The following is a 57,671-nucleotide window of genomic DNA, read 5'->3' on the forward strand; positions in this document are numbered from 1 at the left end:
GAACTGAATATTTCTACGTTGTTGCAGCGCATCGGAGGCGTGCTTCCGGATCGGGAGCTGGCAGATTCTACGCCTGAGGCACCGCTTTACGACGCCACCCCAACGGTGACAGAGGTAATTCTTGCCACCGACCCCAATACTGAGGGCGAGGCGACGGCATCGTATCTTGCGCGCCTGCTCCGCGATTTCCCCGACTTAGTGGTTTCTCGTCTTGCTTCCGGTATGCCGTTGGGCGGGGACCTGGAGTTTGTCGATGAACTGACGTTGTCCCGCGCCCTCAGCGGTCGATTGACGATTTAAACAACCACTACACCACCGCGTACACCAGCGCGGTAAGGATGAATCCGGCAACGCCAAAGGCCGTGGACAGCAACGTCCAGGTGCGCAGGCCCTGCTTCACAGACAGTCCTAAATATTTGGTGACTATCCAGAAGCCGGAGTCGTTGATGTGGGATACACACATGGCGCCGAACCCGATGGCGATCATGATGAGTGTTGTTTGTATGCTGCTCAGCCCGGCTTCTGCTAGCGGCTGGGCCAGGAGTCCCGCTGTTGTGAGCATAGCGACGGTCGCCGATCCCTGGGATGCTCTTAAGGCTAAGGACAAAAGGAATGCCATGAGTATCAGAGGCATATGAGCTGCGACAAGCATGTCTGATAGCACTTTGCCGATACCGGATTCCACTAGCACATTGGCAAAGCCGCCACCGGCACCGGTGACAAAGATGATGATGGCCACGGCAGGAAGCGCAGAATCCAAGACGCCAGCGGAGTGCTCGCGATTCCAACTTTGTTGTTTGCCAATGCTTAACCACGCAACGACCACTGCTATCAGGAGTGCTACAGGAGAGGATCCGATGAAGCTGACAAAGGAATGAATCGCAGTGCCTTTTTCGGTATACATCGCACCGGTGGTACCCACCATGATGAGCGCGATGGGGAGCAAAATAAGGCCGAGGACTGCGAACGGGGAGGGGCTTGGTGGTTAGGGGAGGCGTCGGAAAGCTCCACGGGGGAGGGGCCGCGTTCCACTGACTCTAGGTTGAGTACCTTGGCGGCATAATAGCCGATCACGCAGGTCACAGCAGCGATGGGCAGGACCAAGGTGAGCATGAGCCCGGGATCGGAGCCGAAGATTCCTGCCACTGCAACAGGCCCTGGGTGTGGTGGCAATGTGACGTGCACGGTGAGTATCGCGCCTGCCACAGGAAGCCCGATTTTTAATGGGTTGATCTTGGCTACGGCAGCAAAGCCGAACACGATGGGTGCCAAGATGATAAATCCCACGTCAAAGAAAACCGGAATACCGAGGATAAAGGCTGCGATGGTCACGGCGGCAGTAATACGATGTCTGCCAAGTTTGTCGGTGAAGTAGCGCGCGACTGCCTCGGCGCCTCCTGATACCTCGATAATCCGTCCTAGCATCGCGCCCAAACCGACCACAACGGCCACGGAACCTAGGGTTTTGCCAACGCCGTTGGTCATGGTACTGACGGAATCTGCAAGCGGGATGCCAGAAACAATAGCGGTGGCTATGGATACGCCAATCAATGCCACAAAAGCAGGAACCTTAGCCCATATCACCAGGGCAAGCAGAACGGCTACGGCAACTACGCCGAGCGCCAGTAAAGAAAGACCAGTCATTATTGTTTACTCCCCGTCTCATGCGCCTGGGTAGGGGCGACAACCTGGATAATCGTGGAATCGTCGTGCGCGCCTTTCCCGCGTGCCAAGCCAGCTAGGTATTGCTGTTCGGCTGCTGCTGCTAGCGGCACACCAATGCCTGCAGATTTTGCTGCGGCGGTGACAATGCCCATGTCTTTGACAAAGATGTCGAGGCGGCTGCGAACTTCGGGCCCCTCCTCCGAATAGGCTTCCAGCATGCGGGGGCCGCGGTCGCCAAGCATAAAGGAGGCTGCGGCACCGCCCATGAGGGCATCGAGAGCTGCCTTGGGATCGAGTCCTAGCCGGTCGGCTAGCGCTAGCGCCTCGCCTGCAGCTGCGATGTGGACTCCGCATAAAAGCTGATTGACGGTTTTGAGCGCTTGGCCCTTGCCTGGACGATCGCCAACAATCACCAGGTGGGAGGACATAGCTTCGAGCACCGGCTTGATGCGGGCAACCACCTCGGGCTTGGCTCCCACTGTGACAAGCAGCTCCGCGTTTCCTGCGCGTACAGGTCCGCCGGAAATGGGGGCGTCGACAACGTCGATTCCTAGCGACTCAAGCCGATCGGCAGCTTTTTCAACGGCCGTGATGCCCACGGTGGAGGTCAGAAGCACGACCGCGCCGGGCTTGAGCGCTGCGGCGATGTTACCGTGGCCGAAGAGAGCGTCGATAAGCTGCTCCTCATTGCGAACAGCAAGCAAAACGACGTCAGCCCCTGCGGCTGCTTGATGCGCCGACTGGAAGGTATCTAATCCGGCGGCTTTACCTAGTTCAAGGCGAGGTTGTGCAACATCGACGCCCCGGACGGTGAAATTCTGGGCGAGGTTGGTGGCCATGGGGAGTCCCATAGCGCCCAGGCCGACAACGGTAATGATGAGAGACATGGGGTTCCTTTTTAGTGTTTGTGAGGGGTTAGTCTTGGGAGAGGGTAGAAACTACATCGGCCAACGAGGCGTCTGTGCCCACATTTCCTGCAAAGACGATGTAGGGCACGCCTGCCGCAGGGCCTTCTGCCGTGGACCACAGCGAGATGATTCCCGGTTGTATCAGGCCAATGACCATTGCTTTTGTCATCTCTAGTCCTTGCGAGGCGACATCTGAGGACGTGATACCGCCTTTAGCAACCACAAACCGTGGTGTCACCTCATGGACTATGCGATTGACTGCGGAGACAAGTGCTCGGGACACTTTGCGCGCAATGGAAAGCGATTCCTCGCCAGTTGCTCCGGTCACCAGCTCGCGTGAGGTGTGGAAGACAACATTGTCCTTCTTTATTGCCTGGAGTAGCTGGGTATGGAGGCGGTCAAGGTAGTGCTCAGAATCGTCTGCCAGCACTGAGCGGACGTCTAACTCGATGACCGTGGGGGAGGAGGTCTGCAGTAAGTGGTTGAGTTGTCGCGTGGTGGTGGGCACGTGTGATCCGACCACGATGAGCCCACCTGGCACAGTGGCGGGAACATGGCGCGAGGCTGCGATTGTTTCTGCGTTGAGCACTTCGGGGGTTTCTTGCCCGATGCGAGCGCGCACAAAGGGTGGTCCCACGCGGTAGATGAATCGCTTCCCCATACGTTCTGCCTGCAGGATTCCTAAAGACAGCGCGCGGAGATCGTGTTCATCGACGATGTCAGCGACGATGGGTTGACGATGAGCAGCCTGGAGAAGTTGCTCAGCGATGGCGTTGGTATCAGATCTAATTGTGCGCAATGTAATTCGAAGAACATCAGTTGCGAGGACGGCGCCTGTGGTTTTCTCCTCAACCCATTCGGGTAGCTGGGAGGAGGAATAACCGAAGGTGGCATCGCGGGCGAACTCGGTTTCTCCTACGGGCTGAAATCCTGTGGCAGCGTTTCCGGCATAGTGGACAGAATCGACGGTAATGCGTCCTGCATCGCCGAATGCTGGAACGATAATGTAGCCGTCTACCGGCCCTTCATGCTTTTCGACGACCTCGGCAAGCGTGTCTGGTTCCAAAGGGAAATGACCCCGGAGCGTGGAGTCGCTACGAGAGACAAAGATGGGACGTTTGCCTGCAGCTTCAGCAGCTGCATATGCTGCCTCTGCGACGGAGACATTGATGGCCTCTGCATGATGCGGGTCGAGTGACCGGGAATTGGTCATGACGTAGATGGCCGGGGTGTCCTGGGCTAGCGCCCATGCAAAGTCTTCTTGTTCCCAGCGGGTGAGCACGGGAAGGTGCGCCACTGACTGGGTGCCGGTGGGGTCGTCATCGAGAACGATGAGGACGGTATGCGCTGGTGTTGCTTGTTTGACTGCGCTGGCATGGATGTTAAGTGGTGCGGGGAACCCTTCGGTGAGTTCCGAAAGCTGGTAGAGGGTCATCCCAACTCCTTGGAGATACTTGGTTCCTAGACCTCTGAGGTCTTGTGTGTCTCAGACTAGGGTCTGGCTCACGTGGTGACAAGCTTTTACAAGGAAATGTAGGAAAAATTTGGTTTATGCCCGACTGGGCACCAGGCCTGCGTTAGTGCATCGAGTCTGGTAAGAACGTAGAAATATCGTCGAAAGTTTGAGTCATATGTGCGCGCATGGCGTCTTTGGCGGCTTGCTCATCTCTTGCGATAACGGCATCTAAAATTGCATGGTGATGTCTACTCGCACGCTTGCGAACCTCATCCACGGCATTGGTCTTGCGCCGCGATTCCGCTAAAGCGCCCGCCAACGGAATCATGAGTGCTGAGACGAAGGGGTTTCCCGTGGCCTCAAGCAGCGCGGTATGAAATGCAACGTCTGCGTCAGTGGTGGCTGCTACGTCGCCACGCTCGGTGGCGGCGTCGTAAGCGGCAAGTGCCTGCGTCATCTTTTCAATATCCGCCTCGGTGGCGCGGGCTGCGGCCAGCCCCGATGAGCCGACTTCGATCATGCGCCGGACTTCCGTGAGATAAATTCCGATGGTTTTGGGGTCTAGGCTGCGCGAAATCACGTCCATGCGGGAGCGCACATAATTCCACTGGTTGATGGGGGTTACAAAGGTGCCGCGGCCATGGACCACCTCCACGACTCCGCGATCTGCGAGGGTACGCACTACCTCGCGCATCGTGGGGCGGGAAACTTCCAGGTAGGCGGCAAGGTTTGTCTCCGGCGGAAGGGCGTCGCCAGGGCGGAACGTGCCATCTGCGATGGCGTCCATTATTTTCTCGATGCCTTGAGTGACCAGATCGGTGCGCACGGTTTTTCCTTCCAAATACTTCCTACTGGGAAATGTACCGTACCCGATGTCATCGACTGGGGCGGCTGCGCGTATTAGCGTGGAATAAACGAGTCCTAAAGGAGCGAACATTATGCGTCTTGCAACTATAAGAACCCACGGAACGACGACCGCTGCGCGCATCGAGGACACGAATCTCGCCGTAACTATCCCGGGCTTTGCCGACGTCGGCGAGTTGCTCAACAACCCCAACTGGCGGGAGCTGGCGGAATCGGCTGACGGAACGACTGTGAGGTTTTCCCCGCAGGATCTGCATGCGGTTGTTTCCCTCTCCCAAAAAGATCATCTGCGTGGGTCTGAACTATGCCAATCACATCAAAGAAATGGGGTGCACGCTGCCGGAAGTCCCTACCTTATTTATTAAATTTTCTGACGCACTGACCGTGCCTTTCGACGACATCCTAGTTCCTCCGTGGGCTAATGGTGCCCTCGACTGGGAAGGCGAGCTGGCTGTGGTGATCTCGCAGCGTGCCCGCAGAGTGAGAGCCTCAGAGGCGGAGAACTATATCGCCGGGTATGCAGTGATGAATGACTACAGTGCCCGTGATTATCAATACGCAACGCTTCAGTGGCACCAGGGAAAATCCTTAGAAAAGACGACAGGGTTGGGTACCTGGCTAACCACGAGTGAATCCTTTGATCTTGGCGGGGAGTTGAGCACGTATCTGAATGAAGACAGGATGCAAAATGCTGCTACCAGCGACTTTGTGTTTAAAACGGCCGATCTTATCCAATACATCACGCATCTTTATCCGTTGGATCCGGGAGATGTGATTGTGACTGGAACCCCTGGTGGGGTGGGGCATGCTCGTGATCCTCGGCGGTATATAGGCGATGGGGGTGTGGTGACGGTGAAGATTGAGGGTTTAGGGCGTATTGCTAACAGGACCATTTTTGAAAAGTGATAAACATCTTAACGATTCTGTAAGTATCTCATGCATTTATAAGTAAACTTGGGAAAGTATTGCCATTTACCCATTTATTTATTATGTACGGAGGTCCCTCAATGATTCTAAGGAAGATGTGTACAGCTGCGGCGATAGGTGTGATGATCGCTGCGGGGGTTCCTGCTAGCCAGGCGTTGCCCTCCGACGGATACTTTGACACGACGAATATCCCGTCAGAGACAAAGGTGAACCAGGGCGACCAGATTCACCCGGAAGACTCAAAGTATGGGCATTCCTATTGCACCGCCGGCTATGTCGATGCCGATAACGGTCGCGTATGGCTATCAGGGCATTGCGGAGCAGACGGTGCCAAAGTGTATATGACAAACATAAGCGAGAAATCGGGACGATTAAGCAGAGATACTATAAAGAGCTAACAGAAGGACAATGGCCTCGGGGGAAGCATAATTTCCGGGCCAATGACCTAGCGTATGTGCAGCTTACTGATAAGTCTCTTGCCGGGAAGAATGTGTTTTCCGGAAACCGCGTATACGAGCCTCAAAAAGGCGACACGATCTGTTATTACGGAGCTGCTTCAAAGAAAACCTCTTGTTCAGAAGTGCTCAACACAGATTCATATCTAGTCGCGGCCGGTGAACTCGGCACAATAACAGGTGATTCTGGTGGACCCAACTGGGTTCCCGGAAAAGGCTATGTGGGACAGACCTTGGGCGTGGTCTCGTGGGATAACACAGATGCAAGTGTCTCGGTGATTCGTAAGCAAGATGTCGATATGACCTCACCTGCGGTTCCATGGACGCAGGACTATGAATTTGCATTCCCCACTCCAGATGAGGCCAAGAAAGCACAAAAAGCTGAGGTGCTTTTGCCGATGGTCTATCAAGAAACCAAGCAGCGCGAGGAAAGCAACGCGTGGAAGTTTGATGAGTACCTCTCGGATTTAGGACATGCAGGGAATACTGCCGAGCTGCGTGAGGTTATTCAGGAACACAAAACAGCATTAACCAGCGTTGTAAACAGCAACCCTTGGGGCAGCAATGATGAAGGCAGGGTTTCTTTTCTCACCGCAGTCACCAAAGTGACAGAACTGGGCGAGGAGATTAATCGTCTCATAGAAGAAAAACGCGCCACGTAAGGCTGCAAAAGGTGGTCACCGGCTGGATTGTCGGTGACCACCTTTTTAAGAACTTCTAGTGGCTAGAGAACTTCCTCCACCACACCGTTGACATTATGTATTTTAAAGCTGCTTGCTTTGCCTTCCAACAGCGCGGTTTCCATATCCTCGTACATGCGTGCATCTTCATTCACATCATTGGTGTTACTCATAAAAGAGAAATCCTCCTGATTGGGTTAGATACTTACGGACTCGGGATGAGTGGACGTCAGTGTAACTACGCCATGGCGCCGATTACAGGGAGTCTGGTGGCTCGTGCGTTTGCCGCAAAGGCGGTAACGTTAGTTTCTTGACGCTGATTCTTTTTTAGCGCAGAGAGTCCAAGCTTTGTGTGCAGGGATGTTATCGCTAGGGGCGACCACCCTTGAGGGGACAAGCATGGCCCTCACTCAGCATGAGATATATGTAACAGATGGCAGGTGCCGCCTGAGCGAAGGGGCAAAGCGCTTGCTTTAGGCCGCGCTGATTGTCGTTTTTGAGAACGCTAGAAATCGCGACCAGTGGCTTTGCGGAGCATCGGGCCTCTAGCGTTCCCAAAAACGACAAATTCCCTTGCTGCTGGGCAGGAAACCACTAAACCCCTGAGCTGGACGCTAAATATTCCAGCTCAGGGGGCGAGAAAAATACAGTGGAAAAGAACTAGACCAGGCGTTCCTTGCGCAGCTGATCAACCACGGGCAGCTCTAGGGGAGCGAGCTCACTAAGAGCCACGCCCATGGCCGTAGCCAGCAGGAGGTCGGCTAGCTGGGGGTTGCGGGCAAGTGCTGGGCCGTGCATGTATGTGCAGATCACATTTCCTTGGACTGCGCCTTCTGCGGTTATTTGCTCAGGGTTTGCTGATGCCTGGGAAATGCCGTATTCATCTGTGTTTCCCACACCGCGGGTGACCTTTCCTAGCGGCTGCGCATCAGGGCCGAGGAGAGTGGCACCCATGTGGTTTGCAAAGCCGGTGAGAGGTTCCGTTAGCTCGGAGGTGATGCCGTTGCGTGTCGGGTTGGCTTGGAGTTCTCCGATGGTGCGTTTGGCTAGGGAGGCGGTGGTGGCGTCGATAAGCCCTACGCCATCAACCATCCTGCCGCTTGCCCGGAAAGACTGGCCGAGCACTTGAAGACCAGCGCAAATGCCTAGGATCGGGCGGCCGGCGTTTGCTGCTCGAGTGAGGCCGCCGTCTGCGATGAGATGCTCTGCGGCAAGGATCTGGGCTGTGTCTTCACCGCCACCTAGGCAATAAATATCCAAGGATTCCGGTACTGCTTGGCCCATCCTCACCGTATGAATTTCTGCGGTGAAACCACGCATGCGGGCGCGTTGCCTTAACACCAAAGCATTGCCGTCGTCGCCGTATGTGCTCAGGATATCGGGAAGGATGAGTCCAATAGAAAGATCAGTCATTAGGACTCCTTTGCGGCCGCGATGGCCTTTTTCAAATCGCGGAATGCGGTGTAATTGGCAAGGACCTCGACGCGGCCAGCAGGGCAAGCCTTGATGGCGTGCAGAGGATTCTTGATGAGCTCATGTTCTACCGAGGCATACGTCAGCCGCACTGAAAGGTCAGTGCCGCGTTCGCCAGAAGCCTTTACAGATAGCTCATCGAGCTCTTCAAACTTAACGTCCCAGAGCCATGAGAGATCTTCACCATCCGCGACCTGGCCATTAACTGCAATCACGAGACCTTCCGCGGTGCGGTCGACCATGGATAGCGCTTCTTGCCAGCCTGCCGGGTTTTTAGCCAAAAGTAGATGAATCTGGTGTTGCCCAAGAGTGATGGTGGAGTAGCGCCCCGCTACATCGTCGACAGCTTCTACCGAGCGAATCGCTTGGGGAAGCGGGACATGGAAGCATTCCACGGCGGCAGCTACCGCTTGGGTAGCGTTACCACGATTGGCGTTGCCGGGAAGCGCCAGATTGAGAGGAGAGAGCTGCGTTGTTGGTGCATCTGTGCGCGCCGGGGAGGCTAGGCCTTCAGCAGTGATGCTCCACTGCGGGGTCGGGCGACGGAATTGTTCGCCGTTGGGCAACGGCTTGACTGCGTACCAGTCGGCACCATCGTGGACCACGTGCCCGCCAGTGCGCGGGCAGGAAACGGAATCGCCTTGCCAGCCGGCTCCTGCGGATACCCACACAACGTTTTTGGCGTCGTAGGCGATGGAGGTAACAAGTACGTCATCACAGTTGGCGATCACGGTCATCTCGGGGTGTTTGATCACGCACTCGCGGAGCGCACGCTCAATCTTGTTGATTTCTCCGACCCTGTCCAGTTGGTCGCGGGTGAGGTTGAGGAGGATTAAGCATGATGGCTTGAGACGGTCTGCGACGGCTGGGACGTGGAGCTCGTCTACCTCAAGGATCACATGGCTAGCCTCCTGACCTGCCATGAGTGCGGAGATGATGCCGGCGTCCATATTGTCGCCGCCCTCGTTGGTTGCCACAGTATGTTGTGCACGTACCGCGGATGCGAGCATACGGGTGGTAGTGGATTTACCGTTGGTGCCAGTGGCGATGGCGACGGGGCGATTGTCGCCTAGCGACGCCATGATGTTCGGGTCGATTTTCTCGGCTATAAGGCCGCCAATCATTCCGCCCGACCCACGACCGGTGGCACGCGAAGCGGTTGTGGCCAAGCGTGCGGCGCCGATGGCAAGGCGGGTGCGCAGATTCAAACTCATGGGACCAGAGTTTAGTCGTCTTCGCGCGCCTTCCCCGGTTTGACGTCTACGACAGCCCGGAGGAATTCCTCATCTGTTATCAATGGAATCTCTTTTCGGTGCCCATGCATGGCTTTTCCAACGAGGTCTTCTTTTTTATTGCACACCACAACGCTGGACTTACGCGTGAGTTTTTCGTTATACGCTAATCCGGTGCGCAGGGTCGCCTCGATGATCACATCTGGATCTTCCGTGATCTCTGGGGCGATCACCACCTCCATGCCTTGCACAAAGCCGCTGTCGGGGGAGTACACGCCTGGATTCTCGTACTCGCGTGGGACCTCCATGGCGTCCACTCGGATGTCTGAGCGCTGCAGCCCAAACTTGTCTGCCCGCAGCTGCTCGGGAGTATAAGAGGAGATGACTCCGCACGCTTTTTCTACAAAGTGCATGCGTGCGATGAGCAGAGTTTCCTCGCGGGATACCTGCGATTCCGGGCGCGCGGCACGTTCGAGCGAGGCAACCGGGGACGGGGAGTCGAGGCCTAGCGCATGAGCGACGGCGCGGATACGGATGTCTTCAAAAGCAACGCCTTGTCGACGCGCCGTTGCTAGCGTATCGACGATCAGACGTGGGCGCGGAATATGCCCTACTCGTTGTCGACGGTGATTGCGGTTCCTGTGCCGGGCACGGTTTGCCCGAGCAGCGGTACTCATGGCTCGACGAGACTCGGATACGAGGAAACCCCAGGTATAAGGCGTGTTGTGGAGGATGAGGGTGCGGCCGTCGATAAGCTTGCCCAGCGGTTTTAATATATGGCTAAATTTTTTGCCTTGCGCGATTTCTTCCCTGCTGAGCCCGTGGAGATGGAAGGGGCCGGGGTTATCGCCAGGGTTGACGACGGCGTGAAAATGGTCGACTTCCTCCCCGTCTTCGGTGAACGTGACGGCATCGACAGTAATGAGACGAGAAGTAGACGGGTGGATACCGCTTGTTTGTATCGATAACGCTACGTAAGGAGCATGCTCAATCTCAGCTGCTCGGTCTGCGTTGGGGTCGCCTACTTGCTTGTTGGTCATAGGAACAGTGTAGTTGGCGTATTTGACGGGTAAGCGTGGCGAGGGCTTGCGGGGGTCACACGATAAACCTGGCAGGGGTGAAAACTCCCACATCCAAATTAATCACATTGTTATAACAATCTTAGTTAATGGCATCTCGGACGGTTTTGTGTGTGATTAGCTAAGAAATTTATATGTGTACAGGGATTGCAATGCTCTGTGTGGATGTAAGGGTGGTCATTTTTGGTGAATTTGTGGGTTTATGGGGCATTGTGCGTTCTTTAAACGTGGGAATGGTTGTGGAGGTGCGGGAAGTTTAGGTGGACATATCCCACATTTGGGGCGTTGGGGCTTTTTCTTGGGGGGTGGGAGAGGTTTTCCTTAATGTGAAACTTAATTTAAAATAAATATAAAACATGTATTAACTTGACATTGTTATTATGTAACTTTAAGGAAAGTTGCCCCCAGGGTGTTACCCATCATGGGGATCCGGCGTGTCAAGGATCTTGGAGGATCTGAAACTATGAAGAAGCTTGTCTCAGCAGTGGTGAGTTGTGCGATTGCAGGATCGATTTTGACTGCGCCGGTGGCTGGTGCGCAGGAAACTCGGCTTGACAGCCTCGTGATTACACACAACCGAGATGGAAGCCCACATGTTATTGGGTCTTGTACAGGTAATGGGACCGGTGATCCTAACGTCAGGTTGACTCAATGTAAAGATGCATCGATAAAGGAATTGGCTGGTCTGATCTTCAAAAGCGATAAGATAATCGCCTAGCAAGAACAAAAGTTGCAGCAACAATCCGAGCGATTCTCTGAAATCTCTCGCTTGTTTGAAACTGAGCAAGTTTACAATAAGTTTTTGGAAGGTTTGATCGATGACGGAATTGATCTTATTGATCAACTGATTTCGCAGAATCAGGGACAGCAGCAAAAATTCATGTTTTAAAAGAAAATCTGGACAAGCTGCAAAACGATCTCAATGCCTCTAATAAGCGCATTGAAGATGCCGAAGCAGAAAATCGAAAAATCCGTGAGCAGCTTCTAGAGGGTCTGGACATTATTGATAAGCAACATGAACTGCTCGAAGAGCAGAATGCTACAATCAAGCGTTTGATAGATCAAGTCCAGGATTTGGAAAAAGACAGTGAGACGTTAAATGCAGATAATGAAACGTTGCGAGGAAATGTTCAAAAAGCATTGGACGCCTTGAAGAAGTCTCTAGAAGAAAACAAAGAACTTGCAGAGAAGAACCATGCATTGAAAGAGCAGCTTGACAATGCGCAATCAAAGATCGAAGAGCTTGAGAAAAAGTACGCCGAAGCTCAGAGCGATATCTTGGGTTTGAAGAACGACAATAAGCGTCTGGAAGATTTGAACAAGAAGAACTTGGACAAGCTTGGCGAGACCGAAGGCAAGCTCAACACTGCTTCTATATTGGCCACAGTGTTTGGTGTGATTTCGGCTATCGCAGCGATCATCGGAATTGGTGGCTTCCTCAAGCCAATCATTGATCGCTTCTTCCACCACCGTTAAATATAAGAAAACCGGGCGTATAGGCCTGGGGGCTTAAGGCGCTGCCCGAATATGGGCAGCGCCTTTTGTGTTCTAAAGATCAAAGCCTTGGGTGCGAGCAATCTCAAAGGTGAGGTCGCGGTTGTCTTTGATCGGTGGATTTTTTTGGAGGGTTTGGATGGTGAAGCTGTCCACTCGCTGGTTAGCATTGCGGAGGTCGTAATAGGTGGTCATGGTGGAGTCATAAGAGGACATGGACTCTGTCCAGTCTTCCGGCTCGTGATAGCCATTTTCCATGATTCGGAGGCTCTTGGGCATGCGTGGTTTGAGCTGGGGCGATTGGTTTGGCCAGCCCAGTGTCATGCCAACGACAGGGAACGTGAGTTCCGGAAGTGCGAGCACGTCAATTACGGCGGCAGCGTCGTTGTGAACGTTGCCGAGGAAATTAACACCCAGGCCGAGTGATTCCGCCGCGATGCATACGTTTTGGGCCATGAGGCAGGCGTCGGTAAAGCCTTGGACAAAATTGCGCGGGTACCCGGCGGGCTCGGTCGGGGCGTCGTTATGAGCAAGGATGCGTTTGGTGCGGTACAGATCGACGATAAAAAGAAGGTAGATGGGGGCTCTGCCTACGTATTCTTGCGTGCCGATTGCGGTCAGCTGCTCGCGGAGTTTGGGATCGGTGACGCGGATAATGCTCGCGGTCTGCATTCCAAGGGAGGTTGGGGTGTGTAATGCCACTTGGAAGATCTGGTCGAGTACGTCTTCTGCGACGGGCTCGGATGTGAACTCGCGAATCGTGCGGTGATTGAGCTGGGTGCGGATTGTTTCGTTCATGAGTCTCAACTGTAGCGGGGGCGCATGTAGTGCGGTCGCAGGAAACCCCACCAAAACTGTGCTTTGGTGGGGCAAAAGTAGGGGAGGACTAGCTCAGGGCGCGATTGACCGCCGAGGTAATGGCCTTGAGGGAAGCGTACGTAATTGATCCTGCGATACCTACGCCCCAGTAGCGCTGTCCGTTAACGTCGGCCAGAATGTAGGCGGCGGATTCTGCGTCGTCGCCTGCGGTGCGGGCATGCTGCTCGTATTCCTGCACTTCCACGTCGATGCCCAGGGATTCGAGTGCATTGGCATAGGCAGCGATGGGGCCGTTGCCGTGGCCTTCGATGGTGGTTTCTTTGCCTTGGAATTCCAGAGTGACGGCAATATGGGCCTCGTCTGTTTCATTCTGGGCGGCGTCGACACGCATAGCGATCTGTTCGATTGGTGCGGTGCGATCCAGGTATTCATGGGCAAAGATGTCCCACATGTTCTTGGACTCTACTTCGCCGCCCTCGGCATCGGTGACGCGCTGGACTACAGAGGAGAACTCCACCTGCATGGGGCGCGGGAGTGCGATGCCGTGGTCGGTCTTCATGATGTAGGCTACGCCGCCCTTGCCGGACTGCGAGTTGACGCGGATGACTGCCTCGTAGTTGCGGCCCACGTCCTTGGGGTCGATGGGCAGGTAGGGAACTTCCCAGGTTTCCTCGCGGAGGTCTTCCCATGAGACATCGGTGTGGGTCGCTCCGGGGCGAACTCGCGACGCCATAGCGTCCAGGCCTTTGTTGACGGCATCTTGGTGGGAGCCAGAGAAAGCCGTAAACACCAGGTCGCCGCCGTATGGGTGGCGCTCGGGGACGCGCAGCTGGTTGCAGTATTCTACGGTTCGGCGGATCTGCTCAATATCGGAGAAGTCGATTTGTGGGTCTACTCCCTGTGTGAGCATGTTCAGCCCCAGGGTGACCAGGCAGACATTTCCGGTGCGTTCGCCATTGCCAAAGAGGCAGCCCTCGATGCGGTCGGCACCTGCCATGTATCCGAGTTCGGCGGCGGCAACACCGGTGCCACGGTCGTTATGCGGGTGCAGTGAGAGAATGATGGAATCGCGACGGTTCAGATTGCGATGCATCCACTCGATGGAGTCGGCGTACACATTGGGAGTGGCCATTTCCACGGTGGAAGGCAGGTTGATGATGATGGGATGCGCGGGGCTGGGGTTCATGACCTCGACTACTGCATCGATCACTTCTTTTGTGTAAGCGAGTTCGGTGCCGGTGAAGGACTCGGGTGAGTATTCCCATCGCCAGTTGGTGTCTGGGTAATCGGCGGCAATAGTTTTAATCAGTTCTGCCGCGTCTGTGGCCAGCTTTTTTATCGCCTCTTTATCCCTTCTAAACACAACATCGCGCTGCAGAATAGACGTGGAATTGTAGAAGTGAACGATAACGTTTTTTGCGCCCTCGCAGGCCTCAAAGGTGCGGCGAATGAGATGTTCTCGCGCTTGCACCAGAACTTGGATGGTCACGTCCTCGGGGATCATGTTTTTCTCGATGATCTCACGGACAAAATCAAAGTCGGTCTGCGAGGCAGAGGGGAATCCCACCTCGATCTCTTTGTAACCCATGGTGACCAGCAGGTTAAACATGCGGCGCTTGCGTTCCGGGCTCATGGGGTCGATAAGCGCTTGGTTGCCATCGCGCAGATCCACGGCGCACCACTGCGGCGCGGACTCAATGGTGACGCTGGGCCACGTACGATCCGGCAGATCGATCTTTTCCACTTCTGCAGCAAAGGGTCGGTAGCGGTGGACAGGCAGGTCGGATGAGCGTTGCTTGTTCCAGGTGGCTTGGCCGGCGGCAAAGTTGCCGGAAGGGGTACGAATGTCGGCCGGTGCGGAGATAAAGGCGTCGGAGGAAGCCATGATGAGTGTCCTTGAATGCAATCATTGAGAGGAGGACAGTATTCTGGGTACTGTCCCACGACCGGCTACACCAAATATCCGCGACGGGGTGCCGGCCGTGTTTTCTAGGCCTGTGACCCGCCGCGGCATAGAAGAAGTAGGTTCATGCCTGGCATGTGGCATAGCATACATATGATGTGAAGTGTTTCCAGTGAAAGTAGCCTTTCGGGGGTGAAGTAAGGGGCATCATGATTGACGCACGAGATGCACAAGCCATAGACGCGGCGAAGTTGTATTACGCTTCGGGGCATGGGCAGGCAGAGGTAGCACAACGTTTGGGTATTTCGCGCCCTACGGTGTCTAAATTGCTTAGCTATGCGCGGGAAAAAGGTTTTGTCACCATCACCCTCAGTGACCCCCGTGAACAGGGCGATGAGATTGCGCAACGCCTCAAAGAGCACTTTAAGCTTGACGACGTCCGCGTGGTGCGCCCAGTCAGCCCCGACAAGGAAGAGCTGCTGCGGGAGTTGGGTAATGCGGGTGCCTCTTTATTGGAGGACTTGGTATGTGATGGGATGTCGGTAGGCATCTCTTGGGGCAACACCCTTAACAATGTGTCGGAGCACTTGCGCTCACTCCCGCGTCATGACGTGAGCGTGGTACAGCTCAAGGGTGGGCACTCATTGAGTGAGCGCAGCACAAATGACTTGAGCACCTTGACTCGTTTTGCGCGCGCTTTTAACGCGGAGATGAAGCTCCTGCCTTTGCCCGTGATTCTGGATAGTCGTGAAGCTAAAGACCTCGTTGTGCGCGATCGTCATATTTCCTGCATGCTAAGCGCTGGCGCACATGCCGATGTTGTGGTGTTTACTGTTGGGTCTGTCCAGCGGGAAAGTTTGCTGCTTAACCTGGGGTATCTCTCGGAAGGGGAGATTGATCGGTTGCTCACGCATGCCGTGGGCGATATTTGTTCGCGGTTCTATACGGCTACGGGCGAGGTTGCCGATCCCGCGATTGACGCCCGAACCGTGGGGATTTCCATTGAAGATCTCAGCACGCGGCCAACGCGTGTGCTTATCGCCGGTGGGGTGGATAAAGCAAAGGCGATTCGCGTTGCCCTTGAGATGGGGACCACCACGCATCTGGTTACGGATTTTGGGGCTGCACAAGCCGTGCTGGGGGAGTGACGTGTGCGGGAATAATTCTGGGATCAGCTAGAGCCGAGGGGCATTGGGCCCTCGGCTTTTGGTTTTTCCAGATGGTGGGAGGGGGCTCGGAGAGAAAAGGGGAAGTCCTAGAAAAAGGTGGAACGAAAGTAAAATAGGGCATTGACATATGTTCCGCGGTGGACTTATCCTGTGGATGTAGCACACCACGTGCTGTTGCGCCGATGCCTCGGAAGCATGAGTAGGGGCACGGTCTCTTAACGCTTATATCGTGAGGAGTAGCTGAAATGGCTGAAAAGTCCACGCCCCATATCAATCCACGCGGTGTTGATATCGCAGATACGGTTCTGCTTCCAGGTGATCCACGCCGCGCGAAATTCATTGCGGAGACGTACCTCGACGACGTTGTTCAATTCAACGAGGTTCGCAACATGCTTGGATACACCGGAACGTATAAAGGAACTCCAGTTTCTGTGATGGGATCGGGAATGGGAATGCCCTCCATCGGTATCTACTCGTGGGAGCTCATCAACATCTTTGGTGCGCGCAACGTTATCCGGGTGGGCTCAATTGGTTCTTTGCAAGAAGACATCAACCTGTATGACATCATCGTGGCATCGTCTGCTTCCACGGACTCCAACTTCCTAGAGCAATACAACTTGCCAGGTACATACGCGCCTACCGCGTCCTGGAAACTGCTGAAAGCCGTGGTCGATGAGGCTGACAAGGCTGGTCAGGAAGTGCACGTGGGCAATATCTTGTCCTCGGATATCTTCTATAACGCTGATGAGACCGCAAGCGCCCGCTGGGCTCGGATGGGTGTCATGGGCGTGGAGATGGAGTCGGCAGCACTGTACTCCATTGCTGCGTACGCGGGTGCTCATGCGTTGGGCCTGTTTACCGTGTCGGACAATATCCCCAAGGGGGAAAGCACCACATCTGAGGAACGTGAAAAGGCATTCACCTCGATGATGGAAATCGCTCTTCCGCTCGCGGGAATCTAGTGGGAGGCCATCATGTCTCATACAAACGTCGATGCGCGTAACGGCACAAGCCATACGGGCATAGTTAATCCTAAAGCGGCAGTTCCTGTACTCCTGTTTTCCTTTGTCTTTTGCTTAATTGTGGACAATGGATTTAAAACAATGACTGGCCCAATGGCAGCCGGTTTGGGTATTGATCCGAATACCGCGAGCCTCCAAGCCTCTCTTGCCGGTGTGATCATCGGTATCGGCGCTGTGGTGTATGCCGCGCTTGCCGACACCATCTCCATCCGCAAATTGATGCTCGTAGGAATTGGGCTGATTGCAGTCGGCTCGATCATGGGCTTTGTATTTTCCGGTTCGTGGCCGATGGTGCTGTTTGGTCGCATTGTTCAAACCGCCGGTCTTGCTGCTGCGGAAACGCTGTACGTGATCTATGTGACCAAGCATCTTTCTGAAGATGATCAGAAGACCTACCTGGGCTTTTCCACTGCAGCTTTCCAGGGTGGACTGCTAATTGGGGCTTTGACCTCAGGTTTTATCTCCACATACGTTTCATGGACCGCTATGTTCTTGGTTCCGCTGATCTTGATTCTTGTGGCTCCTTTCATCCAGAAGATGGTTCCGGAGGATGAAGCCGTAGAGGGAACGTTCGACGCTCTCGGGCTCTTCTTGGTGTCCGTGTTCGCTGCTTCTTTGACCATTTACATGCAAAAATTCAATCCGTTGTGGCTGATCCCCACGGTGCTCGGAATTGTCGGTTTTGTGGTTCATGTAAAGAAGAACAAGAAAGCGCTCGTCTCGCCGGAGTTCTTTACCAATGGTCGGTATGTGTGGGCGATTGTCCTGGTGTTCGTGATCTATTCCACGCAGCTAGGGTTTATCTTCTTGCTCCCCTTCGCCGCGTCCGACGTTCACGGGCTTTCGCAGGATAAAGCTGCACTGCTCATGGTCCCGGGCTATGTCTGTGCAATTTTGGTGGGCATTTTCTCCGGCGCAATCGGCAAAGTCCTGAGCTCTCGTCAGACTATTTACACGGCTTTGTCCATGATCTTCCTGTCACTGGTGATCGCGGCGCTCGGCCTGAACCTGCACATCGCGGTATTGATATGCGCGATCGTTCTTTTCGCCTCTGGCTTCGCCCTGATGTACGCGCCATTGGTGAATACCGCATTGATAAATATCACAGCTGCAAAGTCGGGTATCGCTATCGGTTTTTATAACCTGACCATCAACATCACGATTCCGCTGGGTATTGCCTATACCGCAAAGCTCATGGATCTACATTTTGGCTACTCGACGATCCTGTGGGTGCTCGCTGCGATCGCTTTGATTGGTGCAACTATTTACGTCCTTGCAGACCGGCGCATGTCTAGTACTGAACGTGCACGTGGCGTGTATGTGGCGTAGAAGGCGCGTCAGCCTTCAGCATTATTTTTACTTTTCTTCAAACACTAAGGAGATTTTCCATGTCGTCTCAACTCACCCGCTCTCAGGTCGCCGCAATGATCGATCACACTCTGCTCAAGCCGGAGGCTACTGAAGCGGATGTGAAAGAACTGGTTAAAGAGGCTGCACAACTCGGCACATACTCTATCTGCATTTCGCCTTCGCTACTTCCGGTAGAGGTTCCTGAGGGTGTCCATATCGCTACCGTGGTGGGATTCCCCTCGGGTGCCGTCAAGCCTGAGATTAAAGCTAATGAGGCATCCCGTGCGGTTCACGACGGCGCTGAAGAAGTAGATATGGTGATCAACCTGGCCTTGGTTCGAGAGGGACGCTTTGAGGATCTCCAAGCGGAAATCGCGGCGGTGCGCGCGGCAGTACCTGCGCCAAACGTGCTCAAAGTAATCCTTGAGACCGCAGCGCTTGACGACGACCAGATCGTGCGTGCCTGCGAAGTCTCGGAGAAAGTCGGCGCGGACTTTGTCAAGACTTCCACCGGTTTCCATCCTGCAGGTGGCGCCAGCGTGCATGCTGTGGAGATAATGAATCGTACTGTCGGCGGGCGTCTTGGCATCAAAGCATCGGGTGGTATCCGTGACACAGAAACCGCAAAGGCCATGATTGCCGCAGGTGCAACCCGATTGGGCTTGTCTGTTTCCGCAGCTGTTCTAGCTGGATTCGACGAGTAGCGGAAAGGTAGGGCAGCGGAAATGACAAACGCATTGATCGAACGCGCGCGTGTTTGGGCAGAGCACGATCCGAATCAGGAAAGCCGTGAGCAGATTGAGGCATGGATTGCCGCGCACGACGATTCCTCGCTCGCGCGTGCTTTTGCTGCTCCTCTTCACTTTGGTACCGCAGGCTTGCGTGCGCAAGTGGGACCGGGTGAATCGCAACTCAATGAAGCAACGATTCTGCGCACCACGGCTGGCCTCATGGCGTGGCTGTTGGAGAACCTGGGCCACGACTCAGTGCCCCGCGTAGTGATTGGTTGCGATGCTCGGCACGGGTCTTCAGAGTTTTATACTGCTGCGGCGGAGGTTGTCTCCGCAGCTGGTGGCGAGGCCTTGGTTCTGCCTCAGCAAAACCCGACTCCTTTGACTGCATATACGGTTAAAGCGTTGGGTGCGGACGCTGGAATAATGGTTACGGCCTCCCACAACCCGCCAGCCGATAATGGGTACAAAGTGTATCTGGGCGGCAGGATTGCCACTGGCGACGCTGAAGGCGTGCAGCTTATCGCACCCGCCGACGCAGAAATCGCTGAGGCTATAGCAGCGGCCCCATTCGCTGATCAGATTGCGCGCAATCGTGACAATATTCTTGAGGTTGACACCCGCGAGCACTACGTCGAGCGGACCGTAGGACTTGCCGGCGCAGACATTAGCGAGGAAGCACGCGCCAATGTGCGAATCGCACTGACCGCTATGCATGGCGTGGGTGCTGCCCTGGGGAAAGAAATTTTGGAGAAAGCGGGATTCGAGGTTTCCCTTGTTCCAGAACAAGCAGAACCTGATGCAGATTTTCCCACTGTATCTTTCCCCAACCCTGAAGAAAAAGGGGCGTTGGACCTGGCCAAAGCTCATGCGCATGCCATTGATGCCGACGTGATTATTGCCTACGATCCCGACGCAGATCGATGCGCTGTAGCCACCAAAGACGCCACTGCTGAGGGTGGATGGCGCCAACTGAGTGGTGATGAGACAGGCGCTCTCCTGGGCGAATATCTCGGTGCTACAGCTACGGGATCGTATGCCAACTCGGTAGTATCAGGCCGGCTCCTGGCTCAGATAGCTAAAGCGCATGGGTTGGATCATGCACAGACTCTTACCGGGTTTAAGTGGATTGCGCGCACTCCTCACCTTGCTTTTGGTTACGAGGAAGCCATCGGATACTGCTGCGATCCGGAGGCGGTAGCGGACAAAGATGGAATTTCTGCGTCGGTGGTCGTGGCAAGCCTCGTCGCAAAGCTTAAAGCGGCTGGGCGAACGCTTGATTGCGCTCTCGACGACCTAGCCAAGGCACACGGTCTGTATATGACGGCCCCGCTGACATTCCGCGTGGAGGATCTGTCCATCATTGCTGAGGGAATGAAGACCTTGCGTACCACGCCGCCGACGGAGCTTGCCGGCTCGAAAATCACTGAAGTGATTGATCTGTCGGAGGGCACGTTAGGTTTTGGCGCCACGGATGGGATGATGTTCCTAACGGAAGATAACGATCGGGTGATTTGTCGACCCTCTGGAACTGAACCAAAGCTTAAATGCTATTTAGAGGTCGTTCGGCCAGCTGGCGAGGATGGCATGGACCGTCGGGGAGCACAAGATCGGCTCGCGGCGATCGCCGAAGATTTGCACAGGGTTTTGGGCGTGTAACTGTGAATATTAGCTAGTCCCCGCTGTTTTTGGCGGGGATTTAGCTATGTGCGGGGGTGCAAAAAGATGTAGGGTTTATTGTGGAAAAATAGTCATTTGCAGGAATTATTACATAGCGAATGTGATACGCACACGTATGCATGAAGTGTGACGGGGGTGGGGAGGTGGAAAGATATATGCAATACTTGCACAGTATTGCAAGGGTGGAAATTTTTCGGCTAGAGGTTAAACCGATGTTTGTTTTGCCCGTCTAATATGAGGGGTCGGGGGTGGAAATAAGGGGGTAATTATGGGGCGAGCAGTGATTTTTATATGAGAAATTAGGGGACGTGTACGCAATCTCGGGCTACGGGATTTGAGAAAGCTGAGAAAAATATCATCATATTTGTCGTGGGTGCTTTGCTATTTTAAATATCTTTCATGCGAGGCTTACGCTGCTATTCGTTAAAAAGCTGGCACACGAGGTTATGTAGAAATCCACGAACAGGGCTTTTTGATTTTCCCCTCCCCATAGACTCTTGGGTCTCCCAATGGCAGGCGCGTTCTTTTGTGATGTTTGCTGATCTGGGTGGCCTGGTAATAGGAAAAATGAGAAGTAAGCCCTTTAAAAAAGTAGTTGCCTTGCTCACTGGTATCGCTGTTGCACTCAGCGTGAACACCAGCGTTCAAGCTCAGGAAACTGGCCCAGCTTACCTTGGTTATCTTGATAGCGCCGCGGCCGTGAAAGCGCCTTTCGGCGATGGGCGTAATCAGTATGATTCGACCGTTCCGCCACTAGTGGTCAAGCCGGAAAACGGTGGAGCTGAAGAGCTGGCTTATTGCTTTAATATAGAGAAGCCGTATCCAGTTTTAAAGGATTCTCTGGCATCCAATACGGGTGACGTATTCAATAAAGGCATTAGCCTCCGCTATAAGAGCAATTACGGCACTTCTCTTCAGGGATTTGCTACTAAATGGCGCGGCACTGAAGCCGATGCTGGTGTGCTTAAAGCTTATTTATAATGGTCACAGCCATGATGCGGCAGGTCTGAAGCAGAAACTTGAGCTTACGGATGAAGAGTTCCGATACGCGACCCAGCTTGCTGTGTGGTACTGGACAGATAGCACGGATAGCACTAAATATCTCTTTGGTGCTGGTGTGAGTACTAATAAGATTGAACAAGCTGTCAAGATTCTCACTGGTCAGAACGTGACTAGTGTTGATCTTAAAGAAGTTGACCCGAAGCTGGTGACGCTGACGATCTACAGCCCTTACAGTCTGGAAAATAAATCTGCTGGGTATCAGAATCTTTTGAGTATTAAGTTCGTGAATCCGGAAACAGGCGACTCTGTTGATCCTGTAGACTCGACCAAGACAACGCCAAAGGAGCCTGAAGCTCCTAAAACTGAGTCTGAGAAGCCTAAAGAACCTGAAGCTCCCAAGACTGAGGCCGAGCAGCCGAAAGAGCCTGTAGCTCCAACGTCTGAACCACAGGTTCCGCAGGAGCCGGAAGCACCGAAGTCGGAAGAAGTTAAACCAACTTTGAAAACCTCTGCGACTGATCAGTCTGATGATGACAAACAGATCTCAGCAACCGGCGGAAAAGTTGTGGACAAGGTTACCTACACTGGCCTTACCGAGGGGCAGAAGTACCTTGTTGAAGGCGAACTTATGGATAAAGAGACCGGTAAAGCTACTGGAATCAAGGCGGAAGCCGAGTTCACTGCTACAAAGTCTGAAGGCACAGTAGACGTTATTTTTGATGTTAATGCCGATCAAGCTGGCAAGACGCTCGTGGCATTTGAGAAGCTTTATAAGGCGGACGACAAGAGCACCGTTGTCGCTAGCCATGAAGACATCAATGATGAGGCGCAGACTGTCGTTGTTGATGATGAAGATGTTGTTCCTGGCGATGAGGATCTCACGCCTGTGACTCCAGAGGATTCTTCCTTCAACTGGAAGTATCTGATTCCTCTTGCATTGATTCCTGTTATCGGTGCTTTGGCATGGGGTTCTTCTCAGGGCAGTAGCTCCGCTGCAACTCCGACCAATCCGGCATACGCAGCTCCTGGCGTTCCCGCACCTGCTACCGCTACCTCTACGCCGGTACCGGCTCCTGCGGCTGTAGCTACGACTGCAGCGCCAGCGAAGAAACAGTTGGCTGCTACAGGTGCGAGCGTTCTGTACACCCTATTGGCAGCATTGTTGCTTGTTATTGCTGGTGTATTCCTCGTGCGGTTGCGTCGTCAAGGCTAATTCTGTTTGTGACTAGCTAGCACTAAAGTGCCCTTCCTGGAGTCAGGGAGGGCACTTTTTGGTGTATGCGAGAAATCATAATGAGGAGGGTAACCATTAAGGGGGTGGTTTATGGGGTACTCGGGGCGAGAACTCCACAGTATTTGTTTATATAAATAGTAAGTGTTAAAGCTGGGGTTTATTAATTATTTGTTGTGAAAAGCGGTTTACACTAGGCGTATGGTTTGTGGCGTTTGGGAAAATGCCATGTAATAATGGTAAGAAAAAAATACCCATTCTGCCATAAATAGAATTTTATTTTCGCGTACTTTATAAGGGTGATAGCCTGGGAATATCGAAGATAGTCAAGCCTCAGGATGGGACACGCCATCCATGGCCGAGCTGCTTTGACTCATGAAGAACCATACTAAGCGGCCTTTTCCTTAATAAAATTCCAAAAAATGCAAGTTCAGATTGCTTTATTGTGAACTGGTGTTGGAAACCAAGCTTGCTCGACCTTGAGAAAGCGGAGACAGCGCTTAGTTCAGTAAAGCAAGGATGGGCTTTTACTTGAATAAGTTAAGCGGTACTAAAGTACCCTCCCCGAAACGGCTTAGGCGTACGGTTACTGCGGCTATAGCAACAATCAGCGTGGGATTTGGTGGTTTCCTTGTCCCAACAGCTTCAGCTGAAGAGAAAAGTGCTTACTCTGATGGCATTGGTCGCAATGAGATCGGACCAGAGACTTTAGAAAAACTAAAGCCTGAAGTTGTCGGTGGTAACCAGTCTGTATCCGTAGGAGATGCAGTCACCTATAAATACACTGTAAAAAGACCGGCTTCCCGCAGGACCCGAACAATGTGACCGCGCAGCGATGGGTTCGCATGGTGATTACGCAAGACCCAAATGTTCCTTTCACTGAGGACCCGGCAGCCGGGAAGTTTGGTATCCCCGGCGGTGCTGTAGTCACTAAAACAGGGGAGAATGAGTGGACTGTTGTACTGGGAGCGGAGTATGGGGCTTGGTAGCCAGGGAATACTGAAGCCGCAAATGCCCATAACGATGGGTTGTTTAAGGTAAATAATGATGCGCATCCACTGTGGTCCACCTCAGATTCTAAAGCTCCAGCCTGGAAGCCGCCTGCAGAGCTCACGATCGAGATTCCCGCAAGCGTGAAAAAATCTGATGGGACTCCTTCTGCCGGTACGATTACGGTAACATCTGGTCGTCTTGCCGACGTTGCATTGAAAGATGAATTAGATAAAGCGACCTTTGTTTCGAACGAGGGCAAAGGAACGTGTACTTGGGATGCCACATATGAAACCAAATTAGTCAAGCAGGACGTTGGTTATTGGGTTCAGAATGTTTTGATTGGATCAAACCCAGAGGAAGTCCGTGACTATAGTTCATTGCCATATGAATACCAGAATATGGTTAGGTATAGGCCGACCCTGATCAACGGTGAAGTTTCCCTTGGTGACCGGCAGATCGGCAAAATACAACCTATTTATAGTGGAAAAGATGATCGGCTAGGGTACTTAATTGGTGATTTAAATATCACTGAAAATGTGCCTCCGTTTACGTCTTCTGAATGGCTTGAGCCAACAGTGCCCGTCAAGGTTACGTATTCTTATACGAATCCATGTGGCATGAAGGTTGATGAGAAGTACGTCAGAGAGAACCCACCATTTGTAGGAGGACCTTCAAATGGTTCGCCATACCCAACTCTTCAACGCGACTACACCTACGTCGAAGCCTCCGGCGTTTACGTTGGACTCGTCCGCCCTCCAGAGGAGGCTTCGGCTACGGCGCAGTTCGTGTTCAACCAGGACCTGGTCTCTCTTGGCGATTACGTGTGGTTCGACCGCAACGCTGACGGCAAGCAAGGGGATATCGCAACCGAACCTGGCGTCGGCGGCGTAAAAGTCTCCTTGCTTTATGCCGACGGTAAACCCGTCAACAAGCCAGGCACGAGTGAACCTTATACGGTCACCACTGACGATTCCGGCAAGTACCTCTTTGAGAAGCTCCCCAAGGGGATGTACAAGGTGCAGTTCGATGCAACGAACGTACTGCAGACAAACTCCCGGAAGGAATCCCAGCTTTCTTTAACTTCACCACAAAGGGTGCAGCTCCTGACCAAAAAAGATGGCACCGATTCCGATGTTATTCCTGAAGCTTTAATTTCGATGACGGATGCCGTGGACTTGCAGCAGGATCGCACGGATATTGATGCTGGCTTGATCGCAAAGGCTCGTTTCTCTGTATCTAAGATTCTCGATGGAACTGATGCTGGCAAACAGGTCGGCACGACAGAGCGTGAACTCCAGGACGGAAAGCTCGTTGTTGAGCACAAGATCACGGTGAAGAATGAGACTCCTGGTATCGCAGGAAAAGCTCCTCAGGTTCTCGACGAGCCTCTGAGCGTCCCTGGTTTTGAGGTTGAATCTCTCACCGTCGATGGAAACCCAATTCAGAAAACCGGCAACGATTACCTGGTCTCTGCAGAAAAAGACGTCACCGCAGATAACGAGAAGCAAGAGTACCTGGTAAAGGTCACTTACAAGCGTGCAGCTGGTAATACAGCCACTGGCGCACTAACTAAGGCCGAGGCAGATGCTATTGGGCAATGCTCGGATCAAAGTGGCACAACCAAGGGAATCGTTAACAAGGTCTACCTTGGAGACGACAAGAATGAGGCTGACGCAGACGCAGAGAAAGACAAGAACAACTGGGATTGCGTCCCAGTAAAGGGCGTCGATGAGCCCGTGGGTTCTGTCTCTGTCGGAGACTTTGTCTGGGTGGATGCTAATGAGAACGGCATCCAGGATGCAGGCGAGGAGGGCCTTGCCGACGTCACGCTGGAGATCGTTGGTCCAGACGGCAAGCCAGTGACAGACGTCAATGGCACCCCGGTAAAGGATGTCACCACTCGTGCAGACGGCAAGTACACCTTCAGCGATCTTCCAGTATTGGAAGAAGGTCAGAAGTACACGGTACGGGTTGTAGATGTTCCTGAAGGCTATGAGCCAACCAAAACCGGTGAGGGAACAACAGATACAGATTCCTCCACAGATGAAGCCGAGACTGTCGCGGATCTGACCAAGCCAGGCGCAGAGGATAACTCTCTAGACTTCGGCTTTATTCAAGCTGAAGATCCAAACAAACCTGACTTCCCGGATGATGAAGATCCAGAAGGCCCATCCTTTAACTGGAAGTATCTGATTCCTCTTGCGTTGATCCCTGTTATCGGCGCTTTGGTGTGGGGTTCCTCGCAGGGCAGTAGTGCTCCTGGAACTCCTGCAGCACCGGCTCTTACTGCTCCTCAGGGGCCAGGGGCTACCTCGGCCCCGGCTACAACTGCGCCGCAGACTCCTGCGTCTGCCGCACCTAAGGCTCCTATGAAGAAGCAGCTGGCTGCTACTGGTGCGAGCGTTTTGTACACGCTATTGGCAGCATTGCTACTGGTTATTGCTGGTGTATTCCTTGTTAGGTTGCGTCGTCAAGATTAGTTCTTGGCTACTAGATGACCAGTATTAAATAAGGCGCTATCCACTTTGTTGGGTAGCGCCTTGTTTGTGGTGTCGTCGAGAAGCAAATGCGTACAATGCGGTGTGCATCCGCCATAGATAGACATACGAGACGAAAGACGGACATTTATGCGCAGGGACACAGTCCGCACAACCTCGGGAGATGGGGCGCTGGGGCAGCGGTATCGGTCTTTTGTCGCGTGGTTGGATTTTCCTAGTATCAGGCCGCAGCGCATGGTGGTTTGGCAGGATTGGCTGGCTGCCTCTGTCCTTTTTGTGGCAACTGCTTTGGTTCGGCTCGCTTTTTTGCTGTGGATGCGTGGCGACGCCAGCCTTGAGGCGTTGGTCTCTAAGTGGGATGGTCGAATTTACTTAGCCATTGCTCAATACGGGTATTTTAGCGAGGCCGGGGGCACACCAGATCCCGATATATATCAGACGCGGCTTGCGTTTTTCCCGGGATATCCAGGGCTGATAGCCGCGGTGCACACAGTGACTCGGCTGAATTATCTCACCAGCGCGCTCTTGATCTCTTATATTGCAGGGGTCGCGATGACCGCCGGCGTGATGGCGATGGCCGCACGTATGGGGGCCAACAAGCGGTTGAAGCTGGCTGCCGCGATGCTGGTGCTGGGTGCGCCCATGAGCACCACTTTCACGATGGTCTATACCGAGGCAATCTTTTTGGCCTGTGCCGTGTGGGCTTTGGTCGCCATGGTGGATAGACGCTGGGTACTGGCGGGAATTTTTACTTTTTGTGCGGGCTTTTTCCGACTGACCGCAATTGATCTCGTGGCGGCTTTTGCTGTGGTAGTTGCCCTCTATGCGGCCCGCAATTGGCGAGCATGGGCTGCCGTCGCGGTCTCTACGGTCCCGCTGGTGAGTTACCTGATGTACGCATCGCATTACACGCGTGACATTGGCGGTTACTTTGGCATGCAGACCAAAGGCTGGCACTCTACCTTTGACTTTGGTCGCGCTACTGCGATTTGGGTGAGCACTCAGCTGCGCGAAGGCAACAATGTGGGCTACCTGCTGTCTATTGTGTCCATCGTGGGAGCACTAGGCGCAGTCATCGTGTCTTTTAGACGGCTTCCGCTGGCGTATTGGCTGTTCGGAGCAGCGATTACGGCTAACGTTGTGCTTTCCGACGGCATCATGCACTCACGTCCCCGGCTGCTACTGCCAGCAGTGGTGCTTTTACTTCCCGTTATTTTCCAGTTGGCTAAGGGGCGTTACGTGTTGCCCGCAGCTGCGATGTGTTGGTTGCTCTTGGGTGCATGGTTCTCCGCGCACATGATCGCGGTGTTCCAATGGGCGATCTAGCGGGCGCTTCCCCTAGGCGCGTTATGCGCTGCCCACACCGCGTCGTGATAGCGCAAACGTGGACAAAATCATGGCGATCAAAGCCAGAAGCATCCACAACCAGTTAGCCCCCGACACTTGGAATTGCTCGCCCAGGACGGCATACCCCAGGGCGAAGGCGACGATGGGTTCCGTCACTGTCATGGCCGGCAGGGAGTTTTTCAGGGCACCGGCGTTAAAGGCATACTGTTGCACAACCGTGCCCAGGATCGCCCCGGCAGCAAGGGAATAGCCCTGCCATGTGGTGGCAAGGGCAAAGAATCCCCCGTGGGTGAGCACATCTACGGTGGCCTTAGAAAGGACGGCTACGTAGCCATAAATTCCGCCGGTGACTATGCCTAAGAGCAGGGCTTTTTCGTTCCTGATCTGCTTTTGTGCAAAGCGTTCTAGGACAAAAAGGACGAGAAAACCTATGGCCAGTGCGGGAAGCCAGCGTCCCAGAGGTGGTTGTGGGTCGCCCGCGGAAGGATTCCCCAAAAGGACGAGCACCGCGACGGACACCGTGAGCAGTCCCGCCCACGTTATCTCGTCGATTGCCATGCGGCGGCCGTCGTAACGCGCGGAAAGCGGAAGCGTAAACATCAGAGACAACACGAGGATTGGCTGTACCACTAATAACGTGCCAAAACCCAGGGCGATAATTTGCAGCCCGTAGCCCGACAAGGCGGTGAAGCTACCGAGCCACCAGGCGGGGCGTCGAATAGCTTGCAAGAAAGGGGAGCCCTCGGCGGGTGCTTCTTCTGCAATACGATGGCGCACCACTGTGCCCCAGGCGATAGTGAGCGCCGAGGCCAGGGCGAACCCCATAGCAAGAAGAGTGCTGTACATCGACTTCTAGCCTATACGGGTTGGTGCTAGACGACGTAGCACTCGCGGAAGATAGTGCCCCCACTGCGCATGTGCTGCTAACAGGGGTAGAAGAAGATGAATTAAAGCCCCCAGTGTTGAATCGCGGTGCTACCGTAAAAACATCCAAGGTCGGCTCCACAGTAGGGGAGAAGAAAATGGCAGCACACAAGGGTACTTCTGCACAGAAAACCAGCGAAGAAGTTATCCGTGTCCGGAATCTGGACAAGAGTTTCGGTCTTTTAAAGCACTCGATCAACTCGATCTGACCGTTGCTCACGGAGAAGTGCACGGCTTTTTGGGGCCTAATGGAGCAGGGAAGTCCACAGCCATTCGCGTGCTGTTGGGGCTGCTCAAGGCCGACGCGGGAGAAGTAAAACTACTGGGTGGCGACCCGTGGAAAGACGTTGTTGCGCTGCACCGCCGGCTCGCATATGTGCCAGGCGACGTTTCCCTTTGGCCCGGAATGAGTGGTGGAGAGGCTATCGACCTTTTAGGTTCTCTCCGGGGCGGGCTGAACGTGCAGCGCAGGGCGGAGCTCATAGATCGCTTTGAGCTCGACCCGACAAAGAAGGGGAGACAATACTCTAAAGGTAATCGCCAAAAGGTGGCGCTTGTTGCGGCCTTAGCGTCTGACGCGGAGCTGCTGATCTTAGACGAGCCCACCAGCGGCCTCGACCCCCTCATGGAAGGCATGTTCCAGGATGTTGTACGTGAAGCTAAAGGCCGAGGTGCGACGGTATTTCTGAGCAGTCACATCCTTGCGGAGGCAGAGGCGTTAGCGGACAGAATGAGCATTATTAAAGCGGGGCACATCGTTCGAACCGCCACACTAGACGAGTTACAACAAAGCGCTGCGACCACCATTACTGCGGTGCTACGCCACGTACCGGACTCCAAAGAATGCCCTGAGTACGCGCATATTACTGGGAACACCCTCACAGTTAGCGTCCCGCCACATCAGGTCGGGGCAGTGTTGGAACGAGTACTTCCGTTGGGCATCGATAAGTTGACGGTGGAGCCGCCGTCTCTGGAAAGCCTGTTCAAAGACCTGTATGGGGAAGACTCAGGGCCAGGTGAGGGGCAATGATCAGGACAACACGCCCTCTGGTAGGCACAGGTGTGCTGCTCAAAGCCACGTTGCGCCATGAGCTGAAAAGGTTTATTCCGTGGATCGCGATAGTGACCATGCTGTCTACCTCTTCAATTCTTGCCTATGCGTGGATGTTTCCTCATCGAGAAGACCGGGCGGTCTTAGATGCCACCATTGGTGGAAACCCGGCCTTAGGACTCATCTTCGGTCCCGCGAGAAACCTCTATACCAACGAGGGATTCAACACCTGGCGGGCCTTTACCCTAGGTGGCTTTCTTACCGGTATCGCGGCCATCTTTGCCGTGACCAAAGCAACCAGGGGGCAAGAGGATTCTGAGCAAGCAGAATTACTGGCCTCCGGGGCTATGGGACGTGGCGCCCGACTGGCCGTGGCCGTGCTGCTGGGAATCATAGGGTCAACGCTGATTGGAGTGGTAACGGCAGTGTGCACGCTCCTCTGCGGAGCAGAAGCTGATGCCACGTTATTGCTTGCGGCCACGTTTGCCGCCACCGGGTGGATGATGAACGCTGTAGCAGCGGTCGCGTCACAACTCGGTTCCACCGCCCGAGCTGCAAACACCCTAGCGCTGAGCACATTATCTGTGCTCTTTATCCTTCGAGGATTCTTATTATCACTGGAAGCACCTGCGTGGACTAACTGGGCAAACCCGCTCGGTTGGTTGGATGAAACTCGCCCCGCCACGGACAATCACTGGTGGCCGCTCTTATGCGCATTGGTGTTTACCGTCATTGTGACAGCTGTGGCCTTCGGCTTGTCATCTGGACGCGACTTTGGGCAAGGCATCATCCCAGCGCGACCAGGACCGGCCCATGGTTCGCTGCGAGACCCAGAGGGTCTGGCCTGGCGGCTCAATAAAACGCCCGCATTTACCTGGGTAATAGCTTTTGTGGCTTTAGGCGTAATCTTTGGATACTTCATCGGGTCTGTCAAAGACCTACTGGCTTCGAGCCCCGCAATGGCTGCGATGATGGCAGGCGGCGCTGTAGAACCAGCACAATTGGTCAACAACTTTGCGGTGACCATGCTCAGCATGTTGTGGATCATTGCTGCTATCCCAGGAGTCCAAGTGGTGCTGCGAATAGTCTCGGAAGAGAATACCCAAAGGATTGAGCCGATTCTCACCGGTGGAATTAGCCGACTCCGGTACTTTGCGGTAACGCTTGTTGCCGCAATAGCAACAAGCACTGTGTGCCTTCTCACCGCTGGTGTCCTCGTGGCGTGGCTGAGTGCGCGTGCTGATATTGGGCTTCACTTCTCGGATGCCTTTATTCAGGCTGTGGTGACGTCGGTAGCAACATGGCCCATCATAGGAATTGCTGCGGTGGTAGTAGGTGCGCGCCCGAGGTTTGCGATTGCGGCATGGATTGGAGTGCTTGAGTCTTTCTCCATCACCATCCTTGGACCCACGTTTAAAGCCCCCGACTGGACAATGGCTTTTAGCCCTTTTCATCATGTACCCCACGTGATGGAACCCGATTCACACGTGTGGGGTGTGCTAGAGACGCACGTAATCCATGGGTAAGCCGAGGGAACGCGGAAAGTAATGTGGGCGACAGTACTTTTCTCTTTATGCCGCGCCGGGAAGGTGTAAAAATGTAGGTGGTTTTTCAAAAAATCTTTGATCAACCACGTGATCGTGCCGCCTGTTTACTGCGGCGTGGAAAATAGACTGTATGATAGTTATTCACAATCGTATGGTCTTGATCTAGGGGTGCATCCAGTACAGATGGCTCCGGGAAGGGCGTTGCCCGTGGCACTTGTCGTCCAGAAATATGGAGGTTCTTCGCTGGAAAGCGCGGAAAGAATTCGTCGCGTCGCCGAGCGGATTGTGGCCACTAAAAAGCAAGGCAACGACGTTGTCGTGGTGTGTTCCGCGATGGGAGACACCACCGATGAACTTCTCGACCTCGCATCCCAGGTTAATCCAGTACCACCTGCGCGTGAGATGGACATGTTGCTTACCGCAGGAGAGCGCATTTCCAACGCACTTGTGGCCATGGCGATCGAATCATTTGGTGCGAAAGCCCAATCCTTTACCGGCTCGCAAGCAGGCGTGATTACCACTGAGCGCCACGGTAATGCCCGCATTGTGGACGTTACTCCGGGACGCGTGCGCGAAGCGCTGGATGAAGGCAAAATCTGTCTTGTCGCTGGCTTCCAGGGAGTCAACCGCGAGTCCAAAGATGTGACCACGCTGGGACGCGGTGGCTCGGACACCACCGCAGTTGCCCTTGCTGCAGCGCTCAACGCTGACGTATGCGAGATCTATTCAGATGTAGACGGCGTGTACACAGCCGACCCACGCATCGTGAGCAATGCACGGAAGCTAGATCAACTCTGCTTTGAAGAGATGCTGGAACTTGCAGCTAGTGGCTCAAAAATTCTTGTCCTGCGCAGCGTCGAATATGCTCGTGCATTCGGCGTGCCCCTGCGCGTTCGTTCGTCGTATAGCAATGACCCCGGAACCCTAGTTGCCGGATCAATGGAGGATATTCCTGTGGAAGAAGCAGTACTTTCTGGCGTAGCAACTGATAACTCCGAGGCCAAGATCACGGTCCTGGGCATCCCCGATTCGCCCGGTGCTGCCTCGGTGGTATTCCGTGCGCTTGCCGACGCCGAAATCAACATCGACACAGTCCTGCAAAACATCTCCTCCCTGGAAAACAATCGCACGGACATCACCTTCACCTGCCCGCGTGCCGACGGCCCCCACGCCATGGAGCTACTACGCAACCTGCAGCCACAGAACGACTGGCAGAACGTGCTTTACGACGATCAGATCGGCAAGGTTTCCCTCGTCGGAGCCGGCATGAAATCGCACCCAGGCGTTACCGCAGAATTCTGCGAAGCCCTCCGCGATCAGGGGATCAATATTGAGTTGATCACCACTTCCGAGATCCGCATCTCCGTGCTGATCCGCGAAACCGACCTGCCCGCAGCAGCGCGGGCTCTCCACGAAAAGTTCGAGCTTGGTGGGGACGAAGAAGCTAAAGTTTACGCTGGGACGGGGCGGTAAGCGGGGAGTGGTTTAAGAAACTGTCTTATAAGGCCCCTTTGTGTACATGTACACAAAGGGGCCCTTTTTACTTTTAAGGTTATTGACAGGAATCCTTTCTGGTTTCAGGTTGGTTCACGCCATAAAAAGATTATTTTAAGCAAAAAGATAAGAAAATTCCATGAAAAAGGTCTTTGAGTCTTAAAAAACCTAGTATTATTTCTGTTACTCTTATCTTTCAGTGACTGTGGGGCTGTTGCCCAATCAGTCGACGGGGATATGGCATATCAGGACTTTTATGCGATATCCGCGTTGGGTACTTGCCCTAATCGTGTGAAGCCTCTCGATTGGGAAAGCCCTCAGGTGCCTTGTAGAAAATAAGATAGAGAGTAAAGATGATCGATTCGCGTTTTATGAACGCTCCCTAATTCGCAGACTGGTCATGCTAATGATGGTTGGCATTGTCTGCGCAGGGCTAATAGTTTCCCCTCATGTTCCCTCCGCTGGTGCAACGGAATGCAAGGGCGAGGTTAGCGATATTAAATGGAAGACTGAAATCAACATCAAAGACGGAATGTTTGTTGGCAATTACGGTGAAGGTGCAGATGTTCAGTTTGCCTGGAAAGTTGACTCCGGAGCGAAAGCCGGTGATCAATTTACCTTGAAACTTCCTAATGAGCTTTCTCGCTTGGGTAAGAATGAATTGATACTTTCTACCTCTGGCGGGCAGGAAGTAGCGAAAGGTACGTGGGATGACTCTGCAAAAACATGGACTTTTACTCTAACCGAGTATGCCAACACGCATGGTGATATTTCAGGTACTGCTTTTTCACGGTTCAGTGGGATAGGACGACTGCACAATCCAATACGCAGTATCCATTAACTTTTCAGGGTGTAAGGGGAGCGGAACTCTTAGCGGGAAAACACCCGAAATAGGAATTGGCGGACTTGAGCAGTCGACAGCAAAAACTGGAGTTTATGACCCTGGACCTGATTCTGCGCGCTGGAATATTTATGTGGAAACAGTGAGCTCTGATATCTATACTCCCGTTGTAATCAAAGATGTTGGAAATACTCAGCTGTTGATTCTATGTTCCGATGTGACGGTGTTTGATCGCACGCCCTACCCACATACTGTGCTGCGTGATACCCCTATTGACTCAAATCGCTGGAAGTGTGAGGAGCAAAACGGTGGGGTAATTGTCAGTATGGTACCGGATGAGCATGGAAGGTATCTGACGGCTGGACAATCACTGACTATTGGACTTGAAACACCTATCAATGATGACGTTTCTCGGTTCATTACGAACAGGGCGACCGTTGAGATTGCTTCTGATAAAATTGAGAAAGTGGAAGCTACTGTAGACCGTGGCGCCGCAGGTGGCATAGGTCAAGGTTTCCAGGGCAAGATTAAGATCGAGAAAGAGGCCGTAGGCGAAACTGCACCCCAGCAAGGCCACAAATTCGAGTTTGATTACACGTGCGGCAATGAAACGAAGAATATTTCCGTTGCAGCAGGTGAAACCTCAAGTACTTACACGCAGAAGTCTTCCTCGACATGCTCTATTACAGAAAAGAATGTCCCTGAGGGCGTTGGGGTTAAATTTGAAATAACAGATGAAGGTACAGGTCAGCCTGCATATACTGTACCAACTCAAAATGGCGTAACGGTGAAGTTCAACAAGAACAGCTCCACTAGTCTCAAGATAAAGGTCACAAACACTTACCCCAATAAGCCAGAAGCTAAGAAGGGTAAGTTCGTCATCAAGAAGATAGTTAATGGCCTTGACACAGGCCAGAAAGATAAAGTCTTCACATTTAACTACACCTGCACTGCACCAACCGGCGCTGTTATAACAAACACTACTGAGGTCACTGAGAAAACCCCGAAGGAGGTCAACAACATTCCGGCGGGTTCTACTTGTAAGGTCACAGAAGTTGCAGCTCCTATTAAAGACACTGACTGGACTGTAGAGCTAAGCGTTAATGGAAAGCCTGTGGCGGGCCAGACCGCTGAGTTCACGATTCCTGCTGAAAGTGAGTCGTCGGTAAGCATTCTTGCAAAGAATAACTACCGCCAGCACAAGGGAACGTTCACGATTGAAAAGATTGTGGATGTATCAGCGGGGATCGTCACGCCAACAGAATTTACGTTCACGTGGCAGTGTGGCGAGGTAAAAGGAGCTGAGACCGTCCGCATTGTTAACGGTAAGGGCAGAGTACAAATTGACCGTGAATTCCCGGTGGGCACTAAGTGCGCTGTCGAAGAATTGAATGCCAAGGTAGAAGGCGCAAAGCTGACTACTGAATGGGAGAACCAGAAATTCACGATCACTCAAGACAAACAAGACGTGATTGTTTCTGCGACAAATACCTACACGCATGAAGACAGCAAGCTCAAGATTGTGAAGAAGCTTGATGATCCGGCGAAGGATAAGGCAAAGAACAAGAGCTTTACTTTCGATTACAGCTGTGTCCTAAATAATGAAGCTATTAAAGGCACTGTGAACATTACTGGTGAAGGCGAAGCTGAGATTCCGGAGTCCTTCCCGGCGGGCACCAAGTGCACCATTACCGAGCGGGATGCGAGTATCCCTGGAACCACCTGGACACATCGGATTGCCAATGATGGTCAAATCACCATTCAGAATCCATCCAACGTGTACGAGGTTGGCGTAACCAACGCATACTCCAAGCCTGGTTTCCCATGGTTCATTCCACTGGTAGTCATTCCGTTGCTGCCGTTGTTCCCGCATCCGACTCCTGCGCCGCAGCCAGCTCCACAGCCTGCACCGCAGAAGCCGTCGGAACATCAGCCTGCCCCCAAGTCTCCTGAGAAAAAGCCGCAGAAAGCGAAGAAGGTTTTGGCTCGCACTGGCGCTAGCGTATGGATGTTTGTTGTTATCGCTGCACTACTTGTGCTGTTGGGAGTATTCCTCCGCAGGCGCGGTAACAACTCATAGGATTGTTTAGCTTGTAAATAAGCGGCCATCCTATTCAAGGAGGTGAAGGGGAAATCTTTCGCCTCCTTTGGCGTTCTCTAGCATCCCTTAACCCGCCCCGGCGGAAGGCGTAGGAAATGAGAGGGTCTAAAACGCAACGGCTATTGTGGTGTTGCGAGGATCCGCTATCGCGTTATAAGGGTCAATTATGGGGTTATGGTGGGGCTATGGCGGGTTGTCTTTTGTGTGTAGGCTCGGTAATTAGTGGTGGGTGTTGCACAATGAAACGCAACACCCCCGGAGCAAAAGAAAGGGAACTTTGACTATGACTACTGTCGCCGTCGTGGGTGCAACAGGCCAGGTTGGCCGAGTAATGCGTTCGATCCTCGAGGAGCGAAAGTTCCCTGCAGACAAGGTGCGTTTTTTTGCCTCTGCGCGTTCTGCTGGAACTACGTTGCAGTTCAACGGTGGAGACATTGAGGTGGAAGACCTCGCGGTTCAGACCGAGGACTCACTCAAGGACATTGATATTGCATTGTTCTCCGCTGGTGGCAGCACTTCTCGGCAGTACGCTCCCTTGTTCGCCGCTGCCGGTGCCACTGTGGTGGATAACTCTTCCGCATGGCGCAAAGATCCTGACGTGCCGTTGATTGTTTCCGAGGTTAACCCGGAGGATAAAGACAACCTGGCCAAGGGGATCATCGCTAATCCGAACTGCACCACGATGGCGATCATGCCGGTGCTCAAGGCGCTGCACAACGTTGCGTCGGTGACCAAGATGCATGTCGCTTCCTACCAGGCGGTTTCCGGTTCGGGTCTTGCTGGTGTGGAGACGCTGGCCAAGCAGACCTCTGAGATCGGCGATCGTTGCGTGGAATTGGTTCACGATGGCTCCGTGGAGGCCCCGGAGGAACTCGGTCCTTATGTTGCTCCGATTGCGTACAATGCGCTTCCTTTTGCAGGTAACCTGGTTGATGACGGCCTGAATGAGACCGATGAAGAGCAGAAGTTGCGCAATGAGTCGCGTAAGATTCTGGGACTTCCTGAGCTCAAAGTGGCGGGCACGTGTGTGCGCATCCCCGTCTTCACAGGACATACGATGGTGGTGCATGCGGAATTTGAAAAAGCTATTACTCCTGATGAAGCACGGGCAGTGCTTATCGACGCCCCCGGCGTAGAGGTAGTAGACGTACCTACTCCGCTTGCTGCTGCAGGTCGTGACGATTCTCTGGTTGGCCGCATCCGCCAGGATCAAACGGTTGATGACAACAAAGGCCTGGTGTTCGTGGTTTCCGGCGATAACCTACGCAAAGGCGCAGCACTGAATGCTATTCAGATTGCGGAGTTGCTTGTGTAAGCAAAGCGTAATTGTTGCAGGCGCGGTACTTCCTCATAGTCAAGGAGGGTGCCGCGCTTGTTCGTTATTTAGGCGCTGGCAGCGTTGGGGCGTCCGGCTGCAGCGACTACGTCGGCACGGGCGCGAGCTACGCGGGAACGAATAGTGCCGATGCGGACGTTGGCGATTTTTGCTGCTTCCTCGTAGGAGTAGCCGAGCACCTGCGTCAAAATGAGGGCTTCACGACGTTCAGCGGGGAGGGCGTCGATAAGCAAACGCACGTCGATCCAGTCGGACCAGGTGTTTTCGCCATTGGTGGAGAGTACCGCGGGGTCGAGGTCTTCTACTTCCGCGGAAGACTTTCGAGGGCGGGCCATGTCATGGCGAATATTGTCCACCCATACGCGGCGTGCCAGTGAGAGCAGCCATGTTCGTGCTGATGAACGCGCAGCGAATCGGGGGAGTGCGCTCATGACGCGGAGATACGTCTCCTGTGCGAGGTCGTCGGCGATTTCGCTGCCACCTAGGTGGGCGAGTAAGCGCCAGACGTCATTTTGGGTCTCACGGATGAACTCGGTGAGTGCGGTTTTGTCGCCGCGGCCGGCAGCGAGTGCCAGTTGGGTGACGCGATCGTCGCGTTCCGAGTCCTTCATAACTAAGGACTTTACCACCTAAACAAGAGTTGTAAGGTGAACCTCTCAATAAAAATCTGTTGCAAGGTTTTAGTTTTCAATGTAAGGTTATTTTTAACTTAAGACTCATTCCAAGTTCCAAGCCAGCCCTTAAAGGAGGGAATTTCCATGAACTCACCAGTCGATCCCATCATCAGTGCCGGAGAGCGCACTGGGTCTGTTGCTCACACAACGCGCGAAGGCGGACAGCCAGTTCCTAGTGAGAACATTTCCATCACCGCTGGGCCTCAGGGCCCTAACGTTCTTAATGACCTTCATCTGATTGAGAAGCTCGCCCACTTCAACCGCGAGCGCGTCCCGGAGCGCAACCCCCACGCTAAAGGCCACGGCGCTTTTGGTGAGCTGCACATCACCGAAGACGTGTCGGAATACACCAAGGCCAAGCTGTTCCAAAAGGGCACCGTCACCCCGATGGCTATCCGCTTCTCCACGGTGGCTGGTGAGCAAGGTTCCCCAGATACCTGGCGTGACGTGCATGGGTTCGCGCTGCGTTTCTGGACTCAGGACGGCAATTACGACATCGTGGGTAACAACACCCCTACCTTCTTCCTGCGCGATGCCATTAAGTTCCCGGATTTCATCCATTCCCAGAAGCGCCTAGGCCGTAACGGCCTCCGCGATGCGGACATGCAGTGGGATTTCTGGACCCGCACCCCTGAATCTGCTCACCAGGTGACATACCTCATGGGTGATCGTGGCACTCCTAAGACTTCCCGCCACCAGGATGGTTTTGGTTCCCACACCTTCCAGTGGATCAACGAGGAGGGCAAGCCAGTATGGGTGAAGTACCACTTCAAGTCTCGCTTGGGCTGGGATACCTTCACCGACGCTGAGGCTCAGGAGATGGCGGGCAAGAACGCTGATCACCATCGCGAGGATCTCTACAATGCTATCGCGCACGGCGACTTCCCCATCTGGGACGTCAAGGTCCAAATCATGCCTTTTGAGGACGCGGAAAACTACCGTTGGAACCCCTTTGACCTGACCAAGACCTGGTCGCAGAAGGACTACCCGCTGGTCGACGTTGGATACTTTGTTCTCAACCGCAACCCAAAGAACTTCTTCACGCAGATCGAGCAGTTGGCGTTCGATCCGTCGAACTTGGTTCCAGGCGTAGGACTGTCGCCTGACCGTATGTTGATGGCTCGTGCGTTTGCGTATGCAGATGCTCAGCGCACGCGTATTGGTGCAAACTACCGTCAGCTGCCGATCAACCAGCCGGTGGTTCCAGTGAATACTTATGAGCATGAGGGTCCGATGGCGTATCAGTTTAACCCGGCAGATGCGCCGGTGTATTCGCCAAATCGTTATGACAAGGGTGCTGGTTACCTCGACGATGGTGAGACGTCTTCTTCGGGTGTTACCTATGGTCAGGCCAGTGATCTTTTTGTTAATCCTGATCCTCATGGCACGGATCTCACCCGTGCGGCTTATGTAAAGCATGCTGAGGATGATGACTTTATCCAGGCGGGAATTCTCTACCGTGAGGTTTTTGATGACGGAGAGAAAGAGCGCTTTGTAGACAACGTTACCAACGCTATGGCCGGTATTTCTCCAGAGGTTGAGGAACGAGTTTACTGGTACTGGACTCAGGTCGACGAGAACCTTGGCGCAGAAATTAAGCGGGTTTTTGCCACCAAGAAGTAACAACTAAGCATTTAAGCTTTACGACGCCTATCCCACGAGCTTCCCCGCGAAGTTCGATGGGATAGGCGTTTTTTGGGCTTGGGTGGCTTGATCGGGACACTTTTGGGTGAAGGTTTTTCAAAACCGCGTATTTGCCACCAGAACATGTTAGCTTCCCCTTTAACGGTTGAGCTTTATGTCTACAGAAGTACTCAAATCCAGAAGCGGTGGTTACTCCACATGATTGGGGAGGTGTAATGAAGTTTAAAGAAGATATTTTCCCTGAGTATAAGGATAAAATTGGTGGCCTTGTTCAGTTTGTGAATCTTCCGTATGAGAGCGCTGTTGAGTATGCATGGGATCAACTAAACGTGAACCAGGGGACAACTCGAAAGTTTCCCTCCAGATATGATCTAACAGTAAAATCAGGGAATTTTGTTCATGCGATTCCGCAAGGTGGAAGGATATTTATAACCGTAGAGACGGAGAATCCGTGTTGGATCGCAGTTATGGGCGTGAATGAACTTGCGGACTCTGCGATTGCATTTCTTCCTAGAAATCGTGCTTTTGGAGGGTTACTCTTCCCAGTCGTCAAAAACTCTGAGGTTGTATCGGTTAGTCAAGCTTCAGATTACAATTCCTGTAGCTTTAACTATTCAAAACTTGATTACCCTTGCGGTGGCTATTTTGGCGAAGGGGATTTTTATATTAATCCAGCCAGACTTAGTGTTTTTTGCGAGAACGTAGAGGGCTGGAATTTTGAAAGGTCCTCGAATGATGAGCGTGGAGTAAACGGCGTAATATTCGATTTTGAAGAGCCTGAATTTTATAGTCGTCGTTTGAAAAAAGAGCGATTCAATCCAGATATGATGCTTTGCTATTTAGAACGCCTGGATATAAGGCTGCGTGATTTGAATTTTTATTCGGGGAAAATGACTATTCTGCAAAGGTCTGACTAATAATGTCGATAGTTGATATGCGGAAAACGCAGCCGTTAGATTCCCAAATCTACTATATAAATATGTCCTTTGATCAGTTCATGGGGTATGTCCGTGAATACATAGACGGCCTTGATGATCAATTCCCAGCAACTCTATTTGAAGTGGGACAGGGGGGGGACGTGAGAGATGGCTACAGCTACAACGTAGCTGGGAATACGGGAATGTCTTAATCCAGGAAGTGGCGAATCCGGATTGGGTTGCGGTTATTGATCCTTACATCGACCATACGATGTCGTATTTTTCGGAGATTAATCGGCCAAACTACGTGTTGTTGGGAGCCGGTTCAACGATGTATTCCGGTATTGAGAAAATAAGCGATGCTGATGGATTTGGTATGCCTCAAACTTTCTCCGTGATCGCATGCGCAATCTTCCTAGAAGACCCTTTCTTTCCTGCACATGGAAGATTGCGTCCTACTTTTTTGTCGTGCAGCTGGGGACCTCATGTTGAGGCGGGGTGGCTCTTAGCAGAACAAAGTAGGTTTTATGACGATGTTCGCAGATCTCTATGGGCATCGAACGAACTCGGTACGCAGGGGCTCACTAAGTTCGCGGTGAATTTATGGCTTGAAAAAGAAAAAACTTTCGGACGGAAGACATACAACCACCTTGATCTCGATTGGAACGGATGGGGACCCGACCCCACTTTCCGTCCTGATCCTCAGCGTCCGGTGTATGAGTGGTTTAACCATCGTGTTGTTGATGGCTGGGGAAAAAATTTGGGTTTAGAAGTCTTTGACACCAAATTCCATGTAGGTCGGCAGGCCATCTTTAAAGAGCTGCAGCGTAAAGATAACTCGTATATCAATGCACCATTGCTGTATGAAGATTTTCGCCCGTTTGAAGAACGGCAGAAGATGATGGGCTTTAGCCCTGACCATATGCAGTGGTTGGTTGATCAGGGATTGTACTGAGAGAGCAGGAGAACATGGCTAAGTGGAATAACGGTTCTATCGGAATTGATGTCTGCGCGGATCAAGAGCTTTTGTTCCCACCGCAGCATCATTGTCCTTTGCCCCCGGGCACGTGACTATTTCAGACTCCGCAGCAGAATCCTTGGAAGATCAGATTGTTGAAGGCGATATGGCTGAGATTGTTGAGTCCATTGGCTCTTTTGCAGCTTGCTCGGTAGCGGAGGCGGCCCAATCGTTTGATTTGCCGGAGTCGGGATACCTTGAGGCAGTTAAGCCGGGTTCTCATGTCACATATCCCGTTGTTGAAGAAACAGATAGCGAACTCGCCGACCTTGCGGGGATCCCCGTAGAAATTGGGGATTTCTCCTGGAGCGTAGTGCTATTTACTCGGTGGGAGGGCTGCGTGAATGTTGCCCTGGAGTGGGAACTTGCTCGGATGCTCTACTTCTGGAACAAGAGGTGGGGGATGGAGTTGGTGGCACTTTCAGAAGACACTGAAGCCACAATGCTGGTTCGCGTGGGCGATCCGGGAGGAAACCGTGAGGAGATCGTCGCAACGCTTGCCGCAGCGGGCGACGAACTTGTTGTTATTCCGGGGCCAGACGGGCTCCCTGATACTGAAAGTGTGGTGGGACTAGTGGGATTCTTTGGGTTTGGAAAGAAAAAACAGCAGCAACCGCAGACTCCGGTGATCCGGATGGCGCTTATGGCGCTGGGATACTCCCCAGATATTGCTCCCGACGGCAACGGCGGAGAAGTGAACGTGGTGACGCTAGGAGACCTGACGGTTTACTTTTGGAACGATCCCAGCCTGTATCACGCTCAAATCGAATGGCCGTTAACCTTCAGTCAAGAAGACACTATGCATGCGGTGGTGGGCGCACACATGCTGAACGTGAATTCCTCTACCGGTGTCTTCCGCGTGGACACCTCCAAAGGGCACACAGCAGTTGTGTGCCGCACGTGACTACGCGCCGAGGACGGAGCAACGTTTGATCAGTATCTTCGCTTTGTTCAAGCGGCGCTTCAAGACGTGCTGCCCGAGGCTTCAGCGCTGTATGACGACATGTTTGGGACAAACTTTGACGTTCCAGAGCCACCTGAGCAGCACCCGCTCTTCGCAGAAATTCCAGCTCACCTAGACACTCCGGAATTTGAGACACCTGAGATGACAGCGGATCGGGTTGCGGCGCTGTACTCCGGGGAGGTGTCTGAAAAAACTGCGCATATGACCGTGAAGGGGCGAGAATTTGTTGCAGAGGTTCATCCAGTGGAGACCCCAACAGGGACCGCCCGCATCCTGGAGATCTCTAGCTTTAAAGATCTACCAGCCAGCGGCCCCAACGATATTGCAGCGCTGATAAACGCGACGGCGCAGTTCAACGACTCCATGGATCTTATCTGTGCTGTTCTCGATGAAGACGGGCAAAAAGCAGCTTCGGAGAATCTGGGACAGTCCGCAGCGCGGATGGTTATTCGCGCGCGTTGCGACGCCACCGTGGGGCTTTCAGATCCCCAACTCAAGGGCTATGTCGATGAGGCGATGTACACCATCGCAGGCCTACTCAAAGCCATTAGCTAGAGTTATCCCCGGTTTAGTGCACTTCTAAGAGGAAGGACTAAGCCGGGGATCTTTTTTAGTCTTGTTGTTCTTTAGCTATCCCGTAGAGGGAACGGCCCATGAGGAAGCTGCCCACGGCTAGGACGATGAGCAAACCAGCGATCGTGATGATGACACGAACCAGGTTTCCCCACCAGAAAGTGCCATTGCCGATGTCATTGATAAGGGAAGCAATCAGGATAAGAGGCAGCGCGATGCTTGTCGCAGTACCCATAAGATTCGCTCGGGTAAGAGCATCTGGAGCCCGGAGCAAAGCGATGAGCGTGGTGATGATCAAAAACGACGCTATGAGAATCAACGCGCTTGCTGTGAAGTCATAAAACATTAGCGACGTCCCTTCGAGATGATGCGCGCTGCCGACATCGTGGGCAAGATGCCACCAACCAACGCAGCGAGCAGGGCGATCTCATAATTGATCTGTGTGTGGTTGACCATGCGCCAGATCATGTAGAAGCCGATCATGGAGTAAAACACCATGTCTGAGATCACGGCTCGGGTGAGCTGATCTTTGGTACGGATCATTAGAATAATCGTGGCAATAATGCCTAGCGTGGTGGCAGCCATGCCAATAGAGGAGGCGATGAGAAACATTAGTTGTCCTCCTTAAACACTGGTTTAGGCGAGGGGTATTCCCAAGTCGCCTGGTCAAGAACTGCAGCAAAGTCAGGATGCAGACCCTTCACATGAGGTGCAAGAGTCTCTTCCATATGAGCAAGATCTGCGAGCACAGAACGTGGGTCAGCGCCGGCAACCGCGTGAACAAGAAGATAGCGCTGGCCAGAGGACTCAGCGGAGTCGTCTTCCTCCAACGTGATCGACATGGTTCCCGGGGTGGCCGTGATCGACGCCGCAAAAACCGTAATCTGCCAATCTTTTGTTACTCGCAAGGGGTAACGGACCACACAAGGATCTAAGTTCTTGCTGCCCGTGAGAGTGTCCTTAGTCAGGACCCAACCTGCTATGAGAACTTGGCCAATAAGCCAAAATGTGTACTTGATGGCATGTAGCATTAGCGGCCTCCCTGCAGCGTGGTGTTAGTGGCAACACCTACCGGCGCGTCCTCGCCTTGGTGGAGGACTGCGGTGGAATAGGAGTTGACGTCGAGAAGCGACTCCGATGCGTCGTTTGTAGCAGACACGAGCGGGCCTGCGAACAGGAACATCCCAAAAGAAACAACGATGAGGAAAGCGCCGGGGGCCAAGCGCAACCACGGTACCCGCAGACTTTCGGGGATGCGCTGCGGATTCATCGGAGCACCCCAATAGACTTCGCGCCAGAGACGCAGCATGGAGAGAAACGCCCCGAAACTAGCCAGGATAATGATCGCGATGACCAGCCAGGCTTGCCATGATGCAGAATCTGCGATTCCCAAGATCAGGAAGACCTTGCCCCAGAGTCCAGAAAACGGCGGGAAACCAACAACGGAGAACGCGCCGGCAGCAAAGACCGCAGCCACCCACGGGTCCCGATGGGCGATTCCAGAGAGCTTAGACATCTTGTCTGTGCCATAGGTTTCCTCGACCGAGCCGGACGTGAGAATCAGAGAGCCCACAGTGATCATGTGGTGCAAAGCATAGAGAATGCCTGCTGCAATCACGGTCTTGGCATTGTGAGAGGCAAAAGCAAGGACAACAAGGATCATCGGCATGCCGTTGACCATCTGATATGCCAAAACCCTGCGCATGGCACTTTCACGCAAGCCCGAGAACGCACCCACGATCATGGACAAGATGCAGATCGTGATAATCAGCCAGATCCAGCGGGTATCCAGATCAAAAATCACCACGTAGATGCGCATCAGCATGTACACAGCAACCTTGGTGTGCATGCTAGAGAACAACGCCATCACGCTGGAGGAAGTTGCGGGGTAAGAACGTGGCAGCCATGTATGAACCGGGAAAATACCCGCTTTGACCACCATGGCCACGACGACGATACCCATGGCTACCGTCACAGGGCCGTTGCCAGCGGCGGCTCCCGCTAACGCTGCAATGTTTACTGCACCGACAACACCGTAAACAATGGCGACACCGATGAGCAGCAACGTAGAAGTAGCCAGGTTGACCAGCACAAACGTGCGGCCAGCGCTGAGGCGTGCCCAGGTGCCGGTCATTGCCATCAGGCCATAGCTCGGAAGCAACATGACCTCAATGAACACAAAGAAGTTAAAGAGATCGGCGGTGAGCAAAGCGCCCATCACGCCGGTGAGCAGCATGAGCGATAGAGAGGAATAAAAACGCGACCGAGTCTCACCGACAACAATGGCAAACCAGTTGGACGCAAAGGCCACGACAGAGCATGTGATGATCATGATCGCTGAGAAATGATCACCAACAAAGGGGATAGCTACGCCGCCAACGTACTTACCCACAGAGTGAGCGATGGTTCCGTGCTCGGATACGTAGGCAAACAGCCACACACCTGCGGCTCCGGTTCCTATCGGCGTGATAAGAGCGAGGGCATCGCGGAGCACACGCCACGGCGCGATCGCTGCGACCGCGACCAGAGCAAGCGGAATACCAACAAACAATGGAAGCACGTAATCCATTAGTGAGCCTCCTTGTTATCTGTGTGATCATCCGCGGAGTTCTGTCGCGCGCGGCGGGCGCGTTCGCGTACGAGGTGCGCCTCGTCTTCCGCGAGCTCAGCGTTGGTGGTGGATCGCCCTAGTGTCTGCAATGGCGAATCTTCGTCGGCCACTTCTTCCGGCTCGGTATCGTCGGAGCGGCCCAGGCCAGACAACGTAAGCATGTACGTGGTGGTTGCCATGGCAATAACAATGGCTGTGAGGACAAACGCCTGAGGGACAGGATCAGCAGCCACACTGAGATCGGTGATGCTGGGGAAAGGCTCGCCGCGCCACGCTGGCACTCCGATAGCCACAATAATGAGGTTTGCGGCATGGCTAATTAGCGTCATACCGATGACGATGCGCAGCATGCCGCGCTGGAGTACCAGGTACACACCACCGGCGGCAAGGATGGCGATTGTGAGTGCGAGAATCACTTACTTCTCCTCCTTTGCGGTGAATGATGCAGCGTCGAGATGTCGGTCGTTATCTTCCCGGAGAGCCTTGAACGCAAGCTCGGCCTTCTTGGCCAAACGAACACGCTCCGGCTCAGAAGGAGGCAGGTGAGGCTCGGCCCCAAAGTCATCCAGGTGGCCCACCTTGGGGAGGGGAGTCAAAGGTGAATCCTCCCGGTTGTAGTTCAGGTTCTCGTAATCCAGGCCGGGGCGAAGGTAACCACCCAGAGCGTTGATGGCCATGCTGACCATGCCCAGCACAGCAAGGTACACACCGACGTCAAAGATCATGGAGGTGGTCCAGTGCTGTCCGGCCCAGTGCCCGTGAATCGCGTAGAGGAAGGAACCGTGGGTCAGGCCGAGGAAACCTGCAAAGATGGCGGTCAAAATTCCTATGCCCGTGAGATAAATGGGAGTTCGTACTGGGAAAATGTGTTTGTCACGAGGGAACGAGAGATAGCTCAGCATCATTGCGGTGCTTGCCACAAGGGCTGCGATGAAACCGCCGCCTGGTGCATTATGGCCTCGCCAGAAGATCAAGACGGACAGCACCACAAGCACTGGCACCAGCGCTTTAAGCAGGACACGAAGCAGAATCGCATTGAGATCCGCGCCGCCAAAAGGAGCCGGGTGGGTGTCTTTGGCAAAGGGGTAGCGAGGCATGGACGTAATCACTGCCGCGATCACGATAGCGGCCATGCCAAGGACCGAGAGCTCGCCCAAGGTATCAAACCCACGGAATTCAACCAGAATGGTGTTCACCACGTTATCCCCACCAGAAATCTTGGGGGCCTCGTTGAGGTACCACATGGCTAGCTCGCTGCGTTCGTGGCGCGACAACAGTACCCAGACCGAGAGGAAAGCGAACAGGCCTACTCCGGTTCCCATCGCAATACCGAGAGCTTTCTGGCTCTTGCGAGGTTTATGGAAGTGACTTGGCTGCTGGCGCACCACCATCATCATGATGACTACGGTCAGCGCCTCAACCATGAACTGCGTCATCGCGACGTCGGGAGCACCGAGCATGAAGACCTGCAGCGTTACACCTGCGCCGACCACGCCGACCAGAACCACACCGCTTAGGCGTTTTTTGGTGCGAACTAGCGCGATCACTCCGAGCAAGACCATGACCAAAGGTATAGCGTCATACCAGCGATCCGTAGAGATGCGGGCAGGCACCGGGATACCATCCACTCCGCCGCTCACGAGTCCCGGAAGCACGTAGAACGCGCCGAAAATTATAATGGCCAGGAACATATACGCCAGATGGCGGGTAGGGGCGATGGAGTCTGCCATCTTGCCCATTGAGCGACCCAGGCGAGAAGAACCTTCATTCATGAGGCGGAGTACGTCATTGCCGCTGGCTGGGAATAGCGGACGGCTGCCCAAAGCCGACCAAATCTGCTTGCGGAAGATAACTCCCACGATTCCCAACACAAACACCACCATGGAGATGATGAACGCAATCGATATGCCGTGCCACAAGGCAAGATGCGTGTGTGGATCATCCACCACCACATCCACGGCCTCGGAGATAGGCCCATCAAGATAACTGAGGGCAAACGCCAGCGGCAGGGAGAGCAAACCGGGGATCGCTGCGGGAAGCCACAGCGAGACAGGGGCTTCTTTGACGTGCGTCATATCGCGGTCGCCGTCGATAAAGCCATCGGCAACAATGCGTACGGAGTACGTAAAAGTAAAGAGCGCGCCGACGCCTGCCGTGAGCAGGAGAGCTATGATTCCAGCTTTGCCTAGGGGAGCTTCGCTCAGGGCTGCGAGCAGGCCCTCTTTGGACACAAATCCCAGCATCGGAGGCACCGCGGCCATGGATGCTGCCGCCAGGACGACGGATCCAAAAGTAAACGGTAGTTGCCGCCAGGAAGAGCCCAAACGGGATGCATCTCGTGTTCCGGTTTGGTGGTCGATGACACCGATAAGCATAAAGAGCGACGACTTAAACAGCGCGTGCGCGAGCGTGTGCACTAGTGCTGCTGCCAAAGCGAAAGGCGTGCCTACGCCGATGGTGGCCACGATCCAGCCAAGGTGGGAAACAGTGGAGTATGCGGTGAGCTTTTTCAGATCTGTTTTTTGGATCGCAAAGAATGCCGCCATAACAGCGGTAAGCATTCCCACCGTTATCAGCAGGAGGTTCCACGTGTGGTTGTTATGGAACACAGCGCTGAAGCGCATTAACACATAGATGCCGGCCTTCACCACGGCTGCGGCGTGAAGGAACGCAGAAACCGGAGTAGCGGCTGCCATAGCCTCAGGCAACCAGAAGTGGAAGGGGAACTGCGCGGATTTAGTAAACGCGGAGATCGCAACGAGCACGCCGAGCACAGTGGTGAGCGCTGGTTTTTCCGACCAGAAGTCAGAGGCCAGAATCTCATGGATATTAGTGGTTCCCGCTTGGGTGGCGGCGATTGCCATAGACACCAGCAGGGTAAGGCCGCCGATAAACGTCAATATCAGTGTGCGTTGCGAGCCTAATTCTCCACCGCTGCCGCCAGACCTGGCGATGAGCATGAAGGAAGCAAGAGAAACGAGCTCCCATGCGATGAAGAGGGTGAAGACGTCGTCGGCAAGCACCAGCATGAGGATGGCCGCCATGAATGCAGTCATCAGGGTGAAGAAGCTGGTATTCCCCGTTTTCCGGGGGAGATAAGACGCAGAATAGATAAAGACAATGGAGCCGATAACAAGGGCGAGGAGCGCAAAGAAAACGCTGAGGGCATCGGCACGCAAAGCTAACTGTATGTCGATGCCGTTGCCAAGGGCGTCGGGTATCCACGTGTATGTCCAGATGAGAGGGATCTCATCGAGGATGGCAGGGAGTTCTTTACAAAGGAGTCCGGCCGCAATGAGCAACAGGGCCGCTAAGGGCCACCCTGCCTTTCTATCGCAGACCCGGACGGCTACAGGCGCGCAGGATACCGTAAAGGCAGCCAGCACGAGAACTAACAATAAGGTCACAGATCACTCACACCCACAGATTCGGGGAATTTTTAGGTTTTGGTCAACTTTTTTCACGTTACCAGTGTTTGTTGTGTTTACTATGGTCAGGTGGGGCTTACGGTGTAGAAGTTTTGCATGCGTATTGGGGTGTTTCGGTGGGTCGTTAACCGAAAAATCAGCTGGCTAAGTACATTTTTATAGTATGAGTCGATTTGCCGTTCGCCACCTCAGCGCAGCTATTCTTCTGGCCGCTCCACTGATCGCCGGCACTGTGTACGCAGTGAGCACTGATTATGATCTTGCCAGTTCCTGGTCCACGGGGGAAGAATCAGCCGGGGCCCCTGCCGTGCATGACGATGCAGCGCTTGTCGACGCTCGCCGCGCCGCTGGCGAAGCAGGCGCCCAAGCAGGATTACTCAAAGGCGGCACCAAACAGCTTGCCGACGGCGCCGCAAAGCTTGCCGACGGCTCCAAGCAACTCGGCGCAGGAACAACCGCAGCCCGCGACGGCGCCGCAAAGCTTGCCGACGGCATGAACCAACTTCAGGCGGCTACCGGCCAGCTGGGAAATGGTGCGACGGAGATCGCCAACGGTGTGGACCAGGCAGTGGGGCAGCTCTTTGCACTGGAAGCCGTTCGTGGACAAATTCTCGGCGCGATTGACCGAACCATCGGAGACATAGCCAAGAGCAAAGACCCCAAGGCCGCGGAGTTCAAGCCACAATTGGAAGACTTCCGCAGCCAGGTAGACACCTTCCAGGTGGACAAAAACATCACCGACCAGCTGACCAAACTCCGCGATGGCTCCCGCGAGCTCGCCAACCAGCTGCACGTTCCGGGCTATGGCTTCCACGACGGCATCTACTCAGCCACCAAAGGATCCAAAGAGCTTTCCGCAGGGCTTAACGAGCTCGCAGCCGGTGTAGACGAGGCCCTCAAAGGCGTAGAGCAGCTGGATCAGGGCGCTCAAAAAGTCGACGGGATGGCCAAAACAAACCAAGATCGTGTGGGCTCAGTATCCCGAGCGCTGCCTGTCATCCAGGCTGGAACCCCCGAAGCTGAAGAAGCTGGGATAACCAAAACTCTTGCCCCAATGTATGCATTCCTCATCGCCGCAGGAGTCATGCTTGCCGCCGGCACCTATGGACGTGGCCGAGCATGGGTAGTGAGCCTTGTTGGAGGTATAGCGCTTGCAGCTCTAGGAGGCTCACTCGTGGCGATCCTGGGTGCCGAGCTCGGCGCGGCGGAGGCGACCGCAGCCGCTGGCATATGTGCCTTGCTTGTCTTAGCGTCTGGGCTGGGCACAGCTGTCCTGATCCGTGCGTTTGGTGCTACATGGGGCTACCTTGCTGCGCTCGTGGGGATTATCGCACAGGTAGGCATCGTGGGATGGGTATGGAATTCTGCGGCGACAGCGCAGATCAGTACAACAACTCAGGCACTGGTGAACCTTATGCCGTTGAACTACCCCACGCTGGCGCTAAGTTCGCTCGGCAACGGGACAAACTCCCCAGCCCTCTGGGTTGCCGTCCTGGTCACCGCTGGTTTAGCAGCCGCCGGGGCAGTATCGCTGAAGCTGCTGGGCAGGCGCGAGACCTCAGGTTCTCATGCGGCACCCGAGGACGTCACCTACTAGTTTTTCTCTGAATCATGTGCGCCGGTAAGGGGTAACACCTCTACCGGCGCGACGCTTTCTAGGATCTCATGCTCTGGTGTCGCGGCCTTGCCCGGATCCACTGGCGTTACCTCAGAGACCTCGATGACGCTTTGATCTGCCGTGCCTTCGGGGGAAGCGGTGACTGCCCGCGGCGTCGGTTGGGCGTCGGCAAGCTTAGGCGTGACGTTGAAGAACTTATCCAAGCCCTTGACGTTAAACTGCGTGGAGTTATAACGGCTGTTATTGGAGGTATTCCACTGTGACACCACGATATTCATGTCGGCGAGAGTGGAAAAAGGCGTGATATAGCCGCCGTAGAGCTGGGTGAAGTTGTTCTCACTTTGCTTGGCGCCCCAGCCGCCGGTGCCAGCGACCACCACGTGAGCCGGCTTAATATCATCCCAGCTCTGGTCGATTTTTTCGGAGATCCGCACCTCGATGGCCCAGGTCTCTTCATTGAACATGCTGAGTACCCAGTGCCCCTCGATTCGGCGCAGGGACATCTCGCCGGCTTTCACCGAGTTGCTGAGTATCGGTGTGAGGGGCGCGCCCTCGGTATGCGTGGACCAGGTGCTTGTTGTGGGGTCATAGTGCTCCCACTGCTGCTCATCGCTGATCTGGTCGGGGCGGAAGCGGGTGAGATAGACGCTGTGCGCGCGGCCAAACTTGGAGGAGACCATGTACACGTATCCGTCGTCGCCGTTTTCCCAGGAGAGAAGGCTGCCGAACTCATTCATGTAACTAGCGGGTATCTCGTTGACGCTAGACCAGGTCTTTCCCAAATCGGTGGACTTCCAGATCTGAGTACTTATGACGTTGCCCAAACCTTTATGCCACATGGCCTGCATATAGATTGTTCCGTCGATATTAATGACGTCCGAGGGGAGGAGCGTGAGGCGGTCTTTGTGCTCGTACTCGATAAGCTGCTCGGCCTTGTCGCCCTCGTTGAGTGGGCGAAGGATCTGTATTTTTCCGTCCTCTCCCAGCTTGGCCACCACGCCGATCGGGCTTTTCCACTCGCCTTGCAGGCGCTCGCCAGTGAAAGAATCCCCGAAGATGATGGCAAATTCTTTGCCGTCCTTGGCTAGTCGGACCATTTCCCCTAGGTCGCCGGAAAGGATGCCGAACTTATCGGATTTACCGCGCCCAAAGAGATCGTCGAGCATGGTGACCGTGAGTCCTTCGGAGATCCGGTTTGGGCGCTGCGGGGCGGGCTTAGCGTCTGGGACCGAGGAGCCAGAAGAACCGGAGGAGCCGGAGAATAAAGCGGAAGGCAGTCTCGTGATTTTCCCAAAATCGATGGCGTGTCCGGTACTTACGCTGGTGAACGAGCTAACAGTGATGAGGGCAGCAACCGTCAACGCTTTTCGACAGGTCATACTCATTACATGCCTTTCTATATGCTTCACGTGAAATAAATGAGCATACCAGTAATAAAGGCTGATATTTTTGTGTCACGGTGGTTTGTTGTTTTTGAGAACGCTAGCGGCGGTGTGGTGGGTAAAAGCCCAGGTGGGTTTTTCTACCGTTCTCAAAAACGACAAAACCTTGGGGTGCTGAGCCGGGCAACCTGCATTTCCATAGACAAAGAGGCTTTTTGTGGCATGATTTGGGGCTTTTGTCTATGGAAATGCAGGGTCTGTCGGTGGTGGGGCGGTAGAGCAGTGCACAGAAAAACAGGCTAGCAATCCACAAGTGGATCACTAGCCTGCTCTCAGTGGTCGGGATAACAGGATTTGAACCTGCGACCTCTTCGTCCCGAACGAAGCGCGCTACCAAGCTGCGCCATATCCCGTCGATACTGGACATACTTTAGTTGATCAACGCGGGAAACAGCAAAATTGCAGATGGTGCGCGAAATGCTTTTGCACCGAGTGCACCGCAGGGGGCTCGCAGCTAGCCTTAACGCTTTTCCGTGACGCGGATCAGCGTGGCAGAAGGACGGCAGAAAACCCGGATGGGAGCGAATTTAGAAGTGCCCAGACCATTGGAAACGTGCATCCACATGTTCCCAAAAGTGTGCAGTCCCTGCACTCGCTGTGCATCGATCCCGCAGTTGGTCACAAGGGCGCGGGAACCAGGCAGACAGACTTGACCGCCGTGGGTGTGGCCGGAAAGCGACAACATATAGCCGTCGCGTTCAAAGCGCTCTAGTACGCGTGGCTCGGGGGCATGCAGCAGCGCAATGCTGAGGTCTGCGTCCGGGTTCGGAGGGCCGGCTATTTCTTCATAGTCGTCGAGGTCGTGGTGGGGGTCGTCGACACCTGCAACGGCGATGCGCACATGGTTGATTTGGAACTCGTGACGAGCCTGGTTTGTGTCGCGCCACCCGTGTTCTATGAAGGCGGCGCGCATTCCTTTCCACGGCAGTGCTATCTCACTGGGCTTGCGCTTTTTGCCAAAGAGATAGAGGAAGGGGTTGACCATGCTGGGGGCAAAATAATCGTTGGTGCCAAAAACAAAGAGTCCGGGGCGTCGGAGTAGCGGGCCGAGTGCACGCAGCACTCCGGGCACGCCTTTGGGGTCGCTGAGGTTATCTCCTGTGTTCACAACCAGATCCGGGGCTAGCTTGTCCAGCTGTGCTACCCATTCTTGCTTCTTAATCTGGTTGGGGATCATGTGGAGATCGCTGAGGTGCAGGATCCTAAATTCGTCTTCGTCTCTTAAGACTCCAGGTTCCAGGATGGGCAGTTCCACGATTTTGAGCTCAAAGTTAGAGCATTCGCGATGAGCCCATGCAAGGGTGGAAAGTCCGGTGAGTCCCAGCGCACCGGTTACCGTGAGAAGAGTCTTTTTCAATGAAGCCACTCGTACAGCGTACCTGCGACTAGGCTTAACAACCATGAGTGAACTCAAGATGAAGATCCGTGCAGATTTGACCACCGCTATGAAAGCCCGGGAAAAGGAGCGTACGGGCACGTTGCGTATGCTTTTAGCCGCGATCCAGACAGAGGAGACGAGCGGAACAAAGCATGAGGTGACTGATGAGGATGTGCTCAAGGTCATTGCTCGTGAGATTAAAAAGCGCCGCGAATCCGCAGATGTGTATGCCGGAGCGGGTCGACAAGAGCTAGCCGACGCAGAAACACGGGAGGCAGACATTCTTGCGGAGTATCAGCCCGCCCAGCTAGACGACGCCCAACTCGCCGCACTCGTTGCCCAGGCAGTTGAAGAAATCGCCGCGGAGCATGGCGACGTGACTATGAAGCATATGGGACAGGTGATGAAGATCGCTACGGCTAAAGCCGCGGGCCAGGCCGATGGCAAGCGCCTGTCCACGGCAGTTCGTGCGGCGCTAGCCTAAGTCCTTTCTCCAGGTGGTGACTACCTGCCAAGTAGCTGTTCCAGCAGGTTGGCTAGGTCGTTGCCTCCCGGATTGCGGTTGTTATCGGCGGGTCCTTCGTCTCGCGGTATCAGGGGGCTGGTGGTTCGGCGGGGGGCGGTGCCGTCGGAAAGCACAAGCTTGATGGTGGAGTCGGACTTGAGGGGGACAGGAACCTCGGTGCGGACTACATGGTCCTTGGGAAGGCCATTACCTGCGGTGTACTCGGTGACAACTTTGTATCCCTTGCCCGTAAGCTCGCGTTTTACGTCGTCGCCGTTGCGGCCGATGTAGGAGCTACCTAGGTCCTCCGAGGATCCGCGATTGTACTTTGTGTCGTAGGCCGGCAGGGTGCCGGTTGCGGCGCGGCCGGTTGCTGTCGCTGCGGAGAACCAGGTGCGGGCGGGCTCGTCGCCGCCAAAGAGCGTCCCCTTTCCACACTGGGAGACCGGCGAGGTGCACAGCGGGGCCACGGTTGTTCCGTCGTTGTAAATGTATGCTGCAGACGCAAAGTTAGAGTTAAAGCCAAGGAAAGCGGCCGATTGGTGCGACTCCGTAGTGCCTGTCTTGGCAGCGGCTGGGGCGCGGAATCCGGCGGCCTTTGCTGCGGCTGCGCCTGTTCCCTTGATCGTGTCCTGGCTTAGGCCGTTAGCCAGCGCGTTGGCGATTTCTTTGCTGATGGCCTGTTCGCACGCAGGTCGCTCTAGATACACCTCGTTGCCATGGTGATCGGTCACGGACTCGATAGGACTTGGCTCGCACCACATGCCGTCGGAGGCCAGGGAAGCCGCGACATTGGAGAGCTCAAGTGCATTGACGGCTGTGGGGCCTAGGGTATAGGAGCCCAGGTTGTGCTCTTTGAAGTAGTCCGCGATGGAGTTATTAGAGTCAAAGGAGCCTTTTTCGGAGTAGCTGCGTAAGCCCAGAGCCACGGAAATATCAACCACATCGCGCACGCCAACAGACTCGATGAGCTGGACAAACGGGGTGTTTGGCGAGTGCGCCAGCGCATCACGCAGAGACATCTGTGGGGCATAAGAACCAGAGTTTTCCACGCAGTAGGTTCCGGGTGCACAGCCCGCGGCGCCGCCGTCGCCAAGCCCCTTAGCCTCATAACGGCGAGGAACCTGCAAGACGGTATCCAGGCCATAACCCTGCTTGAGCGCAGCCGCGGCCGTGAAAATCTTGAACACGGAGCCGGCGCCGGCGCCCACTAGCGAGGACGTTTGCGGAAGAACCGTCTGGCCTGCGTTGAGATCTATGCCGTAATCGCGGGAGGAAGTCATCGCCAGAATCTTGCGTGAATTAGTGCCGGGTTCAATGATGTTCATAACATCGGCGACTCCGGGCGACTGCGAGCTGACTTGGCTGGTCACCGCGTTGTGGGCTGCCACCTGGGTTTGCGGGTCGAGCGTGGTTTTAATCGTGTAAGAACCTTTAGTGATCTGCTCGGTGCTCAACCCTTTTTTGTTGAGGTAATTAAGGACATGGTCGCAGAAGAACCCGCTATCGCCAGCGGCGATGCAACCGTTTGCCAGTCCCTGGGGTGCGTCTAGCACTCCGAGCGGCTCGGCTTTGGCTGCGTCGGCTTCTTCCTGGTTGATGTAGCCGTTCATCACCATGGAATCCAAAACAATGTTACGGCGCTCAAGAACCGCATCCGCATTGGTAAAAGGATTGAGGTAGGAAGATGACTGCACCATGCCGGCAAACATCGCAGACTGGGCCAAAGAGAGCTCAGAGGCAGACTTACCAAAGTGAGTCCGTGCTGCGGCCTCGATGCCAAAGGAGTTATTTCCAAAGGGCACCAGGTTGAGGTAGCGGGTCAGGATCTCATCTTTGGAAAGCATCTTGTCGATGGTCGAGGCCATCCGCATTTCACGCAATTTGCGCGGGATAGATGTCTCCGTGGCTGCTGCTTGCTCGTCGGCATTGTTTGAGGTGACAAGAAGCAGGTAGTTCTTCACGTATTGCTGATCCAGAGTGGAGGCACCTTGTTCGACGCCTCCGGCAAAAAGGTTGGCAGCGATTGCGCGCAGATTACCTTGCAGATCCACACCCTTATGCTCATAAAAGCGGCGGTCCTCAATGGAGACGATCGCATCTTTCACCGTCTGCGGGATTGCTTCAGACGGCACCGAGTACCTGCGCTGGGAATACAACCACGCGATGGGGGAACCCTGATTATCTAAGATGGTGGAGACACCGGGGGCAGACCCGTCGGTCAAATCTTGAAGATTGGACTGCATTGTTGCACTAGTACGTGCAGCTGCAACGCCCGTAATGGCAGCTATGGGGGAGAGTGCTAGGGCGCTGGCAGCCCCTGCTGCTACGGCAACGGCGACGATCCTGGTGAGTGAATTCCACTTTGACACCCCTTTACCCTAGCTAAGCAACCGTTGTAGGGGGAAGTAGGAAATATCCCCACAAAGTGTGATGCATTCGACTTATGTAACTTTCTGTGAATAGACTTACATGAGTTCACGTTGGGCGCTTGTAAAAAGGCGCAGAGGCTTGGCTTTTTTGAGTCTCTAGTTCGTTCCAAGATTTATGTCAGGAGGAGTTCATCATGACAACTTCGTTGATGAACGTACGTAAGATCAGCCCCCTAGAGGAAGATTCGCTGGGGTCACTTCGGGCATTGGAGCGTGGAGACTGGGTAATGCATGCCCACTGTCGCAATGAAGACCCGGATGCTCTCTTTGTCCGTGGTACGGCGCAGCGGCGTGCAGCAGCGATTTGTAGCGAGTGTCCTGTGATGATGCGCTGCCGCGCTGATGCTCTTGATAATCGCGTGGAATTTGGAGTGTGGGGAGGCCTCACGGAACGGCAACGACGTTCCATTCTTCGCAACAATCCTGACGTAGAAAGCTGGCGCGATTTCTTTGCTCGCGGAGGCGAACTCGCCGGAATATAACCGGAATATAGCGGGGCCCTAGTGGTACCGCTAGGGTGGAAGCCTGTGCGCGGCGCCCACGAATGCGGCGGGCGAGCGGGCGCGGGCGTGCGGGATTGCTGCATGGTGGGCGTCGTAACGCCCCGGTAGCCCTTAAGCCTTTCAAGCGGGTTTGCGGCAGGTACAGTTATAGGCATGACTAAATGGGAATATGCCACTGTACCTTTGCTCACTCACGCGACTAAGCAGATTCTGGACACCTGGGGCGAGGATGGCTGGGAGCTCGTCAGCGTTGTACCGGGGCCAAACCCCGAGAACGTTGTCGCGTACATGAAGCGCGAGGTCGAGTGATGACGGCAAGCGAAAACCTTAAAAACCTAGGCATAGAGCTGCCGGACGTCGCAGCACCCGTGGCCGTCTATATCCCGGCCACCAAGGTAGGAAACCAGGTGTGGACCTCTGGCCAGCTGCCTTTTATCGACGGCTCTTTGCCTGCAACAGGCAAAGTTGGGGCGGACGTATCCGCGGAGCAAGCCGAATCCTATGCTCGCGTGGCCGCGCTGAATGCTCTGGCCGCCATCGACGCGGTGGTGGGCATTGATAACGTGACCCGAGTTCTGAAAATCGTGGGCTTTGTTGCCTCTGCTCAGGATTTCGGCGGGCAGCCTGGCGTGGTCAACGGTGCTTCACAGCTCATGGGAGAGGTCTTTGGTGAGGCCGGGGCGCATGTGCGT

41 protein-coding genes, 1 tRNA gene and 8 pseudogenes (2 of these 50 only partly in view) are annotated in these 57,671 nt (G+C 54.2%); 28 read left to right on the plus strand and 22 right to left on the minus strand.

Going from position 1 to position 57,671, the window contains the following annotated elements; translation table 11 throughout:
• A protein-coding gene (locus tag ET810_RS05805) for a recombination mediator RecR (RefSeq protein WP_013910599.1) crosses the window boundary here: on the plus strand, nt 1–300 show its 3' end. The gene continues 357 nt to the left of window position 1, outside the view; the window shows 300 of its 657 coding nt (coding positions 358–657); its start codon lies off the left edge, out of view; its stop codon occupies nt 298–300.
• 7 nt (nt 301–307) lie between these two features.
• Here ET810_RS05805 and ET810_RS05810 read toward each other — a convergent pair.
• The 4 genes and pseudogenes from ET810_RS05810 to ET810_RS05825 form a co-directional block, all read right to left on the minus strand.
• Nucleotides 308–1,644: pseudogene (locus ET810_RS05810) on the minus strand (GntP family transporter).
• Complete coding sequence (locus ET810_RS05815; protein ID WP_134316394.1) at nt 1,644–2,552, minus strand: NAD(P)-dependent oxidoreductase; 909 nt, start codon at nt 2,550–2,552, stop codon at nt 1,644–1,646. The pseudogene ET810_RS05810 and the gene ET810_RS05815 overlap by 1 nt, the downstream one beginning before the upstream one ends.
• Before the next feature lie 28 nt (nt 2,553–2,580).
• Nucleotides 2,581–4,008: a four-carbon acid sugar kinase family protein gene (locus ET810_RS05820; protein WP_087453234.1), complete on the minus strand. Its 1,428-nt coding sequence runs from the start codon at nt 4,006–4,008 to the stop codon at nt 2,581–2,583.
• A gap of 142 nt (nt 4,009–4,150) precedes the next feature.
• Nucleotides 4,151–4,855 carry a FadR/GntR family transcriptional regulator gene (locus ET810_RS05825; protein WP_134316398.1) on the minus strand — a complete coding sequence of 235 codons (705 nt, stop codon included), beginning with the start codon at nt 4,853–4,855 and terminating at the stop codon, nt 4,151–4,153.
• A 112-nt stretch (nt 4,856–4,967) separates the two neighbouring features.
• Between ET810_RS05825 and ET810_RS05830 the strand changes: the two are divergent.
• From ET810_RS05830 to ET810_RS12610, 3 genes and pseudogenes are all read left to right on the plus strand, one after another.
• Nucleotides 4,968–5,799, plus strand: a pseudogene (locus ET810_RS05830) (fumarylacetoacetate hydrolase family protein).
• Nucleotides 5,800–5,900: 101 nt separating this feature from the next.
• Nucleotides 5,901–6,218 carry a hypothetical protein gene (locus ET810_RS12605; RefSeq protein ID WP_225870246.1) on the plus strand — a complete coding sequence of 106 codons (318 nt, stop codon included), beginning with the start codon at nt 5,901–5,903 and terminating at the stop codon, nt 6,216–6,218.
• A 56-nt stretch (nt 6,219–6,274) separates the two neighbouring features.
• Complete coding sequence (locus tag ET810_RS12610) at nt 6,275–6,937, plus strand: hypothetical protein (protein ID WP_225870245.1); 663 nt, start codon at nt 6,275–6,277, stop codon at nt 6,935–6,937.
• Between the two features lie 62 nt (nt 6,938–6,999).
• Here ET810_RS12610 and ET810_RS13010 read toward each other — a convergent pair whose 3' ends face one another.
• The 4 genes from ET810_RS13010 to ET810_RS05855 all read right to left on the minus strand — a co-directional run bounded on the left by ET810_RS13010 (nt 7,000) and on the right by ET810_RS05855 (nt 10,700).
• The gene (locus ET810_RS13010; RefSeq protein WP_259484379.1) at nt 7,000–7,128 is read right to left on the minus strand and encodes a hypothetical protein; all 129 of its coding nucleotides are present in this window, start codon (nt 7,126–7,128) and stop codon (nt 7,000–7,002) included.
• Nucleotides 7,129–7,615: 487 nt separating this feature from the next.
• Nucleotides 7,616–8,368, minus strand: coding sequence for a type 1 glutamine amidotransferase (locus tag ET810_RS05845; protein WP_087453237.1), 753 nt, complete (start codon nt 8,366–8,368; stop codon nt 7,616–7,618).
• Nucleotides 8,368–9,642: a Mur ligase family protein gene (locus ET810_RS05850; protein WP_087453238.1), complete on the minus strand. Its 1,275-nt coding sequence runs from the start codon at nt 9,640–9,642 to the stop codon at nt 8,368–8,370. The genes ET810_RS05845 and ET810_RS05850 overlap by 1 nt, the downstream gene beginning before the upstream one ends.
• Before the next feature lie 11 nt (nt 9,643–9,653).
• Nucleotides 9,654–10,700, minus strand: coding sequence for a DNA polymerase III subunit epsilon (locus ET810_RS05855; protein ID WP_087453239.1), 1,047 nt, complete (start codon nt 10,698–10,700; stop codon nt 9,654–9,656).
• A 1,092-nt stretch (nt 10,701–11,792) separates the two neighbouring features.
• Here ET810_RS05855 and ET810_RS12615 point away from each other — a divergent pair.
• Nucleotides 11,793–12,215: an efflux RND transporter periplasmic adaptor subunit gene (locus tag ET810_RS12615; protein WP_225870244.1), complete on the plus strand. Its 423-nt coding sequence runs from the start codon at nt 11,793–11,795 to the stop codon at nt 12,213–12,215.
• Nucleotides 12,216–12,287: 72 nt separating this feature from the next.
• Here the strand turns inward: ET810_RS12615 and ET810_RS05865 are convergent, their stop codons facing one another.
• A complete protein-coding gene (locus ET810_RS05865; protein ID WP_087453240.1) occupies nt 12,288–13,031 on the minus strand; it encodes an NADPH-dependent oxidoreductase in 744 nt (247 codons plus the stop codon).
• A gap of 88 nt (nt 13,032–13,119) precedes the next feature.
• A complete protein-coding gene (leuA, locus tag ET810_RS05870; RefSeq protein WP_087453241.1) occupies nt 13,120–14,937 on the minus strand; it encodes a 2-isopropylmalate synthase in 1,818 nt (605 codons plus the stop codon).
• A 227-nt stretch (nt 14,938–15,164) separates the two neighbouring features.
• Here leuA and ET810_RS05875 point away from each other — a divergent pair, with 227 nt between their 5' ends.
• From ET810_RS05875 to ET810_RS05910, 8 genes and pseudogenes are all read left to right on the plus strand, one after another.
• Complete coding sequence (locus ET810_RS05875) at nt 15,165–16,103, plus strand: sugar-binding transcriptional regulator (protein ID WP_087453242.1); 939 nt, start codon at nt 15,165–15,167, stop codon at nt 16,101–16,103.
• A gap of 266 nt (nt 16,104–16,369) precedes the next feature.
• Nucleotides 16,370–17,086, plus strand: coding sequence for a purine-nucleoside phosphorylase (deoD, locus tag ET810_RS05880; protein WP_087453243.1), 717 nt, complete (start codon nt 16,370–16,372; stop codon nt 17,084–17,086).
• A 12-nt stretch (nt 17,087–17,098) separates the two neighbouring features.
• Entirely contained in the window at nt 17,099–18,475 is a 1,377-nt protein-coding gene (locus ET810_RS05885; RefSeq protein ID WP_087453244.1) for an MFS transporter, read from the plus strand.
• Between the two features lie 59 nt (nt 18,476–18,534).
• Entirely contained in the window at nt 18,535–19,200 is a 666-nt protein-coding gene (gene deoC / locus ET810_RS05890) for a deoxyribose-phosphate aldolase (protein ID WP_087453245.1), read from the plus strand.
• A gap of 21 nt (nt 19,201–19,221) precedes the next feature.
• On the plus strand, nt 19,222–20,886 hold the full coding sequence (locus ET810_RS05895; RefSeq protein WP_134316136.1) for a phospho-sugar mutase: 1,665 nt from the start codon (nt 19,222–19,224) through the stop codon (nt 20,884–20,886).
• A 588-nt stretch (nt 20,887–21,474) separates the two neighbouring features.
• Nucleotides 21,475–23,122, plus strand: a pseudogene (locus tag ET810_RS05900) (VaFE repeat-containing surface-anchored protein).
• Nucleotides 23,123–23,671: 549 nt separating this feature from the next.
• Nucleotides 23,672–26,613: pseudogene (locus ET810_RS05905) on the plus strand (SdrD B-like domain-containing protein).
• 252 nt (nt 26,614–26,865) lie between these two features.
• Complete coding sequence (locus ET810_RS05910; RefSeq protein ID WP_134316169.1) at nt 26,866–27,957, plus strand: hypothetical protein; 1,092 nt, start codon at nt 26,866–26,868, stop codon at nt 27,955–27,957.
• Nucleotides 27,958–27,978: 21 nt separating this feature from the next.
• Here ET810_RS05910 and ET810_RS05915 read toward each other — a convergent pair whose 3' ends face one another.
• Entirely contained in the window at nt 27,979–28,824 is an 846-nt protein-coding gene (locus ET810_RS05915; RefSeq protein ID WP_087453249.1) for a DMT family transporter, read from the minus strand.
• Nucleotides 28,825–29,000: 176 nt separating this feature from the next.
• Between ET810_RS05915 and ET810_RS05920 the strand changes: the two are divergent.
• The 5 genes and pseudogenes from ET810_RS05920 (at nt 29,001) to ET810_RS05940 (ending at nt 37,251) form a co-directional block, all read left to right on the plus strand.
• Nucleotides 29,001–29,932, plus strand: a pseudogene (locus ET810_RS05920) (ABC transporter ATP-binding protein).
• A complete protein-coding gene (locus ET810_RS05925; RefSeq protein WP_134316137.1) occupies nt 29,929–31,479 on the plus strand; it encodes an ABC transporter permease in 1,551 nt (516 codons plus the stop codon). The pseudogene ET810_RS05920 and the gene ET810_RS05925 overlap by 4 nt, the downstream one beginning before the upstream one ends.
• 228 nt (nt 31,480–31,707) lie before the next feature.
• Complete coding sequence (locus tag ET810_RS05930; RefSeq protein ID WP_087454819.1) at nt 31,708–32,973, plus strand: aspartate kinase; 1,266 nt, start codon at nt 31,708–31,710, stop codon at nt 32,971–32,973.
• A gap of 421 nt (nt 32,974–33,394) precedes the next feature.
• Nucleotides 33,395–35,915, plus strand: a pseudogene (locus ET810_RS05935) (DUF5979 domain-containing protein).
• Nucleotides 35,916–36,219: 304 nt separating this feature from the next.
• Nucleotides 36,220–37,251: an aspartate-semialdehyde dehydrogenase gene (locus tag ET810_RS05940; protein WP_087453251.1), complete on the plus strand. Its 1,032-nt coding sequence runs from the start codon at nt 36,220–36,222 to the stop codon at nt 37,249–37,251.
• Nucleotides 37,252–37,319: 68 nt separating this feature from the next.
• Here ET810_RS05940 and ET810_RS05945 read toward each other — a convergent pair whose 3' ends face one another.
• Nucleotides 37,320–37,883 (minus strand): RNA polymerase sigma factor, encoded by a 564-nt coding sequence (locus tag ET810_RS05945; protein WP_087453252.1) that lies wholly within the window; start codon nt 37,881–37,883, stop codon nt 37,320–37,322.
• Nucleotides 37,884–38,030: 147 nt separating this feature from the next.
• Between ET810_RS05945 and ET810_RS05950 the strand changes: the two genes are divergently transcribed.
• The 5 genes and pseudogenes from ET810_RS05950 (at nt 38,031) to ET810_RS05975 (ending at nt 43,044) form a co-directional block, all read left to right on the plus strand.
• The gene (locus ET810_RS05950) at nt 38,031–39,569 is read left to right on the plus strand and encodes a catalase (RefSeq protein ID WP_087453253.1); all 1,539 of its coding nucleotides are present in this window, start codon (nt 38,031–38,033) and stop codon (nt 39,567–39,569) included.
• 236 nt (nt 39,570–39,805) lie between these two features.
• Nucleotides 39,806–40,507, plus strand: coding sequence for a hypothetical protein (locus tag ET810_RS05955; protein WP_087453254.1), 702 nt, complete (start codon nt 39,806–39,808; stop codon nt 40,505–40,507).
• A 220-nt stretch (nt 40,508–40,727) separates the two neighbouring features.
• Nucleotides 40,728–41,462: a hypothetical protein gene (locus ET810_RS05965; protein WP_087453255.1), complete on the plus strand. Its 735-nt coding sequence runs from the start codon at nt 40,728–40,730 to the stop codon at nt 41,460–41,462.
• A gap of 14 nt (nt 41,463–41,476) precedes the next feature.
• Nucleotides 41,477–42,100, plus strand: a pseudogene (locus tag ET810_RS13335) (hypothetical protein).
• Nucleotides 42,100–43,044, plus strand: a pseudogene (locus ET810_RS05975) (hypothetical protein). The pseudogenes ET810_RS13335 and ET810_RS05975 overlap by 1 nt, the downstream one beginning before the upstream one ends.
• A gap of 55 nt (nt 43,045–43,099) precedes the next feature.
• On the opposite strand, the gene ET810_RS05980 reads toward ET810_RS05975, so the two are convergent.
• Genes ET810_RS05980 through ET810_RS06005 form a run of 6 tightly spaced genes read right to left on the minus strand, consistent with a single transcriptional unit; the run spans nt 43,100 to nt 49,080 of the window.
• Nucleotides 43,100–43,408, minus strand: coding sequence for a Na+/H+ antiporter subunit G (locus ET810_RS05980; protein WP_087453256.1), 309 nt, complete (start codon nt 43,406–43,408; stop codon nt 43,100–43,102).
• Nucleotides 43,408–43,674 carry a cation:proton antiporter gene (locus ET810_RS05985; RefSeq protein ID WP_087453257.1) on the minus strand — a complete coding sequence of 89 codons (267 nt, stop codon included), beginning with the start codon at nt 43,672–43,674 and terminating at the stop codon, nt 43,408–43,410. The genes ET810_RS05980 and ET810_RS05985 overlap by 1 nt, the downstream gene beginning before the upstream one ends.
• Nucleotides 43,674–44,093 (minus strand): monovalent cation/H+ antiporter subunit E, encoded by a 420-nt coding sequence (locus ET810_RS05990; protein ID WP_014525246.1) that lies wholly within the window; start codon nt 44,091–44,093, stop codon nt 43,674–43,676. The genes ET810_RS05985 and ET810_RS05990 overlap by 1 nt, the downstream gene beginning before the upstream one ends.
• Nucleotides 44,093–45,631: a monovalent cation/H+ antiporter subunit D family protein gene (locus ET810_RS05995; RefSeq protein WP_087453258.1), complete on the minus strand. Its 1,539-nt coding sequence runs from the start codon at nt 45,629–45,631 to the stop codon at nt 44,093–44,095. The genes ET810_RS05990 and ET810_RS05995 overlap by 1 nt, the downstream gene beginning before the upstream one ends.
• Nucleotides 45,631–46,089 carry a cation:proton antiporter subunit C gene (locus tag ET810_RS06000; RefSeq protein WP_046095439.1) on the minus strand — a complete coding sequence of 153 codons (459 nt, stop codon included), beginning with the start codon at nt 46,087–46,089 and terminating at the stop codon, nt 45,631–45,633. The genes ET810_RS05995 and ET810_RS06000 overlap by 1 nt, the downstream gene beginning before the upstream one ends.
• On the minus strand, nt 46,090–49,080 hold the full coding sequence (locus ET810_RS06005) for a DUF4040 family protein (protein WP_134316139.1): 2,991 nt from the start codon (nt 49,078–49,080) through the stop codon (nt 46,090–46,092). It abuts the gene before it with no gap.
• 184 nt (nt 49,081–49,264) lie between these two features.
• Here ET810_RS06005 and ET810_RS06010 point away from each other — a divergent pair, with 184 nt between their 5' ends.
• Entirely contained in the window at nt 49,265–50,698 is a 1,434-nt protein-coding gene (locus ET810_RS06010; protein ID WP_087453260.1) for a hypothetical protein, read from the plus strand.
• Here the strand turns inward: ET810_RS06010 and ET810_RS06015 are convergent.
• The 3 genes from ET810_RS06015 to ET810_RS06025 all read right to left on the minus strand — a co-directional run bounded on the left by ET810_RS06015 (nt 50,695) and on the right by ET810_RS06025 (nt 53,563).
• A complete protein-coding gene (locus tag ET810_RS06015) occupies nt 50,695–52,104 on the minus strand; it encodes a DUF4185 domain-containing protein (protein WP_087453261.1) in 1,410 nt (469 codons plus the stop codon). The genes ET810_RS06010 and ET810_RS06015 overlap by 4 nt on opposite strands.
• A gap of 333 nt (nt 52,105–52,437) precedes the next feature.
• Nucleotides 52,438–52,514: transfer RNA gene (locus tag ET810_RS06020), tRNA-Pro, on the minus strand.
• Between the two features lie 107 nt (nt 52,515–52,621).
• Nucleotides 52,622–53,563, minus strand: a complete 942-nt coding sequence (locus ET810_RS06025; RefSeq protein WP_087453262.1) for a metallophosphoesterase — start codon at nt 53,561–53,563, stop codon at nt 52,622–52,624.
• Between ET810_RS06025 and ET810_RS06030 the strand changes: the two genes are divergently transcribed.
• Entirely contained in the window at nt 53,562–54,023 is a 462-nt protein-coding gene (locus tag ET810_RS06030; RefSeq protein WP_087453263.1) for a GatB/YqeY domain-containing protein, read from the plus strand. The genes ET810_RS06025 and ET810_RS06030 overlap by 2 nt on opposite strands.
• 20 nt (nt 54,024–54,043) lie before the next feature.
• Here the strand turns inward: ET810_RS06030 and ET810_RS06035 are convergent, their stop codons facing one another.
• The gene (locus ET810_RS06035; RefSeq protein WP_134316140.1) at nt 54,044–56,416 is read right to left on the minus strand and encodes a transglycosylase domain-containing protein; all 2,373 of its coding nucleotides are present in this window, start codon (nt 56,414–56,416) and stop codon (nt 54,044–54,046) included.
• 194 nt (nt 56,417–56,610) lie between these two features.
• Here ET810_RS06035 and ET810_RS06040 point away from each other — a divergent pair, with 194 nt between their 5' ends.
• From ET810_RS06040 to ET810_RS06050, 3 genes are all read left to right on the plus strand, one after another.
• On the plus strand, nt 56,611–56,958 hold the full coding sequence (locus tag ET810_RS06040; protein ID WP_087453265.1) for a WhiB family transcriptional regulator: 348 nt from the start codon (nt 56,611–56,613) through the stop codon (nt 56,956–56,958).
• Nucleotides 56,959–57,132: 174 nt separating this feature from the next.
• Nucleotides 57,133–57,288 (plus strand): Sp36 family protein, encoded by a 156-nt coding sequence (locus ET810_RS06045; protein ID WP_013910653.1) that lies wholly within the window; start codon nt 57,133–57,135, stop codon nt 57,286–57,288.
• Nucleotides 57,288–57,671, plus strand: the 5' portion of a protein-coding gene (locus tag ET810_RS06050; RefSeq protein ID WP_166741028.1) for a RidA family protein. It continues 75 nt past the right edge of the window; only the first 384 of its 459 coding nucleotides appear in the window; its start codon is at nt 57,288–57,290; the stop codon falls past the right edge of the window. Before ET810_RS06045 ends, ET810_RS06050 begins: the two co-directional genes overlap by 1 nt.

The sequence above is a fragment of the Corynebacterium silvaticum genome (assembly GCF_004382825.2).
Lineage (GTDB): Bacteria > Actinomycetota > Actinomycetes > Mycobacteriales > Mycobacteriaceae > Corynebacterium > Corynebacterium silvaticum.

Bases quoted from the DNA above. Each gene is read 5' to 3' on its own strand.
- ET810_RS05940 (WP_087453251.1), top strand. From the start codon at position 36,220: ATGACTACTGTCGCCGTCGTGGGTGCAACAGGCCAGGTTGGCCGAGTA.
- ET810_RS05980 (WP_087453256.1), bottom strand. From the start codon at position 43,408: ATGTTTTATGACTTCACAGCAAGCGCGTTGATTCTCATAGCGTCGTTT.
- ET810_RS05945 (WP_087453252.1), bottom strand. From the start codon at position 37,883: ATGAAGGACTCGGAACGCGACGATCGCGTCACCCAACTGGCACTCGCT.
- ET810_RS05985 (WP_087453257.1), bottom strand. From the start codon at position 43,674: ATGTTTCTCATCGCCTCCTCTATTGGCATGGCTGCCACCACGCTAGGC.
- ET810_RS13010 (WP_259484379.1), bottom strand. From the start codon at position 7,128: ATGAGTAACACCAATGATGTGAATGAAGATGCACGCATGTACGAGGAT.
- ET810_RS05915 (WP_087453249.1), bottom strand. From the start codon at position 28,824: ATGTACAGCACTCTTCTTGCTATGGGGTTCGCCCTGGCCTCGGCGCTC.
- ET810_RS12605 (WP_225870246.1), top strand. From the start codon at position 5,901: ATGATTCTAAGGAAGATGTGTACAGCTGCGGCGATAGGTGTGATGATC.
- ET810_RS05875 (WP_087453242.1), top strand. From the start codon at position 15,165: ATGATTGACGCACGAGATGCACAAGCCATAGACGCGGCGAAGTTGTAT.
- ET810_RS06025 (WP_087453262.1), bottom strand. From the start codon at position 53,563: ATGGTTGTTAAGCCTAGTCGCAGGTACGCTGTACGAGTGGCTTCATTG.
- ET810_RS05955 (WP_087453254.1), top strand. From the start codon at position 39,806: ATGAAGTTTAAAGAAGATATTTTCCCTGAGTATAAGGATAAAATTGGT.
- ET810_RS05895 (WP_134316136.1), top strand. From the start codon at position 19,222: ATGACAAACGCATTGATCGAACGCGCGCGTGTTTGGGCAGAGCACGAT.
- ET810_RS05815 (WP_134316394.1), bottom strand. From the start codon at position 2,552: ATGTCTCTCATCATTACCGTTGTCGGCCTGGGCGCTATGGGACTCCCC.
- leuA (WP_087453241.1), bottom strand. From the start codon at position 14,937: ATGGCTTCCTCCGACGCCTTTATCTCCGCACCGGCCGACATTCGTACC.
- ET810_RS06045 (WP_013910653.1), top strand. From the start codon at position 57,133: ATGACTAAATGGGAATATGCCACTGTACCTTTGCTCACTCACGCGACT.
- ET810_RS06030 (WP_087453263.1), top strand. From the start codon at position 53,562: ATGAGTGAACTCAAGATGAAGATCCGTGCAGATTTGACCACCGCTATG.
- ET810_RS05910 (WP_134316169.1), top strand. From the start codon at position 26,866: ATGGTGGTTTGGCAGGATTGGCTGGCTGCCTCTGTCCTTTTTGTGGCA.
- deoC (WP_087453245.1), top strand. From the start codon at position 18,535: ATGTCGTCTCAACTCACCCGCTCTCAGGTCGCCGCAATGATCGATCAC.
- ET810_RS05865 (WP_087453240.1), bottom strand. From the start codon at position 13,031: ATGAACGAAACAATCCGCACCCAGCTCAATCACCGCACGATTCGCGAG.
- ET810_RS05950 (WP_087453253.1), top strand. From the start codon at position 38,031: ATGAACTCACCAGTCGATCCCATCATCAGTGCCGGAGAGCGCACTGGG.
- ET810_RS06010 (WP_087453260.1), top strand. From the start codon at position 49,265: ATGAGTCGATTTGCCGTTCGCCACCTCAGCGCAGCTATTCTTCTGGCC.
- ET810_RS05850 (WP_087453238.1), bottom strand. From the start codon at position 9,642: ATGAGTTTGAATCTGCGCACCCGCCTTGCCATCGGCGCCGCACGCTTG.
- ET810_RS06015 (WP_087453261.1), bottom strand. From the start codon at position 52,104: ATGAGTATGACCTGTCGAAAAGCGTTGACGGTTGCTGCCCTCATCACT.
- ET810_RS05855 (WP_087453239.1), bottom strand. From the start codon at position 10,700: ATGACCAACAAGCAAGTAGGCGACCCCAACGCAGACCGAGCAGCTGAG.
- ET810_RS05885 (WP_087453244.1), top strand. From the start codon at position 17,099: ATGTCTCATACAAACGTCGATGCGCGTAACGGCACAAGCCATACGGGC.
- ET810_RS05845 (WP_087453237.1), bottom strand. From the start codon at position 8,368: ATGACTGATCTTTCTATTGGACTCATCCTTCCCGATATCCTGAGCACA.
- ET810_RS05925 (WP_134316137.1), top strand. From the start codon at position 29,929: ATGATCAGGACAACACGCCCTCTGGTAGGCACAGGTGTGCTGCTCAAA.
- ET810_RS05990 (WP_014525246.1), bottom strand. From the start codon at position 44,093: ATGCTACATGCCATCAAGTACACATTTTGGCTTATTGGCCAAGTTCTC.
- deoD (WP_087453243.1), top strand. From the start codon at position 16,370: ATGGCTGAAAAGTCCACGCCCCATATCAATCCACGCGGTGTTGATATC.
- ET810_RS06040 (WP_087453265.1), top strand. From the start codon at position 56,611: ATGACAACTTCGTTGATGAACGTACGTAAGATCAGCCCCCTAGAGGAA.
- ET810_RS05820 (WP_087453234.1), bottom strand. From the start codon at position 4,008: ATGACCCTCTACCAGCTTTCGGAACTCACCGAAGGGTTCCCCGCACCA.
- ET810_RS05995 (WP_087453258.1), bottom strand. From the start codon at position 45,631: ATGGATTACGTGCTTCCATTGTTTGTTGGTATTCCGCTTGCTCTGGTC.